59 protein-coding genes and 1 tRNA gene (2 of these 60 only partly in view) are annotated in these 54,089 nt (G+C 70.9%); 21 read left to right on the forward strand and 39 right to left on the reverse strand.

The window, feature by feature from the left end; translation table 11 throughout:
- The 16 genes from IE252_RS04720 to IE252_RS04795 all read right to left on the reverse strand — a co-directional run.
- Window positions 1-104, reverse strand: the 5' portion of a protein-coding gene (locus tag IE252_RS04720) for a phage minor capsid protein (protein WP_190088008.1). Its footprint begins 2,152 nt before the window's first position; the window shows 104 of its 2,256 coding nt (coding positions 1-104); the start codon lies at window positions 102-104; the stop codon falls past the left edge of the window.
- 17 nt (window positions 105-121) lie between these two features.
- Window positions 122-1,534: a phage portal protein gene (locus tag IE252_RS04725; protein WP_229848005.1), complete on the reverse strand. Its 1,413-nt coding sequence runs from the start codon at window positions 1,532-1,534 to the stop codon at window positions 122-124.
- A 49-nt stretch (window positions 1,535-1,583) separates the two neighbouring features.
- Window positions 1,584-2,033 (reverse strand): HNH endonuclease signature motif containing protein, encoded by a 450-nt coding sequence (locus tag IE252_RS04730; protein WP_190088010.1) that lies wholly within the window; start codon window positions 2,031-2,033, stop codon window positions 1,584-1,586.
- 68 nt (window positions 2,034-2,101) lie between these two features.
- Window positions 2,102-3,334, reverse strand: coding sequence for a PBSX family phage terminase large subunit (locus IE252_RS04735; protein ID WP_190088011.1), 1,233 nt, complete (start codon window positions 3,332-3,334; stop codon window positions 2,102-2,104).
- The gene (locus IE252_RS04740) at window positions 3,334-3,783 is read right to left on the reverse strand and encodes a helix-turn-helix domain-containing protein (protein WP_190088012.1); all 450 of its coding nucleotides are present in this window, start codon (window positions 3,781-3,783) and stop codon (window positions 3,334-3,336) included. The genes IE252_RS04735 and IE252_RS04740 overlap by 1 nt, the downstream gene beginning before the upstream one ends.
- A 110-nt stretch (window positions 3,784-3,893) precedes the next feature.
- Window positions 3,894-4,679, reverse strand: coding sequence for a hypothetical protein (locus tag IE252_RS04745; protein ID WP_190088013.1), 786 nt, complete (start codon window positions 4,677-4,679; stop codon window positions 3,894-3,896).
- Entirely contained in the window at window positions 4,676-5,041 is a 366-nt protein-coding gene (locus tag IE252_RS04750) for a hypothetical protein (RefSeq protein ID WP_190088014.1), read from the reverse strand. Before IE252_RS04750 ends, IE252_RS04745 begins: the two co-directional genes overlap by 4 nt.
- On the reverse strand, window positions 5,038-5,229 hold the full coding sequence (locus IE252_RS04755) for a hypothetical protein (protein ID WP_190088015.1): 192 nt from the start codon (window positions 5,227-5,229) through the stop codon (window positions 5,038-5,040). Before IE252_RS04755 ends, IE252_RS04750 begins: the two co-directional genes overlap by 4 nt.
- Window positions 5,226-5,468, reverse strand: coding sequence for a hypothetical protein (locus tag IE252_RS04760; protein ID WP_190088016.1), 243 nt, complete (start codon window positions 5,466-5,468; stop codon window positions 5,226-5,228). The genes IE252_RS04755 and IE252_RS04760 overlap by 4 nt, the downstream gene beginning before the upstream one ends.
- The gene (locus IE252_RS04765) at window positions 5,465-5,677 is read right to left on the reverse strand and encodes a hypothetical protein (protein WP_190088017.1); all 213 of its coding nucleotides are present in this window, start codon (window positions 5,675-5,677) and stop codon (window positions 5,465-5,467) included. The genes IE252_RS04760 and IE252_RS04765 overlap by 4 nt, the downstream gene beginning before the upstream one ends.
- Window positions 5,674-6,393: a zinc finger domain-containing protein gene (locus IE252_RS04770; RefSeq protein WP_190088018.1), complete on the reverse strand. Its 720-nt coding sequence runs from the start codon at window positions 6,391-6,393 to the stop codon at window positions 5,674-5,676. Before IE252_RS04770 ends, IE252_RS04765 begins: the two co-directional genes overlap by 4 nt.
- Window positions 6,390-7,337, reverse strand: a complete 948-nt coding sequence (locus IE252_RS04775; RefSeq protein ID WP_190088019.1) for a mucin-2 — start codon at window positions 7,335-7,337, stop codon at window positions 6,390-6,392. The genes IE252_RS04770 and IE252_RS04775 overlap by 4 nt, the downstream gene beginning before the upstream one ends.
- Window positions 7,338-7,523: 186 nt before the next feature.
- A complete protein-coding gene (locus tag IE252_RS04780) occupies window positions 7,524-8,426 on the reverse strand; it encodes a recombinase RecT (protein WP_190088020.1) in 903 nt (300 codons plus the stop codon).
- Window positions 8,423-9,481 carry a YqaJ viral recombinase family nuclease gene (locus IE252_RS04785; RefSeq protein WP_190088021.1) on the reverse strand — a complete coding sequence of 353 codons (1,059 nt, stop codon included), beginning with the start codon at window positions 9,479-9,481 and terminating at the stop codon, window positions 8,423-8,425. The genes IE252_RS04780 and IE252_RS04785 overlap by 4 nt, the downstream gene beginning before the upstream one ends.
- Window positions 9,478-9,771, reverse strand: a complete 294-nt coding sequence (locus IE252_RS04790; protein WP_190088022.1) for a hypothetical protein — start codon at window positions 9,769-9,771, stop codon at window positions 9,478-9,480. Before IE252_RS04790 ends, IE252_RS04785 begins: the two co-directional genes overlap by 4 nt.
- Complete coding sequence (locus tag IE252_RS04795) at window positions 9,768-9,908, reverse strand: hypothetical protein (RefSeq protein ID WP_190088023.1); 141 nt, start codon at window positions 9,906-9,908, stop codon at window positions 9,768-9,770. The genes IE252_RS04790 and IE252_RS04795 overlap by 4 nt, the downstream gene beginning before the upstream one ends.
- Window positions 9,909-10,113: 205 nt before the next feature.
- Here IE252_RS04795 and IE252_RS04800 point away from each other — a divergent pair, with 205 nt between their 5' ends.
- Window positions 10,114-10,563, forward strand: coding sequence for a hypothetical protein (locus IE252_RS04800; protein WP_190088024.1), 450 nt, complete (start codon window positions 10,114-10,116; stop codon window positions 10,561-10,563).
- A gap of 378 nt (window positions 10,564-10,941) precedes the next feature.
- Here IE252_RS04800 and IE252_RS04805 read toward each other — a convergent pair whose 3' ends face one another.
- A complete protein-coding gene (locus tag IE252_RS04805; protein WP_190088025.1) occupies window positions 10,942-12,666 on the reverse strand; it encodes a recombinase family protein in 1,725 nt (574 codons plus the stop codon).
- A 39-nt stretch (window positions 12,667-12,705) separates the two neighbouring features.
- Window positions 12,706-12,855 (reverse strand): hypothetical protein, encoded by a 150-nt coding sequence (locus IE252_RS04810; RefSeq protein WP_190088448.1) that lies wholly within the window; start codon window positions 12,853-12,855, stop codon window positions 12,706-12,708.
- Between the two features lie 174 nt (window positions 12,856-13,029).
- On the opposite strand from IE252_RS04810, the gene IE252_RS04815 reads away from it, so the two are divergent.
- Window positions 13,030-13,791: a phosphoglyceromutase gene (locus IE252_RS04815; protein ID WP_190088026.1), complete on the forward strand. Its 762-nt coding sequence runs from the start codon at window positions 13,030-13,032 to the stop codon at window positions 13,789-13,791.
- A gap of 97 nt (window positions 13,792-13,888) precedes the next feature.
- On the opposite strand, the gene IE252_RS04820 is transcribed toward IE252_RS04815, so the two are convergent.
- From IE252_RS04820 to phoU, 3 genes are all read right to left on the reverse strand, one after another.
- Complete coding sequence (locus tag IE252_RS04820) at window positions 13,889-15,235, reverse strand: hypothetical protein (RefSeq protein ID WP_190088027.1); 1,347 nt, start codon at window positions 15,233-15,235, stop codon at window positions 13,889-13,891.
- A 26-nt stretch (window positions 15,236-15,261) separates the two neighbouring features.
- On the reverse strand, window positions 15,262-16,095 hold the full coding sequence (locus IE252_RS04825) for a serine/threonine protein kinase (RefSeq protein WP_190088028.1): 834 nt from the start codon (window positions 16,093-16,095) through the stop codon (window positions 15,262-15,264).
- Window positions 16,096-16,633: 538 nt separating this feature from the next.
- Window positions 16,634-17,311, reverse strand: coding sequence for a phosphate signaling complex protein PhoU (gene phoU, locus IE252_RS04830; RefSeq protein ID WP_190088029.1), 678 nt, complete (start codon window positions 17,309-17,311; stop codon window positions 16,634-16,636).
- A 212-nt stretch (window positions 17,312-17,523) separates the two neighbouring features.
- On the opposite strand from phoU, the gene phoR reads away from it, so the two are divergent.
- Entirely contained in the window at window positions 17,524-18,801 is a 1,278-nt protein-coding gene (gene phoR / locus IE252_RS04835; protein WP_190088030.1) for a two-component system sensor histidine kinase PhoR, read from the forward strand.
- Between the two features lie 5 nt (window positions 18,802-18,806).
- On the forward strand, window positions 18,807-19,478 hold the full coding sequence (gene phoP, locus IE252_RS04840) for a two-component system response regulator PhoP (RefSeq protein WP_465270246.1): 672 nt from the start codon (window positions 18,807-18,809) through the stop codon (window positions 19,476-19,478).
- 67 nt (window positions 19,479-19,545) lie between these two features.
- Here the strand turns inward: phoP and IE252_RS04845 are convergent, their stop codons facing one another.
- A complete protein-coding gene (locus IE252_RS04845) occupies window positions 19,546-20,220 on the reverse strand; it encodes a copper chaperone PCu(A)C domain-containing protein (protein WP_190088031.1) in 675 nt (224 codons plus the stop codon).
- 629 nt (window positions 20,221-20,849) lie between these two features.
- On the opposite strand from IE252_RS04845, the gene IE252_RS04850 reads away from it, so the two are divergent.
- The 6 genes from IE252_RS04850 to IE252_RS04875 all read left to right on the forward strand — a co-directional run bounded on the left by IE252_RS04850 (window position 20,850) and on the right by IE252_RS04875 (window position 27,085).
- Window positions 20,850-21,332 carry a CarD family transcriptional regulator gene (locus IE252_RS04850; RefSeq protein WP_003953493.1) on the forward strand — a complete coding sequence of 161 codons (483 nt, stop codon included), beginning with the start codon at window positions 20,850-20,852 and terminating at the stop codon, window positions 21,330-21,332.
- A gap of 247 nt (window positions 21,333-21,579) precedes the next feature.
- On the forward strand, window positions 21,580-22,317 hold the full coding sequence (gene ispD, locus IE252_RS04855) for a 2-C-methyl-D-erythritol 4-phosphate cytidylyltransferase (RefSeq protein ID WP_190088032.1): 738 nt from the start codon (window positions 21,580-21,582) through the stop codon (window positions 22,315-22,317).
- Window positions 22,307-22,810, forward strand: coding sequence for a 2-C-methyl-D-erythritol 2,4-cyclodiphosphate synthase (gene ispF, locus IE252_RS04860; protein ID WP_190088033.1), 504 nt, complete (start codon window positions 22,307-22,309; stop codon window positions 22,808-22,810). Before ispD ends, ispF begins: the two co-directional genes overlap by 11 nt.
- A 134-nt stretch (window positions 22,811-22,944) precedes the next feature.
- Window positions 22,945-24,342: a cysteine--tRNA ligase gene (cysS, locus tag IE252_RS04865; protein ID WP_190088034.1), complete on the forward strand. Its 1,398-nt coding sequence runs from the start codon at window positions 22,945-22,947 to the stop codon at window positions 24,340-24,342.
- 119 nt (window positions 24,343-24,461) lie between these two features.
- Window positions 24,462-25,421 (forward strand): 23S rRNA (guanosine(2251)-2'-O)-methyltransferase RlmB, encoded by a 960-nt coding sequence (gene rlmB / locus IE252_RS04870; RefSeq protein ID WP_190088035.1) that lies wholly within the window; start codon window positions 24,462-24,464, stop codon window positions 25,419-25,421.
- Window positions 25,422-25,540: 119 nt separating this feature from the next.
- On the forward strand, window positions 25,541-27,085 hold the full coding sequence (locus tag IE252_RS04875; RefSeq protein WP_190088036.1) for a DoxX family protein: 1,545 nt from the start codon (window positions 25,541-25,543) through the stop codon (window positions 27,083-27,085).
- 265 nt (window positions 27,086-27,350) lie between these two features.
- On the opposite strand, the gene IE252_RS04880 is transcribed toward IE252_RS04875, so the two are convergent.
- From IE252_RS04880 to IE252_RS04890, 3 genes are all read right to left on the reverse strand, one after another.
- Window positions 27,351-28,082: a nucleotidyltransferase family protein gene (locus IE252_RS04880; RefSeq protein ID WP_190088037.1), complete on the reverse strand. Its 732-nt coding sequence runs from the start codon at window positions 28,080-28,082 to the stop codon at window positions 27,351-27,353.
- Between the two features lie 38 nt (window positions 28,083-28,120).
- Window positions 28,121-28,531: a hypothetical protein gene (locus IE252_RS04885; protein WP_190088038.1), complete on the reverse strand. Its 411-nt coding sequence runs from the start codon at window positions 28,529-28,531 to the stop codon at window positions 28,121-28,123.
- A gap of 222 nt (window positions 28,532-28,753) precedes the next feature.
- Complete coding sequence (locus tag IE252_RS04890; protein ID WP_190088039.1) at window positions 28,754-29,890, reverse strand: ABC transporter ATP-binding protein; 1,137 nt, start codon at window positions 29,888-29,890, stop codon at window positions 28,754-28,756.
- A gap of 219 nt (window positions 29,891-30,109) precedes the next feature.
- On the opposite strand from IE252_RS04890, the gene IE252_RS04895 reads away from it, so the two are divergent.
- Window positions 30,110-30,186 (forward strand) — tRNA-Thr (locus tag IE252_RS04895).
- Between the two features lie 103 nt (window positions 30,187-30,289).
- Entirely contained in the window at window positions 30,290-32,398 is a 2,109-nt protein-coding gene (locus IE252_RS04900; protein WP_190088040.1) for a restriction endonuclease, read from the forward strand.
- Window positions 32,399-32,439: 41 nt separating this feature from the next.
- Here IE252_RS04900 and IE252_RS04905 read toward each other — a convergent pair whose 3' ends face one another.
- From IE252_RS04905 to IE252_RS04915, 3 genes are read right to left on the reverse strand one after another with little or no spacing between them, the layout of a single operon-like run.
- The gene (locus IE252_RS04905) at window positions 32,440-33,288 is read right to left on the reverse strand and encodes a helix-turn-helix domain-containing protein (protein ID WP_190088041.1); all 849 of its coding nucleotides are present in this window, start codon (window positions 33,286-33,288) and stop codon (window positions 32,440-32,442) included.
- Window positions 33,289-33,302: 14 nt separating this feature from the next.
- Window positions 33,303-33,818 (reverse strand): DUF6879 family protein, encoded by a 516-nt coding sequence (locus IE252_RS04910; RefSeq protein ID WP_190088042.1) that lies wholly within the window; start codon window positions 33,816-33,818, stop codon window positions 33,303-33,305.
- Window positions 33,790-34,044 carry a hypothetical protein gene (locus tag IE252_RS04915; protein ID WP_190088043.1) on the reverse strand — a complete coding sequence of 85 codons (255 nt, stop codon included), beginning with the start codon at window positions 34,042-34,044 and terminating at the stop codon, window positions 33,790-33,792. Before IE252_RS04915 ends, IE252_RS04910 begins: the two co-directional genes overlap by 29 nt.
- Before the next feature lie 182 nt (window positions 34,045-34,226).
- On the opposite strand from IE252_RS04915, the gene IE252_RS04920 reads away from it, so the two are divergent.
- Window positions 34,227-34,439 carry a hypothetical protein gene (locus tag IE252_RS04920; RefSeq protein WP_190088044.1) on the forward strand — a complete coding sequence of 71 codons (213 nt, stop codon included), beginning with the start codon at window positions 34,227-34,229 and terminating at the stop codon, window positions 34,437-34,439.
- 136 nt (window positions 34,440-34,575) lie between these two features.
- On the opposite strand, the gene IE252_RS04925 is transcribed toward IE252_RS04920, so the two are convergent.
- Complete coding sequence (locus tag IE252_RS04925) at window positions 34,576-35,052, reverse strand: GNAT family N-acetyltransferase (RefSeq protein WP_190088045.1); 477 nt, start codon at window positions 35,050-35,052, stop codon at window positions 34,576-34,578.
- Window positions 35,053-35,152: 100 nt separating this feature from the next.
- A complete protein-coding gene (locus IE252_RS04930; RefSeq protein ID WP_190088046.1) occupies window positions 35,153-36,076 on the reverse strand; it encodes an aminoglycoside phosphotransferase family protein in 924 nt (307 codons plus the stop codon).
- On the opposite strand from IE252_RS04930, the gene IE252_RS04935 reads away from it, so the two are divergent.
- Entirely contained in the window at window positions 36,075-36,749 is a 675-nt protein-coding gene (locus IE252_RS04935) for a rhomboid-like protein (protein ID WP_190088047.1), read from the forward strand. The genes IE252_RS04930 and IE252_RS04935 overlap by 2 nt on opposite strands.
- On the opposite strand, the gene IE252_RS04940 is transcribed toward IE252_RS04935, so the two are convergent.
- Window positions 36,727-37,464: a DsbA family protein gene (locus tag IE252_RS04940; protein ID WP_190088048.1), complete on the reverse strand. Its 738-nt coding sequence runs from the start codon at window positions 37,462-37,464 to the stop codon at window positions 36,727-36,729. The genes IE252_RS04935 and IE252_RS04940 overlap by 23 nt on opposite strands.
- Window positions 37,465-37,696: 232 nt before the next feature.
- Between IE252_RS04940 and IE252_RS04945 the strand changes: the two genes are divergently transcribed.
- A complete protein-coding gene (locus IE252_RS04945; RefSeq protein ID WP_190088049.1) occupies window positions 37,697-39,094 on the forward strand; it encodes an NAD(P)/FAD-dependent oxidoreductase in 1,398 nt (465 codons plus the stop codon).
- 43 nt (window positions 39,095-39,137) lie between these two features.
- Here the strand turns inward: IE252_RS04945 and IE252_RS04950 are convergent, their stop codons facing one another.
- A complete protein-coding gene (locus IE252_RS04950) occupies window positions 39,138-40,145 on the reverse strand; it encodes a zinc-binding dehydrogenase (protein WP_190088050.1) in 1,008 nt (335 codons plus the stop codon).
- Between the two features lie 96 nt (window positions 40,146-40,241).
- Window positions 40,242-41,399, reverse strand: a complete 1,158-nt coding sequence (locus IE252_RS04955) for an NAD(P)-binding protein (protein ID WP_190088051.1) — start codon at window positions 41,397-41,399, stop codon at window positions 40,242-40,244.
- A gap of 111 nt (window positions 41,400-41,510) precedes the next feature.
- Between IE252_RS04955 and IE252_RS04960 the strand changes: the two genes are divergently transcribed.
- Window positions 41,511-42,191 carry a pentapeptide repeat-containing protein gene (locus IE252_RS04960; protein WP_190088052.1) on the forward strand — a complete coding sequence of 227 codons (681 nt, stop codon included), beginning with the start codon at window positions 41,511-41,513 and terminating at the stop codon, window positions 42,189-42,191.
- 65 nt (window positions 42,192-42,256) lie between these two features.
- Here IE252_RS04960 and IE252_RS04965 read toward each other — a convergent pair whose 3' ends face one another.
- From IE252_RS04965 to IE252_RS04975, 3 genes are all read right to left on the reverse strand, one after another.
- A complete protein-coding gene (locus IE252_RS04965) occupies window positions 42,257-42,760 on the reverse strand; it encodes a hypothetical protein (protein ID WP_190088053.1) in 504 nt (167 codons plus the stop codon).
- A 367-nt stretch (window positions 42,761-43,127) separates the two neighbouring features.
- Window positions 43,128-43,742, reverse strand: coding sequence for a response regulator (locus IE252_RS04970; protein ID WP_190088054.1), 615 nt, complete (start codon window positions 43,740-43,742; stop codon window positions 43,128-43,130).
- Window positions 43,739-44,878, reverse strand: coding sequence for a sensor histidine kinase (locus tag IE252_RS04975; RefSeq protein ID WP_190088401.1), 1,140 nt, complete (start codon window positions 44,876-44,878; stop codon window positions 43,739-43,741). Before IE252_RS04975 ends, IE252_RS04970 begins: the two co-directional genes overlap by 4 nt.
- 240 nt (window positions 44,879-45,118) lie before the next feature.
- Between IE252_RS04975 and IE252_RS04980 the strand changes: the two genes are divergently transcribed.
- Together IE252_RS04980 and IE252_RS04985 are read left to right on the forward strand one after the other, a co-directional pair.
- Window positions 45,119-45,694 (forward strand): GlcG/HbpS family heme-binding protein, encoded by a 576-nt coding sequence (locus IE252_RS04980; protein ID WP_190088055.1) that lies wholly within the window; start codon window positions 45,119-45,121, stop codon window positions 45,692-45,694.
- Window positions 45,695-45,784: 90 nt separating this feature from the next.
- Complete coding sequence (locus IE252_RS04985; RefSeq protein WP_190088056.1) at window positions 45,785-47,176, forward strand: M1 family metallopeptidase; 1,392 nt, start codon at window positions 45,785-45,787, stop codon at window positions 47,174-47,176.
- A gap of 33 nt (window positions 47,177-47,209) precedes the next feature.
- Here the strand turns inward: IE252_RS04985 and IE252_RS04990 are convergent, their stop codons facing one another.
- Window positions 47,210-48,715, reverse strand: a complete 1,506-nt coding sequence (locus IE252_RS04990) for a M4 family metallopeptidase (protein ID WP_190088402.1) — start codon at window positions 48,713-48,715, stop codon at window positions 47,210-47,212.
- A gap of 383 nt (window positions 48,716-49,098) precedes the next feature.
- Entirely contained in the window at window positions 49,099-49,674 is a 576-nt protein-coding gene (locus IE252_RS04995) for a TerD family protein (RefSeq protein ID WP_190088057.1), read from the reverse strand.
- Between the two features lie 171 nt (window positions 49,675-49,845).
- Between IE252_RS04995 and arfB the strand changes: the two genes are divergently transcribed.
- Window positions 49,846-50,280 carry an alternative ribosome rescue aminoacyl-tRNA hydrolase ArfB gene (gene arfB, locus IE252_RS05000; protein WP_190088058.1) on the forward strand — a complete coding sequence of 145 codons (435 nt, stop codon included), beginning with the start codon at window positions 49,846-49,848 and terminating at the stop codon, window positions 50,278-50,280.
- A 231-nt stretch (window positions 50,281-50,511) separates the two neighbouring features.
- Here the strand turns inward: arfB and IE252_RS05005 are convergent, their stop codons facing one another.
- Window positions 50,512-50,985 carry a flavin reductase family protein gene (locus IE252_RS05005; protein WP_373298513.1) on the reverse strand — a complete coding sequence of 158 codons (474 nt, stop codon included), beginning with the start codon at window positions 50,983-50,985 and terminating at the stop codon, window positions 50,512-50,514.
- Between the two features lie 507 nt (window positions 50,986-51,492).
- Between IE252_RS05005 and cdgB the strand changes: the two genes are divergently transcribed.
- Both cdgB and IE252_RS05015 read left to right on the forward strand, forming a co-directional pair.
- Window positions 51,493-53,163 carry a diguanylate cyclase CdgB gene (gene cdgB, locus IE252_RS05010; protein ID WP_190088060.1) on the forward strand — a complete coding sequence of 557 codons (1,671 nt, stop codon included), beginning with the start codon at window positions 51,493-51,495 and terminating at the stop codon, window positions 53,161-53,163.
- 161 nt (window positions 53,164-53,324) lie between these two features.
- Window positions 53,325-54,089, forward strand: the 5' portion of a protein-coding gene (locus tag IE252_RS05015; protein WP_190088061.1) for a carbohydrate-binding protein. It continues 240 nt past the right edge of the window; 765 of the gene's 1,005 nt are visible here — the first part of the coding sequence; the start codon lies at window positions 53,325-53,327; its stop codon lies beyond the right edge, outside the window.

Consider the following 54,089-nt stretch of genomic DNA (forward strand, 5'->3'; position numbering starts at 1 on the left):
GTCAACTGGCGGGCGACGAGGCCGAGCAGCCGCTGCTCGGCGTCTGCGTAGAGGTCGCGGACGCCGGCCGAGAGATCCTCGACCATGCCGGGGTGAATGGGCATCGCACCCCCTCACACGGTCAGACGAGGGCGCCGGCCTGCATGGGGTCGGGTACCGCCTGCCCGGTCTCGGTGAGGATGCGGGCGACCTCGGCCTGCACCTCGGCCTCATCCCATCCGGGATGGAGCATCCGAACTTTGGTGTCGACGCTTACGGCCTGCGCCTGCTGGTACAGGGACAGGGTCTGAGCGAGAGTGGTCGGGTCCTCGCTGACGACGCCCCCAAAGTCGATCCGGGGACGCTCGGGCACGATGCCGCGGCCGAACATGAGGCGGTCGAGCAGCAGCATGACGTGCAGCATCTCGCCGAGGGGCGGCGACCAATACCTGATCTTCTTACCCCTGGTCGTCATGCTCCGGCGCTCCTTGGCCTTGACCTCGGTCGCGGTGATCGCGGCGCCCTGGTCGTCGATGCCGAAGGTCTGCGCGGCGTAACCGGCCGACCTCACGGCCTGCCGAGTCGTGGCCTCGGACGTCCGCTCGTGCTCCTCGACCCTGATCGCGAACTGGCTCAGGGTGATGCCGCCCTGCTCGGTGGGCGGGATGTTCAGGAGCTGCCAAATCTCCCGGTCGGCATCGAAGCTCGCACCGTTGCCGGGGCCGTGGTCGCGCAAGTAGGCGTCGGGGATGATCAGGCGGGCGCGCGCGAGGCGGATGTCGCGAATCCACGAGGTCCATGTCGTATCGAGCGCGTCGAACAAGTCGTACAACGGGGCGGCGTAGTCCGAGCGACCGAGGTCCGAGCCGCGGTGCTTGCGGTTGGGTCCGATGTTGCGGACGTAGGCGGCGGTCAACCGGTCGATGCCGGTCTCGATCGACTCGCCGTCGGGGCCGAGCGCCTCGGCGAGCGGTGCGACCGCAGGGTGCTCGGTCAGCGGGACGCGCCGGCCGAGGCTGTCGGCGGTGCCCTGGTAGAGCCCGTGCAGGATGCGACCACGCTCGTGCCGTTCGAGGTGGCGGAGCACGCTCGCGCCGTCCGAGGCGAGTTCGTGCCAGAAGGTGACGGCGCGCAGCAGGCCGAACGAGAACTCGGGCACGGCGGCGTCGGCGTGCACGGTGGTGAGCAGCGGCCGGTCGACGAGCGAGTGATCCCACGTGATCCGCAGGTACACCCCGCCGAGGGCGGCGGCGACCTCGGCGCCTTCGAGCAGCGTGTTCGCGATGCCGTCGGCGTCGCTCAACTCGTTCAGCCGGTCCTGTGTCGCGGTGTCCCCCACGGTGAAGGTGGGCGGCTCGCTGAACAGCAGGTCGGCGGATGCGGTGGCGATGTCGCCGGCGAGGGGGATGTGCAGGCGGTTGTCGCGCTTGCCGGGCTGCGGTGCGCGGCGGCGCCCCCACAGGCGGGATGCGCCGCTCTTCCTGCTCGGGTTGGTGGAGTAGACGGCGGTCAGCTTGGCGGGTTCGCCGGAGTACCAAGCGTCATCGACGCGCATCTCGGCGAGGGAGCGCGCGAGGTGCGGCGGGGGCCAAGAGACGTTGTTGTCAGGCAGCGGCACAGTCCACCCCCGTCCTGCTCCGAGCGTGCGTGCGGGCGCGGGTGCGCGCGGCCGTCCGGCACGTGCGGCACTTGCGGGTTCCGTTGCCGGCCCGGTAGGTGTTGGCCTCGTCGAACGGGTGGCCGTGGATGCACTCGGTTTGACGGGCGCGGGCGGCGACGTGCGACTCGCCCCGTAGCACGTTGACTCGCTGCGTGACCGGTTCCAGGTGGGCGGGGTTCACGCACCCGCGGTTGCGGCACAGGTGGTCGATCACGAGGCCGGCGGGTATCGGCGCGACGAGGGCCTCGTACGAGGCGCGGTGCGCGTATTGCCGTTCGCCGTCGATGGTGAAGCGGGCGTATCCGTTGGGCATGAGGTAGCCGGTCCACTGCCAGCAGCCGGCCGGGGTGTCGGTGACGCGGGCGAGGAATCGGTCGGTCCAGTCGGCGCGCATGGCGGCCCCCCTTGGGCATGGCAAAGCCCCCGCGCCAACTCGGCGGCGGGGGCCGTGGTCGGGTTGGGTTATGCGGCGTGCGCGAGCAGGGGGCGCCACTCGTGCGCCGTCGAATGGATCACGTAGCGCAGGGCGTCGACGCTGTGATCGTCTTTCTTCACCGGCTTGTCTTCACCGCGGGCGGCGGCCTCTTCTGACCACACGTAGTTGGGCAGTTCGCCGAGCAGCCCCTCGCACGAGCGATGGATGCGCAACAGGCCGGCGTCGAGGGCGTTCGAGACGCTGCGGATACCGTCGATGACGTCGTTCACCGCGCGGGTGACGCCGGGGTGCCCATCGGCCCAAAGCTGAGTGGAGTACGAGGCGGCGCTCGGGTCGATGAACGTCCATTCGGGGACGACGTCCAGCTCGGCGAGCCAGTCGCGGACGGCGCGGCTGTACTGCGCGTCGGTCATCTGGCGGTGTGCGAGGCGGGAGTCGTGGCGCCACTCGCTGACCACGTACAGGCGGTCGTCGTCGCCGAGGCCGAGCAGCAGTGAGGCGAAAGGATTCGCCGTGCCGTAGTCGATGCCGACCCAATAGCGGCGCATCGGGGGCAGCTCGTCGACGACGTGCTGCTGCTCGTCGTACGCGTCGTAGATGGAGCCCTCGGCGACGACCCACTCGCCGAGGATCATCCGCCGGCGCCAAAGGCCGGTGAACTCGGCGGCGAGCGCGGCGACGTACGCCTCGCTCAACGAGGGGTTGTCGGCGAGGCGGAAGTGAAAGGCGGCGAGGTCGAGGTCGCCGGCGCGGTCGAGGTAGTCGGTCCGCAGCCAATGCCGGGGGCTGTCCGGGTTGGTGGTGCCGATCAGCTTCGCGCCGGGGGCTGAGAGACGGGCGAGGAGCTGCCGGAAGAAAGCCGGGGGCAGCAGCGTGACCTCGTCGCAGTAGGCGAGCGAGGCGGTCATGCCGCGCAGGCGTCCCTCGGCGCGCGCGTCCGCGGCGCCGACGAGGTGCACGACGCGCCCCAGGATCACGGCGGTTGTGGCGCCGCGGGTGTGGTGGACCTCGGCCGCAACGTCGCCGAACAGCGTCGGGTCGGCGAGGACGTCGAGACAGTTCCGCTCGATCGTCTGGAGCGACCGGCCGCAGATGACGATCAGGCCCGACGCGGGGGCGCGGCGGATCATGAGCAGGAAGCAGACGAGACTCGCGATCGTCTTTCCCGACCTGACGCTGCCGTGCCAGATGTTGATACGGGCGGTGGCGCCGCGGATCGAGTCGACCTGTTTGGGGGAGAGCGGGGCGAGGGTGGTCACTAACCCCCCTCGTGGTCACCTCCGGCCGGGGGCCCGAGCAGGGCGTCGGCGAGGCGGTCGAGCATCGAGCCGCCGCTGCTCCCGTTGCTGCTGTGGCGGGCGAGTTCAGCGACGCGGGCGTGTACTTCGGTGAGGGCGCGGGCGGCGGTGGCGTGGTCGCGGGCATCGCGCGCTGTCTCGGCGCCGGCCGTACGGGCGACTTGGCCGAGGGCGCCGTCGAGGGCCTCGTCGGCGAGCTGCTCGCGGCGTGCGGCGGCGTCTGCTCGTCGGGCCTCGGTCGCGGCGGCGACGCGGGCGCCCCCTGAGAAGGTGAGCCCCTCGGCCTTGGCGATCTTGCTTACGGTCGCTGCGCTGCGCCCGGTGAGTCGGGCGATCTGGTTGCGGCTCTTGCCCTCGGAGTGGAGGCGGCGCACCTGCTCGCGGTCGCGTTCGCGGATCGGCTCGGGCACTGGCTCACCTCCCGGCGGACATGCGTACGCCCCGCCGCAGGGGGGGGGCGCGGCGGGGCGTACGGGATCGGGGGGTTTCCGGGCACGCCGGAGACGCCTCGAACAATAGGTCACGAACCGATAACGACGCAAGTCTGTTCGGTGGCGCTCTCTCCCGACTCCATCGCAGCGGCGAACAGAGCGAGCAGCGGGCCCATGTCGGACCGCTCCCACACCCGGTGTCCGTCGAGGTCGAGGGGGACCGGCGCCGAGCAGGACGGACCGCCCGAGCAGGTGATGCGCTGCACGTCCCCCGACGCCGAGTACGAGGTGAGGGGGGACGCGCACCACGGGCACGGGTACCGGCTGCTCGCCGACCGCTCGTCGTGGCGCAGGGTGCGCAGTACGCGGTCGGCGCACTGCCTCGCGACGCGGTGCGCCTCGTGCAGCGCCCATCCGGGCAGGGGGGCGAACAGCCGCTCGGGCCCGTCGGTCTGCTCGCCGAGCACGCGTCCCTCGACGTACACGCTTGCCCAGTGGGCCCCCTGCGTCCGTGAGCCGTGCCCGTGCTGCGTGCGGTAGTTCCAGCGGTGCAGCTCGTCGAGGGGGGTGTGCTGCTGTGTCACGGCGGCGCAGGTGTCGGCGAGGTCGAACAGCATGCCCTCGACGGCGACCACGGCATCGTGGGCGGTGAGGTTCAGCGGGGCGGGGTGCGCGCGCAGGGCGTACGGCTCCCGGTCCTCGACGAGCAGCGGCCCCTCGGCGGCCGGCAGCTTGTCGAGGAACGCGGTCGTCTCCCTCGGTGGCCAGTCGGCCGCGGTGGGCGGCGCCTCGACGGCGGCGAGCAGCGCGCCCCACTTGTCGCGCACGAGGCGCAGGGCGGCGACGGTCTGATCTATGGCTCGGGTCTGGTTCATCGGTCCCCCTCGGTGACGACGTGCTGCTCGACGAGCTGCTCGCGCAGGGCCTCGGCCTCGGCGAGCGCGAGGTCGCGGTCGGCCTCGGTCTCGACGAGGGCCTGCTCGGCGGCCTCGATCCGGGTGTGCAGGCGCATCGCTGCTGCCTGCTGTCCGCCGGCGCTGCGGCGGTGAGTGTCGCTCTCGGCGACCTCGGCCTCGACGTCGGCGCGCAGAGCGGCGCAGTCCTCGGGAGTGAGCACGCCGCGGTCGGCGCGGGCGAGGAGCAGCAGGAAGCGCTCGCGTCGGGCCTCGCGGGTGAGTTCGCGGACGAGGACTCGGCCGCGACGGGAATCGGTACGGGTACGGGCGTGCAGCGTCATGCGGGCGTGTCTCCGTTCGAGGCTCGGCGGGCGGCCGACGAGCAGGCAGTGCAGTGGATCGGGCAGGGACGGCGGACGAGGGCGCGTGCCTCGCGGTCGAGGCGGCCGTCGAGCCGCACGGCGCCGACAAGGGCGGCGACCACGGCGAGGGCAAGCGCGGCGACGAGGGCGAGCAGGACGTCGGTCATGTCGTCCGGTCCCCGTCCGTACGGGCACGGCGGAACCAACGGGAGAGGGAGCGCCGAGCGCGCGGTTCCCGCGCGCGAGGCGCGACCGGTCGCGCGTAGTGGTTGCTGTTGATCTCCCATCCGTCGATAGCGAGGCGGTCGAGCAGGGATGCGGCGGTGAGCGTGGCGAGGTGGGGGTGCACGTCGAGCGTGTCGGTCAGGTGGGCGGCGATCGAGGCGCGGGCGGCGGGCGGGGTCATCGGTGCTGTCCTCCTGATGTGTGGCGGGCTCGGATCGTGCGGGGCGAGGGCGGGGTGCACATGAGGCGCACGAGGCGGTCGTGTTCGTCCTCGGCGTGATCGGCGAGGATGCGGTCGCAGAACGCGGCGGTCAGTTCGGCGAGGTGTGCCTCGGCGCGGGCGCGGCGGGCTGCGTCCTGCTCGACGAGGCGTCGAAGGTGATCACTCACGCGGCGGCCTCCTGTGCGGCTCGGATGCGGGCGGGGTGCGGTTCGGGGGCGGTGCAGTGTTGGCCGGGGGCGGCGTCGCAGTCGGGGCAGGTGGTGACCTCGACGGCGTAGGCGTCGCGGCGGCGGCCGTGGACGTTGTTGCGCAGCTCGATCCCTGCGCCGCGCTTGCACAGTCGGCGGCGGCCGGCGCGGCAGGTCTCTACCGGGCACGGCACGGCGAGGGCGGGCAGCGAGGCCCGTTGGTTGGGCAGGGGTGCGCGCAGGGCGGACCGCTGCTCGGGCGTGATGTACGGGCGCGGCTCGTCGTCGATGGGTCGGCCGACTCCGGCGACCAGGGCGAGGACGGCGGCCGGCGGGGCGGCGTCGAGTGCTTGCGTGATCGACCGCGGGGGCAGGTGTCCCTCGGCCGCGGCGGCGAGCTGCTCGCGGCGGCGTGCGGTGAACTGCTTTCCGGTCTCGGTCGGGTTGCCGTCGTAGATCGGGTGGGCGGCGCCGATCCGGGCCTCGCGGATACGGGCGCGAATCCTGCGCACGTCCGCGGGTGTGGCTCGCTTCTCGGTCACGCCGTAGTGGTCGGCGACCGCTTGCCGGGTGTCGTCGTCGAGGGGGATGTCGCGCAGGGCGTAGGCCCATGCTCGGGCGTCCGCCTCGCCGATGGTGCGCAGGTCGAACGCGGCGCACAGGGCGAGGACTTCGGCGGCGTCTGCGGGTGTCATTGGGCGTTCTCCTGTTCTCGGAGTTGGGCGGCGAGGTCGAGGCCGGCGCGCACCCGCTGATCGGTGGTGGAGGGGCGGGCGGCGCCGGGGTTGAGCGGGACGACGTTCGGGCCGGCCCCGGGTGCGCGCGGGGGCGGTGTGGGCAGGGAGCGCCAACCCGAGACGAAGTAGCGGGCGGAGCGGGGGCGGGTGCGTGCGGCCTGCCAGGCACCGCCGGCGTGGTCGACGAGGACTTGTACGCCGCACCGCTCGATCAGGGCGTGAAGCAGCAGCCACTCGGCGGAGGACAGTTCCCAGGAGACGACCATTCCGGCGGCGCTCATGGCGTCGACGAGGGGCCGTACAGGCTCAGCGATCCGGGGTCCGTCGGGGCTAGCTTGTTCACCTCTACTTCCGAAGGAAGTAGAGGGGTAAGGCTTGGTGCTGGCTTGGGGGCCTGTGACGCTATCGACGGCGTCACGGTGTGACACCCCCTCGTGACCTGCGGATTCCTCCTGAAACGGGGGTGCGTTTCGGTTTTGATTCGGCGCCGATCCGCGCTCGTTTCGCGCACGATCCGCGGCCGATTCGTCGGCGATTCGAGCCTCGTTTCGGGTACGGCTCTTGGCCTTGCGCTCCGCGGCGGCGGACCGGTTGGCCTCGACCTGCGCCCTCGTCGAGTTCCGCCCGCCCTCAAAGAAGTCGTGCACCATGAAGTCGCCGACGGGGGGCTGCGGGCAGCGCGGGCAGGTGTGACCGTGCTCGTGCCACAGACCGACCGCGACCAACTTCCGGGCCTGCGGGGCGGTCCCGTACTGGCGGGCGACCACGGCGGGCACGGTGCCCTCGGTGAGGTGCTGCGCGGAGTAGGCGCCCGCCCGCAACCACAGACCGAGGGCGGCGTTACCCGCCTTGACGATCTTCGGGTGCATGTGCGAGCTGTCGTCGATCTTGAACCACGCCACGGTGGGTGACTCCTTCCTGATCTGCGGGGGGTGGGGTGCCCGGCTCGGGCCGGCCGGCGAGGGCGGCAGGCGTGTGCAGCGGGCAGCGGTAGCCGGGCAGGTAGCGGCGGGCGCCCGGGGCGCCGCAGTAGCGACGCCCCGCCCCGCTCCAGTGCCGGCACCGGTAGTCGATGGCCGGCCCCGGGGTCACTGCGCGGCCGGCTCGGCGGCCTCGGGCCACCCGGCGAACTGCGAGGGCACGTCCTCGACCGCGGACTGCTCGCCGCCCTGTACGGACGGCTGCTCGACGATCTCGCCCTCGATGTACTCCCCGGGCACGTCGAGACCCTCCGGGGACGCATCGCGCCGCACGGTCCCGTCGTGGGCCACGGCGCGCGCGAGTTCAGCGGACTTCGGCAGCAGCTTGAAGAGCTGCCGTACGGCGGTCTTGCACGCCATCGCGTCGTAGTCCGTGGACCACGGCCCGAAATCCTTCGCCTTGCTCCGCTTGCGGATCGCCTCGACGTCGTCGACGTCGAGCACCACGAACGCGCTGCCACCGTTGGCCAGTCGGGCAACGGCGTAATAGTGCGTCGCCGGCCCCCTCGCCGAGCCGCGCGCCGGAACGTGCCGCAGCTTGGGGTCGAGCCCGTACTCGTACTCGAAGGTGTCGCCCTCGTGCACGGTGCCGGTGTCGAGGCCGGCGGCGAGCGGGTGCTGCCAAAACAGCTTGATCATGCCCTGATAGCCGATGACGAGCTGTACCTCGTACCCGCGGATCTTCTTGTTCCAGAACGGCAGCAGGTACGCCTCGCCCGACACGCCACCCGGCTCCAGCCCGAGGGCCGAGCAGGTCATCAGGGCGCCGGCGAACGACTCGCGGCTGCACTCGGCGAGGTGCTCGACCCTGCGCAGCTCGGTAAGGGCGATCCGGGCGATCCGGTCGGCGCCGCCCATGTGCGCGGGCAGCGCGCGCTCAATCTCCGGGCGCATCTGCTGCACGAACTGCACGAGCGTGGCGGCCGGTTGCGCGGCTCGGGTGGCGGGGACGGCGGGTGTACGGGTCTGCGTGGTGCGGGCGGCGACGCGGTCGGCGAGATTGCTGGTCATGCTGCGGAACTCTCTTTCGGGACGACGAGGCGTCGGGCGCGGTGCGCCCGGAACTCGTCGGGGCGCTCGGCGGCGAGGCGCGCGGTATCGAGCGCGTCGACGCGGTGCGTGTACTGCTGCGCGAGGTCGGGATACGCAGCGATGAATCGTTTCTGCGAGAGCGGCCCGTTCTGCTTCCACGTGAACGCGATGGCGCCCTGCGTCTTGACGATCTCGGCCGCGCCCGCGGTCGCCTTGAGGCGGTTCTCGACCTCGCGCAGCTCGTCGGCGGTCCGCTGCTCGCGCGCCTTGAGTTCGCGGCGGCGCTCCAGCAGCGGCAGCACCTCGGCAGGGTCCGCCACGGTTACACCGCCGGCCGTGACCGAGTAGAGGTGATCGAGCAGTGACTCGGTCGCCTCGGAACCGTCGATCGCCGGCGGGGTACGGTCGAGCACGCCCTGCCAGAATCGGCCGACGATTTCGACGAGGTGCTCGACGAGAGCCTCGTCGCGCTCGACGCGGTGAATCAGCAGCCGGTTACCGCCGAGCAGCGCAGCGACGTGCGCGTGCCGGTAGCCGGTGACGGCGAGGTACCAATGCGTCTGGAGTGCCGGCCCGTCCGGCACGCCGAGCAGCCACTCGTCGAGCTGGAACGCGCTACGGGTCTTGATCTCCAGCAGACTCGACGGCGTCGAGGCGCCCTCGTCGAGCACGTACCGGTCGACGTTGGCGAGCATCCAACGGCGCTCGACGTGCGCCAGCGTCCCCGGACCCTCGACGACGCCGAGACCGGTCCGCGCCGAGAACACGCGGGCGACGGTCGGCTCGTGCTCGTGCCCCCAGAACGCGGCCTCGGCGAGGACGGGATCGAGCGGGCGGTCGAGCGGCAGCTCGCCGACCTTGTCGAGGTAGACCTCGGTCGGCGACGTGTACTTGCTCATTCCCAGCACCGCGGCGACGTCCGAGCCACCGATGCCCGCACGACGGACGGCGAGCCATTCCTCGCGGCCGAGGGACGGCGGAGCAACGACGACACCGGTCGGCGTCACCAGCGGCAGCGCCGGAGCGCTGTTCACTGCTCGCCCCCGACGTACCGGGCGTATACGCGGTGCTCGGTGGAGCCGCCCGAGGTGATCGTGCGGGCGACTGCCTCGAACGATCCCGCCGGCGAGTACGCCGGAAGGCGGGCGTTACGGATGGCCTGCGCTGCGGATGCGGCGCGGGTGATGCTGGCAGGCTTTCCGACGACTCCCCACACGTTGGGGTGCGCCCGGAGGTCGGAAGCGATGCGGGTGTGCTTGGTGTTCCGCTGCTTGGGCGGCGGACCGATGAACTCGACGAGGCTGGACGGCTGCTCGCTCCTCATGCCGCGACCCCCTGCTCGCCGCGGACCTCTCGGACACGCGGGGCGAGGATGCGCCGGATCATGGCGAGCTGCTCGTCGGTCGGTTCGGGCCACTCCGTCTGATCGTGCGGTGTGGCAGGTGTCTCCTTGGTGTGCACGGCTCCCCCTCCGTTGTTGCACATGTCGAACAACCAAGGGCGCAAAGTGCTGTATTGCGCCCCGTTGGTTGTTGCAGATGTCGAACAAGGGCAACCGTAGGTGGCTCGAAAGTGCACGTCAACGCCATAGATCGGCGTGCAGTTCGGGGTAATGGCTGATTAGATGAGAGTGTTCGAGTTGTGCAACAAGAACAGGAGTAAGAGAGTGTCGGAGATCGACACCCCCTTCCGAGCCCCGTACGGAACCCCCTTCGGGGACCTGGTGCGGAGCGCGAAGGATGAGACGGGGCTCTCGTACCGCGACCTCGCCAAGAGAGCCATAGACCCGATAACCGGGGTCGAGGTGAAGTACGCGACCCTGTTCCGCATCGCGAAAGACAAGCCGATCATGCTCGAACCGGGCGTCATCGGCGCCGTGGCCGCCGCGATCGGACGGCCCGAGCGCGACGTGCGGATCGCCGCCTCACAGCAGTACTGCGGACTCGTCGCCGACGATCCGTTCAAGATGAGCGACGACGAGACGACCGTCGTAGTCGTCCACGCGCCCGGCATGGGGCGCAAGGACATGCCGAAGGTCGAGGCACTCCTGCGACGCTATGCGGCGGGCGACCTTCCGGCGGAACTTTCCAACACGGACCGCTCGTCTAGTAGTTGATCACTAGGTGTCGTATGCGCGTGACCTGCGGTGTTGGGATGAGTAAGGTGGTTCGGGCGCCTTGACTCGTGCACATGTTCGGGTCGGGGTCAGTCATGCCACGAGGGGGGCACCACCTTGATCCGCGTCATCCGCACCCAACTCGATACCGGAGCAATCACCGTAGTCCGAGCCACCGAATCGGGACTCACCATCGACATGGACGGCCGCCACATCACCCCCACAGGTGCGGCAAGCCTCCAGCAAGCCCTAAACGGACTGGCCCCCCACGGGGAGCGCGAAGGCGCCGCCGAAGGTGCCGAGCGGGCGCCCGCCGGCGAACGAGCCTGAGCAACGCGAAGGGCCGCGCAGGATGCCCTGCGCGGCCCTCGCCGGTCACTACGCCGCCGCGACGAGACTCCGCCGCTTCACAAGCTGCCTAGGAACCACGGACACGAACTGTTCGACGGGTACGTTCCTGCGCCCCGGACCCTGCGGCTTCAACCGGACCTCGACCAGGGCCTCGAAGATCGCCCGCCGCTGCGAGAGATCCAGCCCCCGCCACGCCTTCTCGATCTCCTCCATGGTCGCCCCGGCCAACTCGCGGACCACCGGAGGAACCGCCATCGAACGGGCCTGCTTCCGGGCCGCCTCGATCTTCGGCAGCATCTCGCCCTCGACGGCGACGAGCCCCCGAGCCGAGAGCCTGCCCGCTGCCGCTTCCGCGTAGAACGCATCCAACTCGGACTGGAGTAGCGCCGCCTTGGCCTCGGCCGCCTCAAGCTCCCTCAGCATCTCCGCATCGTCCTTCGCGTACGCCCGAGCGAACGACGGCGACGACAACCACTCGAACGTTTTCCGCTCGACGAACGGATCAACGATGCTGACCTGTGCACTCGCGTGGTACCCCGTCTCGCCTTCCGGCGCCGGCGTCGTGCACGAGTACCGAGGCAGACCGTGCTGCCTGTCAGAGTTCACGCCGAACTCGCAGATATCGCAGATCATCACGCTAGAGAGTTGATGAATCGCCTTCCCCGGCCGCTGGTTGAACTTCCGCTTCTCCTTGCGCGCCTTGACTGCGCTGGTTGCGCGAAGGTGGTCGACCTCCTCGACGAGCGCCGGCCACGCGTCCCGGTTGGTCACCTTCCCGTGGTGCTTGCGGTAGCCGAGGTATCGGTCGTCGGTCGCGAACAGGGTGATCGTCGCGGAGATCCACCGCGCCATGATCATCGGCTCGCCGCGGTCGATGAGGTCCCGTGCGATGTCCTTCGCGTCCTCGCCGGCGTCCAGTCGATCACGGCACTCCTGGCGCAGCTCGACCGCAGCCTCGATCCGAGCCACCCAATCGGGGTGGAGATCCTCGTTCTCCTTCAAACCGGGGTGCCACGCCGCGGCGCGCCGGACCATGGATTTGGTCCAGTGGAACGACGGCGGGGTAACGCCACGCTTGTTGAAGCGTGCGGCGATCTTGGTCGACTCTTCGAAGTTGCCGACGCCCTTGGTCAGCTCGACGATGATGGGCTTCTCGATCGGGTCGGCCTCGGTGCGCAGGAACGCGCCCGTTCGCTCGTCGTAGATCCGCCGGTACCCGTAGGCGACTGGGGCGTGAGGCCGGCCGGCCGCGGCGTTCGCGGTCAGCGTCCGCATGACGTTGCGCCGCAGCTCGCCGACTTCCCGCTCGCCGATAAGCGCATCAAGGCCGGTCCGGAAACGGTCGTCTTCGTTGGTGAGGTCGTAGACCTTGCCGCCGTAGCACCACAGCACGCCGTGCTTAGCGCACGCGTCTCGCAGTCGCGCGTACACCGCGACGTCACGCTGCAACCGCGTCGAGCCGAACGCGATCACGATGTCGAGCTTTCCGCCCTCGATCCACTCGATCATGCGCTCGAACTCTTCGCGCTCAATCTTGCCGCGGTAGGTCGAGGCCGATCGGTCGTCGTCGACGAACTCGCCGGCAACGACGGTGCCGAGGTCGTCGGACGTAGCGCGCCCGACGTCAAGCTGTTCCTTGACTGAGTAACCCTGACGCTTCTTCTTGCCCCGATACGCGCTCTTGCGCGCGTAGAGACCGGCCCGCAGGCCGGCGAGGCTCTCGCGCAGGGACTTAATGCCTGAAAGGTTCATACGGTGGCCCCCTATCGAACAACCGTACGTCCTTCTCGGTTAGAGGCGTACGGCTTTACCGAAGGGCACCAACGTGGCGACGAACGCCCCGAGCCGGTTGATCAGCGTGCTCGTCCACAGCCACCAGAACTCCCGGGGCAGACCCGAGACGCTCTCTCGTGCGGCGCGTCTGAGACTGGCGACGGACATCGATTCCCCCGAAGATGTGTAAGTGGCGCAGGCGATAGCCGCAACTTACGATGCAGGGATCGGAACCCGCCACTCAATTGACACCGTCCGTCAATCGTCCACGTGCCGAGACGCCCCCGCCGCCTTCCTCCCCGCGCGCGCGACGGCCCGCGAACGTCGATTACGCTCGGACGCATGGCCGACGCACCGTACAAGCTGATCCTCCTCCGCCACGGCGAGAGCGAGTGGAACGAGAAGAACCTGTTCACCGGGTGGGTGGACGTCAACCTCACCGCGAAGGGCGAGAAGGAGGCGGCGCGCGGCGGTGAGCTGCTCAAGGACGCCGGCCTGCTCCCCGACGTGCTGCACACCTCCCTCCAGAGGCGCGCCATCCGCACCGCCCAGCTCGCGCTGGAGTCCGCGGACCGCCACTGGATCCCGGTGCACCGCAGCTGGCGCCTGAACGAGCGCCACTACGGCGCCCTCCAGGGCAAGGACAAGGCGCAGACGCTCGCCGAGTTCGGCGAGGAGCAGTTCATGCTGTGGCGCCGCTCGTACGACACCCCGCCGCCGGAGCTCGCGGACGGCACGGAGTTCTCGCAGAGCGACGACGCCCGCTACGCCTCCATCCCGCCGGAGCTGCGCCCCCGCACCGAGTGCCTCAAGGACGTCGTCGTCCGCATGCTGCCGTACTGGTACGACGGCATCGTCCCGGACCTGCTCGCGGGCCGGACCGTGCTGGTCGCCGCCCACGGCAACTCGCTGCGCGCGCTGGTCAAGCACCTCGACGGCATCTCCGACGCCGACATCGCGGGCCTGAACATCCCGACCGGCATCCCGCTCGTCTACGAGCTCGACGCCGACTTCAAGCCGGTCAAGCCGGGCGGCACCTACCTCGACCCGGACGCGGCCGCCGCCGCGATCGAGGCGGTCAAGAACCAGGGCAAGAAGAAGTAGTAGTACGTACGTATACGTACGAGAGGGGCCCCGTCCGATTCCCGGATGGGGCCCCTCTCGTCTGCAACGAGGAAGAATTCGGGGTCGGTGTGGTTCGCTAAGGGGCCAGGGATGCCGGCCCGGCCGCGATGCGGAACTGCTCCAGCAGGCGCTCTGGCAGCACGGATCCAGTCAGCCTCAGGGTTGCGTCTTCGACCAGCTTCCGGTGCTCGTGTTGGAACAGTGGAATGCTGACGTTTCCCCGGTACTGCGGAGAAATCGAACTCGAATACACTGAGGCCGGAGAGAGCTTGTTGGCGGAGGACCAGGCCTTCGACTGGCTCAGGAGAATCTCCAGGAACTCCTCGATGCCGAATGCCACGATGAGTTCGTTTGCTCGTTCGAGGGTTGCGAACAGGGCGTTTGCGTAATACGACGACCGTGAGGCCAGGTAGCACAGCAGCGACGAATCTTCCGACGTGCCAATTTTTGCATCCGGAACCCAGATTTCGTCGACAGCTCCGGAATTGGCCATCATCGCTGCCGTGACTTGCTGGGACTGGTCGTAGTCGACAGATCCGAGGATGACGGCTGACTTTGCCCGGTTCTTGCAGGGTTCCGTGAGTGCGCGAAAACTCTCCCAGACCAGTCGGCCGCGTGCCTCAAGGTACTGGATGAGCGAGATGGCTTCTTCCCTCCATTCTTCGTCGGGTGCCAGGAATTTCCGGGCCCGCGCATGGGAGAGCAGTCGCTCGTGATCCCTTGTGCGAATGGTTTCATGGGTGGGGTCGATATGGTCGGTCCCGGTTGCCGTGTTGTGCAGCACGATACGCATCCTGTTGCGCGGTCCCGTGAAGTCGCTCCACTTGACCCGGAACCCTCGCTCGCGGAGCCCGGTAACGCAGTGATCGCAGAAACAGGAGACCGAGATCTCGTTGTCGCCCAGAAGCGAGGATCCAGCGCTCGGCAGGATGTTGACGGCGTCCAGAACGATCCCGTCGACTCCGTGGTCCAGTACTTCTGTGACCATCTTCGCGACGATCTGCCGGGCGATCTTGTTGGTGATGCAGATCTGCTCGCCGGGCTCGTTGTACTGGTCCCTGATGAAGAGGAACTCCGACGCCGTGAATCCGAAGTGCAGCAGCACGCGCCCCCAAATCGTGCCGTCGGGTCCGAGCGCTTCCCTCGCCTCGGCGACCCATTGGCCCAGTGGGTCGACCGAGCCGAAAGAGGCCTGCGGGGGCTGGACGATGGACTCGAAGGCCGGCCCCGACCGTACGATCGCCGGAAGGCAGATCTCGGTAGGGGTCCGGCGAGCGTACTGCCGGTAGCGCTCGACCCAATATGCGACGTTCGAGTCCTGCAGCATGACCGTGGACGGGATATCGAGGATGAGGCGTTCAATTTCCTCGGGAGCGCTGCTGGAGGTTTTTGCGGGTGGGGTGTTCCCCGGGTCACTGCTCACTTCCTGCCCTCTCTGTCCTGCATCGCCTATCTGACGGGAACGCGGTGCAAATAGCCCAGGAACTGGGAGACGCTGTCGGTCTCGGTATGGCCCTCGATGAACCTGGCGATCAGGCTCCGGGCCTCTGGAGGTGCATCGATCTGGTCACGGACGACACGGACGACAGGCGGTGTGCGGTCTTCGTGTCGAAGTGCCTGTGGATCAAGGAGGGACCAGAAGGTCACGGCGAGAGCGAAGACGTCGGTTGCATAGGAGACGCGCCCGATGTCGCGGCGGGCGTAATGGGGAAGAAAAGCCAGTCTTCCGCCCTGCAGCAGGGACTTGGACGGGATGGATATGAGATTTGATTCGGCGACCTTCAGCAGTCCGAAGTCGGCGAGCAGGTATATGTCGGAAGACTTGTCGTGCATGATGTTCCAAGGGGCGATGTCGCTGTGGACGATGCCCTCGGAATGGGCCAGGCCGACGGCTTCGCAAGCGTGCAGGAGGATCTGCTTCGCGGTTGCCATCGACGAGTGGCCGATCAAGTGCGATATGTCTGCACTCTTCGCTTCGCCTGAGTCTATCCAATCCATGACGAAGTAGAGAGTGCTGTCGATGCGCCCGAGGTCGCGCACGGGGACAATGTTCAGACACTTTCGGCTGAGCCGGGCGGCCACGATGGCCTCTGCGGCGAACGACGCCTGAGCTTTGGCCAAAGCCTGGGTCGTGAGATCGCTGCGGATCGTCTTGATGGCGACGTCTTCCCCGAACAAACGGTCGTGTGCCCGCCAGAGGTCGCCGCACCCCCCCGAGTGCAGAGGTCGTCGGGACTGGATGGTGTAGCGAAATAATTCCGAGAGAAGATGGTCGAAAGTCACCCCGCGCCCCCGTTTTTTGAGCGAGGAGCCAAGGCTACTGAAACCGTGTCCTGAATTCTAGAAGTATGCGGCATCGGTAAACTGTGAAGGGGTGTGACCGGTGTGAGCGGAGTGCTGATCGGGGCAGGAGATTACTGTCGAATCCCATGAGGAGGCGCCCGCAGCCGACCGGTGAAGATGAAGGCGAGATATCACCCCGAGGCCCCGGCGGCGCATCGCTGCGCACGAAGGGCCCCGTCCGTTCCCGGACGGGGCCCTTCTCGTTGTACGGGTCAGCCGCAGCCGCCGCCGCACTGGCACGAGCCGCCGGACTGGCAGCCGCACGAGCAGCCGGGGCCGCACTGGCAGCCGGAGGCGCTGGGAGTCGGGGTTTCGGTCATGGTCCCTCCCGGGGTTGGGGGTACGCGTACCTCACCCCCATTGGACGCCCACCGGGGTAGGCGCATCAACGGCGCGTACCGCCATTCCCGCGCGCCCCCGCGCTCCGAGGCGCCGGCCGAACCCCGCGCGCCGAGCCGTCCCGCGCCCCGCCTCGCCCCTACGCGCCCTCGACCTGCGCGGGCTGCTGGAGCTCGTCCGCGTGCTCGCCGGTGACCAGGTACACGACCCGCTTGGCGACCGAGACCGCGTGGTCCGCGAAGCGCTCGTAGTAGCGGCCGAGCAGCGTCACGTCGACGGCCGTCTCGATGCCGTGCTTCCAGCGGTCGTCCATCAGGTGCTGGAAGAGCGTGCGGTGCAGCAGGTCCATCTCGTCGTCGTCCTGCTCCAGCTGGAGCGCCAGGTCGACGTCCTTGGTGATGATCACCTCGGCGGCCTTCGCCATCAGGCGCTGGGCCAGCTGGCCCATCTCCAGGATGGTGGCGTGCAGGTCGCGCGGGACCGCCCGCTCCGGGTAGCGCAGCCGGGTCAGCTTGGCCACGTGCTGGGCCAGGTCGCCGGAACGCTCCAGGTCGGCGCTCATCCGCAGGGACGTCACGACGATGCGCAGGTCCGTCGCGACGGGCTGCTGGCGGGCCAGCAGGGCTATCGCACGCGCTTCCAGGTCGTGCTGCAGATCGTCGACCTTCTGGTCGGCGGCGATCACACTCTCGGCGAGCTTGAGATCGGCGTCGAGCATGGCCGTCGTGGCGCGCCCGATCGCCGACCCGACAAGGCGGGCCATCTCGACCAGGCCCTCGCCGATCGAGTCAAGTTCCTCGTGGTACGCGTCCCGCATGGGTGTCCCTCTTTCGATGACTCCGGGCAATGACTCCGGGGAGGCAGGGGGTGTCCGTGACCCCCACGCTCCCACGTTCCGTGGGTTACGCGTCCGATTCGGCCACACCAAGTGAACCAGCACTATCACCATGGTGAACTCTGGGCGACGAACGTTCGAGCAGACACCCGGATGGCTGGGAGACTGTCGGTGGGCACGCATAACCTGGATGCATGGACGTGAACGCGGCGGTCGCCGCAGCTGCAGCGATCGCCGGGTTGTGCACCGGCGTCATCGCCATGCTGGCGTTCCGCTGGAGCGAGCGCGACCAGGCGCGGCCCACCCGGACATCCCTGCACACGGACGCGGTCCTGCCGCCCGGTGTGGACACCGTGCTCTCGGTGCTCCGCTCCTCGGCGGTGGTGCTCGACGAGAGCGACTCGGTGGTCAAGGCCAGCTCGGCGGCGTATGCGCTGGGGCTGGTCAGGGGCGGGAAGCTGGCCGTGGAGCCGATGCTCCACATGGCCCGCGACACCCGCCGCGACGGGGAGATACGGCAAGTGGAGCTGGATCTTCCGCGCCGGGGCACCGGCCGCGGCGAGGCCCTGGCGGTCTCCGCCCGGGTCGCCCCGCTCGGCTCCCGCCTCGTGCTGCTCCTGGTCGAGGACCTGACCGAGGCCCGGCGCATAGAGGCGGTCCGGCGCGACTTCGTCGCCAACGTCAGCCATGAGCTCAAGACGCCGGTCGGCGCGCTCTCCCTGCTCTCCGAGGCCGTCATGGACGCCTCGGACGACCCCGAGGCGATTACCCGCTTCGCGGGCCGGATGCAGATCGAGGCCAACCGGCTGACCAATCTGGTCCAGGAGCTCATCGACCTGTCCCGGGTGCAGAACGACGACCCGCTGGAGGACGCCGAGCCGGTCCGGGTCGACGAGCTGGTGGCCGAGGCCATCGACCGCTCCCGTCACCCCGCGTCCACCAAGCAGATCACGATGGCCGCGGGCGGCACGGCGGACCTGTACGTGTGGGGGAACCGCGGCCAGCTCGCCGCCGCCCTCGGCAACCTCGTCGAGAACGCGGTCAACTACTCCCCGGCCAGGACCAGGGTCGGCATCGCGGGCCGCCGCGTCGCCGCGCCCGGCGGGGACCTCATCGAGATAGCCGTGACCGACCAGGGCATCGGCATCTCGGAGAAGGACCGGGAGCGCGTCTTCGAGCGCTTCTACCGCGTCGACCCGGCCCGCTCCCGCGCCACCGGTGGTACGGGCCTGGGCCTGGCCATCGTCAAACACGTGGCCGCCTCGCACGGCGGGGAGGTCACCGTCTGGAGCTCCGAGGGACAGGGCTCCACCTTCACCCTGAGGCTGCCGGAAGCCGGCGCCGTACGGGACCGCGCCGCACCCGACCCCGCAGGCCCGGACGACGACGCCGTCGACGAGCCGCCGTACGACACCTTCCCCAACGCGCACGACTCCACCACTGTGCCCCCTGCCCCGGAGGTCCTTCCGTGACCCGAGTGCTCGTCGTCGAGGACGAGGAATCGTTCAGCGACGCCCTGTCCTACATGCTCCGCAAAGAGGGCTTCGAGGTCGCCGTGGCGGCCACCGGGCCCGACGGGCTGGACGAGTTCGAGCGCAACGGCGCCGACCTCGTGCTGCTCGACCTGATGCTGCCGGGGCTGCCCGGCACGGAGGTCTGCCGCCAGCTGCGCGGCCGCTCCAACGTCCCGGTGATCATGGTCACCGCCAAGGACAGCGAGATCGACAAGGTCGTGGGTCTGGAAATAGGAGCCGACGACTACGTCACCAAGCCCTTCTCGTCCCGTGAGCTCGTCGCCCGCATCCGCGCGGTGCTGCGCCGCCGGGGCGAGCCGGAGGAGGTCACCCCGGCGGCCCTGGAGGCCGGCCCGGTCCGCATGGACGTGGACCGCCACGTGGTCACCGTCTCCGGCGGCAAGGTCGACCTGCCGCTGAAGGAGTTCGACCTCCTGGAGATGCTGCTGCGCAACGCGGGCCGCGTGCTGACCCGGATGCAGCTGATCGACAGAGTCTGGGGCGCGGACTACGTGGGCGACACCAAGACCCTCGACGTCCACGTCAAGCGCCTCCGCGCCAAGATCGAGCCCGATCCCGGCGCGCCGCGCTACCTGGTCACCGTGCGGGGCCTGGGCTACAAGTTCGAGCCGTAAACCGGCCCGACATACGAGGAGGGGCCCCGGACAGTGTCCGGGGCCCCTCCTCGTATGCGTGCTTACGTCAGTGACCCGCACCCGTGCTCGCGGTGCCCGACGGCTTGCCGCCCTTGGCCGGGGTGTTCGACGGCTTGCCCGAGGGCTTGCCGCTCGCGGGGGCGCCCGGCGTGGCGCCCGGGGACGCGCTCGTGCCCGGCTCGCCCGGGGCCACCGGAGGCTTGGGGGCCTCGCTGGGGCCGTAGCCCTCGAAGTAGCTGGTGGACGGGACCACGAACGCGCGCAGCGTCACGTCGCCGGTCTTGCTCAGTTGGAAGGTGACGGGCTGGGCGTCGCCGTTCTTGGCGGCCTCCTTGCCGTTCTCCACCACGGCGGACGCGTTGTCCTTGCCGCCGAGGATCAGCGAGCCGTGCGCGGGCACGGTGAGGCCCTGCTGGCCCTTGCCGGGGGAGAGCTTCACCGTGGCGCCCGACGCCGAGAGCTTGATCGCGTCGAGCGTCTGCGGCTTGTCGCCGTTGTTGAACACGGTCGCCGTGATCACGGCGGGCCCGGCCGCGTCGGCCTTGGGCTGCGTGAGGACGGTCGCGTTCTGGATCTTGATGTCACCGACCTTGACGGCGGCGTTGTCCGGCTTCACTTCGAGCGTCTGCGCGTCGTTGCCCGCCGAGCATGCGGCGAGAGAGGCGAGCGAGAACGCGATGGCAGAGGCGGCGAGGGCGCCGCGTCGAAGGCTGCGGCTCACGGCGGCGGCAACTCCTTGGACGTAAGGACATCTAAAGGACGGCTAAGTCTGTGTCAGCTGGCTTAGGTTACCGAGCCGTCCTCGCGAGCCCGCACCCGACCCGCCCCTGGGCGCGGGTCCGCCGCGCCCGGACCCGTACGCCGCTCCCCGCGCACCTCCCCGGCGCGTCACCGGAACCTTCCGCGCAACCCCCGTGATCCGTCCGCACCCGCTCTGATCTCGGAGTTTCGCGCGGCGTTCACATATCGCGGGTGATCAATTCTCCGGACCGCCACGTATTCCTTACCGAAAACCTCCAGGCCCGCATCCGTTGATCAATTCAGGAAAAAATCGCGATCACGCCGAACGGGTGACCGATCACCGAACGGAGCAGTGGAAGTTCACCGCTTGGAACCCGACAAAACGGGACGTTCAGACCAGTTGAGGGGGGTTGCGAAGAGTGTGACGGGCATGTTTCCCTGCCCCCGAACAGCCGCTCCGACCTGCGGATACCCCCTCCCGTGAGCCCTCCGCAGCACGTTCCTGTTGCTGTTGTCAAGCCCCGAGATATGCCCTGACCTGCGAAAACGCCATTCAGAACAGGCTGTTCTCGTGTTACCCTGGATAGCCACGGAAGGGGTACCTGTCACATGACGTTCAAGGTTGGCGACACCGTGGTCTATCCCCATCACGGGGCCGCGCTGATCGAGGCCATCGAAACTCGCCAGATCAAAGGCGTGGACAAGACCTACTTGGTGCTCAAGGTCGCCCAGGGCGACTTGACTGTGCGCGTGCCTGCGGACAATGCGGAGTTCGTCGGCGTTCGCGATGTGGTTGGCCAGGACGGGCTGGACCGGGTCTTCGAGGTGCTGCGCGCACCGTATGCGGAGGAGCCCACGAACTGGTCCCGTCGCTACAAGGCAAATCTCGAAAAGCTCGCCTCCGGCGATGTCATCAAGGTCGCCGAAGTGGTGCGCGACCTGTGGCGTCGTGAGCGCGAGCGCGGACTCTCCGCAGGTGAGAAGCGCATGCTCGCCAAGGCGCGGCAGATCCTGGTGAGCGAGCTGGCACTCGCTGAGAACACCAACGAAGACAAGGCCGAGGCCCTCCTCGACGAGGTCCTCGCGTCCTGACACTGGTGATTCCGGGGGCATCGCCTCCCGGCGGACCAGCATTGCCGCGGTGCCCGCTGACCAGCAGTGACCTCACTGCTGTGTCGCCGGGCGCTGCGGCATGTTCGGACATCATTCGTACGCACGGCACCCGCAGCGGCGTGCCGGGCCGGGCAGAGCGCCCGACCGGTCGTCACGGAAGGGGCCGGTCAGGGGCGTCGCGCCCAGCTTGCTGAGGCCATACCCATGTCGCCGAAGGACACAAACCTTGTCTGAGGAAACGCGCGTTTTCCGCACCGCCGCAGTGATTCCCGCGGCCGGCCGCGGCGTGCGGCTCGGCCCGGGCGCCCCCAAGGCGCTCCGCGCGCTGAACGGCACGCCCATGCTCATCCACGCCGTCCGGGCGATGGCCGCCTCCCGCGCCGTCTCCCTCGTCGTCGTCGTGGCCCCGCCCGACGGCGCCACCGAGGTGAAGAACCTGCTGGCCGAGCACGCCCTGCCGGACCGCACCGACTTCCTCGTGGTGCCCGGCGGCGAGAGCCGCCAGGAGTCCGTCCGGCTCGGCCTTGCCGCGCTGCCGCAGGGCATCGACGTGGTCCTCGTCCACGACGCGGCCCGCCCGCTGGTGCCGGTCGACACGGTCGACGCGGTCATCGAGGCCGTACGGGACGGGGCCCCGGCCGTCGTCCCCGCGCTGCCGCTCGCCGACACCGTCAAGGAGGTCGAGCCGCACGCCGACGGCACCCCCGAGCCGGTGCTCGCCACGCCCGACCGCGCCCGGCTGCGCGCCGTCCAGACCCCGCAGGGCTTCGACCACGCCACCCTGGTGCGCGCCCACGAGAGCGTCACCGGCGACGTCACCGACGACGCGTCCATGGTCGAGCGGCTCGGCCTGAAGGTCGTGGTCGTCCCCGGCCACGAGGAGGCCTTCAAGGTCACCCGCCCGCTGGACCTGGTCCTGGCGGAGGCGGTCCTGGCCCGCAGGAGGGCGAACGATGGCTTCTGAGACCCCCGTGGCGCCACTGATCCCGCAGGTCGGCATCGGCACCGACATCCACGCCTTCGAGGAGGGCCGCGAGCTGTGGTGCGCGGGCCTGCTCTGGGAGGACGAGGGCCCGGGCCTGGCGGGCCACTCCGACGCCGACGTCGTCGCCCACGCCGCCTGCAACGCCCTGTTCTCCGCGGCCGGCCTCGGCGACCTCGGCGCCCACTTCGGCACCGGGCGCCCCGAGTGGTCCGGCGCCTCCGGCGTCACGCTGCTCACCGAGGCCGCCCGGATCGTCCGGGCCGCGGGCTTCGGCATCGGCAACGTGGCCGTCCAGGTGGTCGGCCCCCGCCCCAAGATCGGCAAGCGGCGCGACGAGGCCCAGAAGGTGCTCTCGGACGCGGTCGGCGCGCCCGTCTCGGTCTCCGGCGCCACCACCGACGGCCTGGGCTTCCCCGGCCGCGGCGACGGCCTCGCCGCGATCGCCACGGCGCTGGTCTACCGGACCGGCTGAACCCGCCGCGGCACCCGGCGCAAAGCGGACCGCAAAGCTCCCCGCCGAGCGCGCCGGAAAAGCTTCTGTCACACTTCGGTGCCCCGTGGCCCAAGGGTCGCGGGGCACTGCTACGGGCCCACTACCCTGGAGTGGTGACTATTCGCCTGTACGACACCAGCGCCCGGCAGATCCGTGATTTCACCCCGCTCGTGCCGGGCTGTGTCTCGATCTACCTCTGTGGCGCGACCGTGCAGGCCGCCCCGCACATCGGGCACGTCCGCTCCTACCTGAACTTCGACATCGCCCGCCGCTGGTTCCAATACCGCGGCTACGACGTCACGTTCGTCCGCAACGTCACCGACATCGACGACAAGATCATCGCGAAGTCGGCCGAGCAGGGCCGCCCCTGGTGGTCGATCGGATACGAGAACGAGCGCGCCTTCAACGACGGCTACGACGCGCTGGGTTGCCTGCCGCCCACGTACGAGCCGAGGGCGACCGGGCACGTGCCCGAGATGATCGAGATGATGCGCGGCCTGATCGAGCGCGGTCACGCGTACGAGGCCGACGGCAGCGTCTACTTCGACGTGCGCTCCTTCCCCGGCTATCTGGAGCTGTCCAACCAGGACATCGACGACCTGCTCCAGCCCGACGAGGGCGTCGCGGGCAAGCGCGACCCGCGCGACTTCGCCATGTGGAAGGCGACCAAGCCGGGCGAGCCCGACTGGGAGACGCCCTGGGGCCGCGGCCGTCCCGGCTGGCACCTGGAGTGCTCGGCGATGGCCCACAAGTACCTGGGCAGCGCCTTCGACATCCACGGCGGCGGCCGCGACCTGATCTTCCCGCACCACGAGAACGAGATCGCCCAGGCCAAGGCGTTCGGCGACGCGTTCGCCGCGTACTGGATGCACAACGCCTGGGTGACCATGTCCGGCGAGAAGATGTCCAAGTCGCTCGGCAACTCGGTCCTCGTCTCCGACATGGTCCGCCAGTGGCGCCCGATCGTCCTGCGCTACTACCTGGGCACCCCGCACTACCGCTCGACCATCGAGTACAGCGAGGAGGCCCTGCGCGAGGCCGAGTCGGCGTTCGCGCGCATCGAGGGCTTCGTCCAGCGCGTCGTAGAGAAGGCGGGGGGCGCGGTCGAGCCCGCCGCCGAGGTGCCGCCCGCGTTCGCCGAGGCGATGGACGACGACATGGGCGTCCCGCAGGCGCTCGCGATCGTCCACACCACGGTCCGCCAGGGCAACAGCGCGCTGGCCGCCGACGACAAGGAAGCGGCCGTCGCCCGGCTAGCCGAGGTCCGCGCGATGCTCGGCGTCCTGGGCCTGGACCCGCTGGACCCCCACTGGGCGGGCGAGGCCGACCGCGGCGAGGACCTGCACGGGGCCGTCGACACGCTCGTACGGCTGGTGCTGGAGCAGCGCGAGGCGGCCCGCGCCCGCAAGGACTGGGCCACCGCCGACGCCATCCGCGACCAGCTGACCCAGTCCGGCCTGGTCATCGAGGACAGCCCCAGCGGCCCCCGCTGGACCCTCGGCCCCCGCTGACGAGGCAGCGCGATGTGCCGCCCGGGCGACCGGGCGGCACACTTCATATACGTACGTACGCAGGACCCACGGACGCCACGACGCCCCGCAGGTCGCTCAATCACGGAAACAGGTAGGTCATGGCCGGGAACAGCCAGCGCAGGAACCGCCGCACGTCCAACAAGAAGGGCGCTACGGTCGGCAGCGGTGGCCAGCGGCGCCGGGGGCTGGAGGGCAAGGGCCCCACGCCCAAGGCCGAGGACCGCAAGAAGCACAAGAAGAACCGCATCGCCACGGCCAAGGCCCGGCAGGCCGCCACCCGCCGCCCGGCCCCGCGCCGCGGCGGCCCCAAGGGCACGTCCGAGATGGTCGTCGGCCGCAACCCGGTCTTCGAGGCGCTGCGCGACGGCGTCCCGGCCACCACGCTGTACGTGCAGCAGTACATCGACAACGACGAGCGGGTGCGCGAGGCGCTCCAGCTCGCGGGCGAGCGCGGCAACATCAACCTGATGGAGGCCCCGCGCGCCGAGCTCGACCGGATGACCAACGGGCTCAACCACCAGGGCCTGGTCCTCCAGGTCCCGCCGTACGAGTACGCGCACCCGCAGGACCTCCTGGAGGCGGCGTACGACAACCACGACGAGCCGCTGATCGTCGCCCTCGACGGCGTCACCGACCCGCGCAACCTCGGCGCGATCGTCCGCTCCACCTCCGCCTTCGGCGGACACGGCGTGGTCGTGCCCGAGCGCCGCGCGGCCGGGATGACGGCCGGCGCCTGGAAGTCCTCGGCGGGCACCGCGGCCCGTACGCCGGTCTCGCGCGTCACCAACCTGACCCGCGCCCTGGAGGACTACAAGAAGGCCGGTGTCACGGTCGTGGGCCTGGCGGCCGACGGCGAGCACACCGTCGAGCAGCTGGAGGCGCTGGCCGGTCCGGTCGTCATCGTCATCGGCAGCGAGGGCAAGGGCCTGGGCCGCCTCGTCGGCGAGACCTGCGACTACCGCGTGCGGATCTCGATGCCGGGCGGCGCCGAGTCGCTGAACGCCGGTGTCGCGGCGGGCATCGTCCTGTACGAGGCGGCGCGCCGCCGCAAGGGCTGACGTACGTACCGCCGGACGGGCCGATCGGCCGACGCCCGTCCGGCGTACATGATCTTGACGGGCCTCGGACAGATCCCATCCCGTCAAGGCAGTGTCCTAAACCTCCGTCACTCGGTTAGATGAGTGTGGACACCAGAACGCCCCGGCCCGGGTTCGACGATCAGCCTGCCCTGAGTATGGTCAAGGTGGACTCGGACCCCGCGCAGGTCATCGTCAACCACGCCAGTTTCCGGGTGCACTTCCCCCCGAAGGCCCAGCCGAGGCGCCCGCTGAAGGACCCGGCGAGGCTGCCGGCCGGGGCGGCCCGCCGCCGCGCGCCGGTGGTGTGGAGCGGCCGGGCGGCGCCCGGGGCGACCGGCCTGCTCCAGGCGGTGCGCGGCCTGGACGCGACGGCCGCGGCGGGCACGTCGCTCGACGTCGGCGCCACCCAGGTCATCCCGCGCATCGACGAGGACACCATGCCGACGCCGGTCGTGGTGGCCCCGCGCTCGCCCCTCGGCGACTCCGGCGGCGCCGAGACGGCCCTGCTCCAGGCGGTCCGCCAGAGCCCCCACGGCTACGGCCAAGGGGCGTACGGGGACGACGGGTTCGACGAGTTCGAGCGCGGCTACGGGGACGGCTCCGACGGCTTCGACGGGCCCGACGGCCCCGAGCCGCGCGGCCAGCGCCACGGCGCGGACCAGGTGCGGCACGCGTACTACCCGGGCCGCCGGATGAACCTCGGCGTGGTCCTCCTCCCGCTGCGCGTCTTCCTCGGCTTCATCTCCGTGTACGCGGGAATGGGCAAGCTCTGCGACCCCGTCTACTTCGACGGCGGCGAGCGCGGCTCGATGATGAAGTGGCTGAACTCGCTGCACCCGTGGGGCCTCGCCGAGCCGCTGCGCTCCTTCGCGCTCCAGCATCCGGTCGGCGCGGGCCTGTCGGTGGCCTTCCTCCAGATCGTGGTGGGCGTGCTGACCATGCTGGGCCTGTGGCAGCGGGTCGCGGCGGTGTTCGGGGCGCTGCTTTCCGCGGCGCTGCTGGTGACGGTGAGCTGGCAGACGGTTCCGGCGTACGACGCGCCGGACTTCATCTACCTGGCGGCCTGGTCGCCCCTGATCACGGCGGGCGCGCCGGTGTACTCGCTGGACGCGCGCCTGTCCGGCGAGGCCTGGCGCCGGCTCGGCCCGCGCTCCACGCTGTGGGAGCTGCGGCGGCGGGTGCTGCGGCGGGGGACGGTGATGGCGACGGTCGTGGTCGGCCTGACCCTGCTGATCGGCTCGCTGCTCGGCGGGGCGGTCCGCTCCACCGAGATGGTGACGGTCCCGGGTCCGCATTCCGACCCCACCAACTACCTGCCGGGTACGCCGCTGGCGCCCGCGCCGCACGCCCCGGCGGTCCGCCGCCCCGGCTCGCCCAAGCCGTCCGTGAGCGGGTCCGCGAAGCCGTCTGCGAAGCCGTCCAAGAAGGCGCGGTCGAAGTCCTCCGTACGGGAGTCCGGGACGGTCGGGGGTGTGCCGAGCCAGACGTCCCAGGGCACGACGGGTCACAAGCCGCCGACCCGCCACCAGGCGCCGGTGGCGCCGTCGACGACGAGCGCGGGGCCGACGTCGACGGGCGGCGCGTCGACGCCGTCCGGGAGCTCCTCGGGCAACCGCAACCCGATCGGCGGCCTGCTGGGCTGACGGGCAGTTCCCCCACCCCGCCCCTTCCCGAAAGCCCTCTGGCGGGCGGCCGGGTGGGGGCGGGTTGTTTGTCTGCGGACCGTGGCCGGTTGCTCGCGCAGTTCCCCGCGCCCCTAGATGCGCCCCTGCGGGGCGCCCAGGGGATTGCCGCGGAGCGGCATTTTTAGGGGCGCGGGGAACTGCGCGACCAGCCACCCACGGTCCGCAGACGAACGGGATCCCCCGGAGGGTTTAGGGAAGGGGCGGGGCGGGGCCGAAAACGCCCTCAGCGGGCTGCTGCCGCCAGTTCCTTCGCCGCCTCCGTCAGGTCCTTCGCCGTGTCGATGGCCCGCCAGTACGCCCCGTGCGGCAGCGGATACCCGGCCAGGCGGCGCTCGCGGGCCAGGCGCGGGAACGTGGTGCGCTCGTGGTCACCCCGGTCCGGCAGCAGCGAAGTGAAGGCCGAGGAGAAGACGTACACGCCGGCGTTGATGAGGTACGGCGACGGCGGGGACTCGATGAAGTCCGTGATGTGGCCGAAGGCGTCCGTCTCGACGGCGCCCCAGGGGATCCGGGGCCGGGCCAGAGCCAGCGTGGCCGTCGCGTCCCGCTCCCCGTGGAACGACGCCATCTCGCGCAGGGAGAAGCGCGTCCAGATGTCACCGTTCGTGGCGTACCACGGCTGATCCGGGTGCGGCAGGTGCGCGGCCGCGTACTTGAGGCCGCCGCCCCGCCCCAGCGGCTCGCTCTCGACGACCGTGGTGACGCGCAGCGGCAGATCCGCCGAGTCCAGCCACTCCTGGAGCACACCGGCGAGATGGCCGCAGGAGATCACGGCGTCGGTGACGCCCTCCGCGGCCAGCCAGGCGAGCTGATGGCCGATGATCGGGGTCCCGGTGCCCGGGATCTCGACCATCGGCTTGGGGCGGTCGTCGGTGTACGGACGCAGTCGGGAGCCCTGGCCGCCCGCCAGGACCACGGCCTGCGTCGGGAAGGTCGAAGTCGTGCTCGCAGTCATGCGGTGAACGATATGCGGTACGGCGGAGCCGGGGTCGCTCAGGACTCCTGGGCCACGCCCGACGCGAACGACGTGTCGCAGACGGGGCGCGAGTACGACTGGGCCTTCACGGGACCGTACTGCTCCACGGCGGCCCGTCCGAGCGCCCGCGCGATCGACATGCACTGCTGGGCGAGCGAGGGGCGCCGCTCGACCTCGCGCTGGAGGTGGGTGAGGGCGGTGCCGGGGTCCTTCTCCTGGAGCTCGACGAGGAGCGCGTCGCGCAGGACGTCCTGCGGGGTGCGCGGCTTCGCGCGTACGGAGACGTCCTCGGAGGAGGCGGTCAGCAGCTGCGAGTCGCTGGTCCCGGCCCAGTTGACCCGGGTGACCGCGAGCGTCCCGGAGAGGACCAGGACGACGGGCAGGACGAGAGCTAGGGTGCGGCCGATTCGGCGGGCTGTGTGCGTCACGGAGGCGAGCGTAGCGGGGGGTAATGATTTGGCGACATTTAGTCACCCGGTCGGGGGATGGTTCGAGGCGGCGTTTCGAATCCGGTGTTGACGAACGACGTTCGAAATGGGCGGTCTGCCGGGGTATTTGTCGACAGCCGCCCGGGCGCGGGGGAAAGCGGACAACGGAAAGCCCCGCACCCCGGTAGGTGGGTGCGGGGCCGGCTGACGTGCCGCCGTACGTCAGTCGCTGAGGCGCTCGCCCGTCGAGGTCGAGAAGACATGCGTCTCGCCGGGGCGCGGAACCACGTGGAGCTGGGTGCCCTTCTCCGGGACCGAGCGGCCGTTCACGCGGACCACGAGGTCCTTCTGCTCGCCGCCGACCTCGGCCGTGCCGTACACGTAACCGTCGGCGCCGAGCTCCTCCACCACGTTCACGGTGACCGCGAGGCCCGCGGGCTCCGCGTCGGAGTCCTTGGTGAGGGACTTCGCCGCGCCGCCGTTGTGCTCGACGATGTCGAAGTGCTCGGGGCGGACGCCGACCGTCACCGTGCGGTCGCCCTTGTCGGCGGCCGCGGACAGCGCCTCGCGGCTCACCGGGACGACGCTGTTGCCGAACTTCACGCCGCCGTCGGTGATCGGGACCTCGACGAGGTTCATGGCGGGGGAGCCGATGAAGCCCGCGACGAAGAGGTTGGCCGGGCGGTCGTACATGTTGCGCGGCGAGTCGACCTGCTGGAGGAGCCCGTCCTTCAGTACGGCCACGCGGTCGCCCATGGTCATGGCCTCGACCTGGTCGTGGGTGACGTACACCGTGGTGATGCCGAGGCGGCGCTGGAGCGAGGCGATCTGCGTACGGGTCGAGACGCGGAGCTTGGCGTCGAGGTTCGACAGCGGCTCGTCCATGAGGAAGACCTGCGGCTCGCGGACGATCGCGCGGCCCATCGCCACACGCTGGCGCTGACCGCCGGAGAGCGCCTTCGGCTTGCGGTCGAGGTACTCGGTGAGGTCGAGGATCTTCGCCGCCTCCTCGACCTTCTTGCGGATCTCCGCCTTGTTGACCCCGGCGATCTTGAGCGCGAAGCCCATGTTGTCGGCGACGGTCATGTGCGGGTAGAGCGCGTAGTTCTGGAACACCATGGCGATGTCCCGGTCCTTCGGCGGGAGGTGGGTGACGTCGCGGTCACCGATGCGGATCGCTCCGCCGTTGACGTCCTCCAGGCCCGCGAGCATCCGCAGGGAGGTGGACTTGCCGCAGCCCGAGGGGCCGACGAGGACGAGGAACTCGCCGTCCTCGATCTCGATCTCGAGCCCGTCGACCGCGGGCTTGGTGGAGCCCGGGTAGATCCGGGTCGCCTTGTCGAACGTGACAGTGGCCATGGGAGACCTGTCCCTTCACCGGCAGGAACGTGCCGGACGATCCGAGTAGAGGGAGAAGTGGTGTAGTCCACCTGAGTGGGCTGCACGAGACGCTACCCGGCGATGTCCGATCTGTCAGCAGGTGGGAGCGGGGAACTTCGTGGAGCTCCCGATCGTGCTCTGTGTAGAGTGAGGGAGCCCTCGCGTGCGGGTGCCGGTCGCATGCCGGTCGCACGCGCTGCCGCCTTAGCTCAGTTGGCTAGAGCGCTTGACTTGTAATCTTGAGGTCGTCGGTTCGATTCCGACAGGCGGCTCCACCGAAACACCGCGTAACACCGTGTCCCGGACCTTCCTGGTCCGGGACAATTGTGTTTCACGGGGTGTGACGTGGGGTGTGCGGGAAAGGGGTCGGGGAGCCGTATGAGTCGTCGTTCCAGCGGGCTGGTCGGGGTGTGGGCCCAGGCGCAGCGGCAGCAGCAGCGCCAGCAGGAGGCCCAGCACCGGGCGTCGGTCCAGCAGCAGCGGCAGCGGGAGCGCCAGCAGCGGGAGTACGAGCGGGACGCGGCCCGGGTCGACCGGGAGCAGCGGGCGGCCTACCGCCAGAGCCGGGAGGCGGACGCCCGGCAGCGCTCGCAGGAGCTGGACGCGCGCGTGGAGGCGCTGACGGGGCTGCTGGCGGCGGGGTGCGCCGAGCCGCCGTTCCGTACGGCGGCGCTGCTGCGCGAGGAGCGCGTCGAGCCGTTCGCGCCCGGGGCACTGGCCCAGCCGGTGCCGATGCCGGACCCGGCGCGCTACCAGGCACAGGGCGGCTGGCGCCGAGGCCAGGCCCAGCAGGAGGCGCAGGCCGCCTACCAGCGGGACTGGGACGCGGCGCAACTGGCCGAGAACGACCGGCGCCGCAGACTCGCCGACTACCGGGCGCAGTACGAGAGTTGGGCGCAGGGCCAGCTCGTCGAGGTCCGCGCCCACAACGCGGGCGTGGCCGACCTGGTGCGGGGTGTGCGGGCGGGCGAGCCGGACGCGGTCGTCGAGTACTTCTCGGCGGCCCTGTACGCGGCGTCGGCGTGGCCGGAGGGCTTTCCCCGCCGGCTGTCGTGCGCGTACGACAGGGGCGCCAGGCAGCTGGTCGTGGACTGGGAGCTGCCCGCCCTCGACGTGGTCCCGGCGGCGAAGTCCGTACGGTACGTGGCCAGTACGGACGAGGAGCGCGAGTCGGCCCGCCCGGTGTCGCAGCGGCGCGCGCTGTACCGGGACGCGCTGGCGCAGAGCGTGCTCCTCGTGGTGCGGGACCTGTTCGCGGCGGACGAGTCCGGCGTACTGGAGTCGGTGGCGCTCAACGGCTTCGTCGACGACGTCGACCCGGCGACGGGCCGCCGGGCGGAGATCTTCCTGGCGACGGTGATGGTGGACCGCCCGTCGTTCCAGGGGCTGAACCTGACGCACGTGAGCGCGGTGGACTGCCTGACGGAGGCCCTGCGCGGCCAGCTCTCGGCCCGCCCCGACCAGCGGGCGGCGGTACGCCCGGTGCGCCGCCCGGAGGACGTGGGCTCGGCCGTCCTCTCGCACGGCACCGACGCGTCCTCGGCGGAACCGGACCTCTTCGTGATGGACCCGATCGAATTCGAGTCCCTGGTGGCGGAGTTGTTCCGGGCGCGGGGGATGGGGGCGGTGACCACGCAGCGCTCCAACGACGGCGGGGTGGACGTCGAGGCGGTGGACCCCGACCCGATCAGCGGCGGCCGGATCATCGTCCAGGTCAAGCGCTACCGCAATACGGTCCCGCCGACGGCCGTCCGCGACCTGTACGGCACGGTCCAGGGCGCCGGCGCCAACAAGGGCGTCCTGGTGACGACCTCGGGCTTCGGCCCCGGCTCGTACGCCTTCGCCCAGGGCAAACCGCTGACGCTGGTGTCGGGGGCGGAGCTGGTGGAGCTGCTGCATGCGTGCGGGCTGCGGGGGAGGCTGGGGGAGCGGGGGCCGCGCGACCACGCGCCGACGCTGGTGGACGCACAAATGGCCCCCGACTCCGAATCCGACTCCGACGCCGACTTCAACGTCCTGGGCATGACGTGGACGGGTTCCGTGGTCCTGGACGTGTGCGCGCTGGTGTGCGCGGGCAGCCGGGTGCTCGACGACGACCACTTCGTGTTCTTCAACAACCGCGAGATACCCGGGGGTTCGGTCCGGATGGTGCCCGGCGCGCTCGGCGACCGGGCGGCGGTCCGGGTAGCCTTCGACGCCCTGCCGCCCCGCGCGGACCGCCTGGTCCTGGTCGCCTCGGTCGACCCCGAGGCCAACCCGGACGCAGACCTCTCCGGCTTCACGGACGCGGGCATCCGCCTGCGCGACGCGTCAGGCACGGAACTGGACCGCCTGGAGGTCTCGGACGGCCGCACCGGCGAAACGGCCCTGGTGCTGGGCTCGTTCCGGCGGAGGGCGGGGGGCGACTGGGACTTCGTGGTGGGTGGGAAGGGGTATCGGGGCGGGCTTGAGGAGCTGATCGGGGACTTTGGGATCGAGGTGGAGTAGGGGTCGCCCGATTCGGCGGGCTCCCGGGGGCTGCCTGCGGCTCAGCCAAGGGCTGCCAACGCATCCGCCACCAGTGCGCGCGCAGCTGAGCCATGTTCGGCGTCCTGCGCCAGCCGTTCGAAAGCCCTGCCGTACAGGTCGATCTGGCTGGGCTGGGTGAGGGTGGAGGCGGAGTCCAGGGTGTCCGCGTGCACGCGGTGGTTGTCGAAGACGGTGAACGTGGGCATGGGCCACACCGTGCGTTGCCGGGTGAACGGGATGACGCCCAGGACGACGTGGGGCAGGTCCATCGCCATCAGGAGGTGGCCGAGCTGTGCGGCCATGGTGTCGGGGCCGCACAGCCTGTGGCGCAGGACGGATTCCTCCAGGACGAACCGGAACCGCAGTGCACCGTTCCCGAGGACCGCGTTGCGTCTCATACGGGCCTCCACGGCGTCACTCACGTCGTCCGGGGTGCCCCGGAAGTCGGCGATCGAGCGCAGGAGGGCGGTGGCGTATCCGGGGGTCTGGAGGAATCCGGGGATGACGTCGGACACGTACACCCGGAACATCCCGGTGCGCTGGTACAGGTCCCCGGTGGACTCCTGGAGGAGGCGGAGGCCGCTGCGCTGGAGTCGACGCCATTCGATGTGGGCGTCCGCCGACTGCCGGTTCGCCGCGATCAGGTCGGGGACTTGGTCGTCGGCGTCGCAAGCACGACACCACGCCCTGATGTCGGCGTCGGACGGAGGGGTCTTGGCGTTCTCGATCCGGGAGGACTTCGACTCCGACCACCCGCACCTGACGGCCAGCTCCCGGCCGCTGATCCCCGCGTCCCTGCGGACCTCCCGCAGACGGCCCGCCAAAGCTTCACGGGCCTGTTGTATACGGGACGACGGGTGCGACGGCATGAAGCCGACCTTAGTCAGACGTGGAACAGCTGGTGCGGGACCGCCCGCTCCCACACGGCCTCGAAGGCCGTGGAACACAGCTTCACGGTGGCGGGATCCCGTGTGATCTCGTCCTCCACCACCTGGCCGTCACCGGAGAAGTGGTGGACCCGGAGCAGGTGGCCGTCGAACAGCCAGAAATCGTTGCCCGGCAGCGGGATGTCCGTGGCCCGGCGCCGTGGCAGCCAACGCACTTGTTCACCGGCCGTGATGTTGGCTCTGGTGACGTAGTGCTCCCACCGGATGTACTCCGACACCGGCTCGGAGACGATCCGCGCACGGCGGATCACCACGCCCCGAGCGACGGAGTCGGCGATCAACTGGTCGTACGGGTGCCACCAGGAGACGCGGTCCTCCCAGTCGACCCGCTCGCCACGTCGCCATGCCTCGAACCGGTCCGTGGGCGCGTAGGAGTCACGCAACTCCAGGTGGACAGCGGACCGTTCGCACCGCCCGAGGAGCTCAGCGAAGCTGGGCGCGCTCGACGGCATCACATGCCTCCCTGAGCAGTGGAATCATGCGCGCGGGAATGCGAATGATGGCCTCGCCATCCGGTACCGAGCCATTCGCAGGGCTGGTCTGCTCACACTGCGCTTGGGTCTCCGCGTCCGGTTTCCACCCCTGGAACAAGAGCTCCTGAGCTTCCGTGTCCGCCCACACGGTGGGGCAGTGGTCCCGGTCGGTGTCGGGGTCGATGCCGACGAACACAACGGCCATAGCCGGCTCCTTGGTCTAGGCGCTTGCTCGGGCTTGCACAAGCCTTGCCGTTCAGTGGCTATGCCGTCAACACCCCTCTCAGTCAAGCGAATTGACGTGCAAGTACATGCAAGTTTATGGATCCCCAAGCGGGCCGACTCCTAGCGTCGTCAACACCACGACGTTCGGAGGGATGGCGAGTCATGGCTCAAGAGGAACCGGCGCGGGGAACGCGCTACAAGGTCGATCCGGCCGGGCGGATCGGGGAGGTGGTCGGCTCTTACCTGGGGAGCGTCTACCTTCGGCCGCCGGGTGGCGGTACGGAGTGGTCCGTCCGCCCGGACCTGTTGCGGGACCCGACGACCCAGGAGCTAGGGACCGCGCTGATGTACTCCACGCCGGTGGTGGCGCCATGACGTGGGCCCTGCCGCCATTCGTGCCTGCCGTCACGGGGTCTCCCCTCCGTGACGACCCGGAGCCCACCCCTCATCCGGAGTGCGCGATCTGCCAGACCTCGGCGGATGCGCGCACCCACGCACATGACGCTGAGGGCTACTCCGTCCCGCCCAACCCCTCCAACGCCCCACCATCCAACCGGTAAACCGTCCACTCGTCCTGCGGCCGCGCCCCCAGCGACTCGTAGAAGGCGATGGACGGGGCGTTCCAGTTCAGGACCGACCACTCCAGGCGGCCGTAGCCTCGGGTTACGCAGATGCGGGCCAGTTCCGTCAGGAGGGCCTTGCCGTGGCCGCCGCCTCGGTGGGTGGGGCGTACGTACAGGTCCTCCAGGTAGATGCCGTGCACCCCGCGCCACGTCGAGAAGTTGAGGAACCACAGTGCGAAGCCCGCCGGTTCGCCGGTCGGGGTCTCGGCGATGTGCGCGTACGCCGCCGGGTGCTCGCCGAACAGGGCCTCGTGCAGTTGCTCCTGCGTCGCCTGCGCCTCGTCCGGGCACTTCTCGTACTCGGCCAGTTCGCGGACCATGGCGTGGATGACGGGGACGTCTTCGGGCGTCGCGGTACGAATCATGGCCGCAGGGTAGCTGGGCGGCAGTGGGGCGGTCGCGGGCATTCCGGTCTGCGGGACGGGGGACGGGGGGACAGGGGACAGCGGGACGCGGGGGCGCCCGCTACCGCGTCCAGGCCCGTACCGCCCCGCCCACCTCCACCTGCACCCGCTCCAGCGGCTCACCGTCCTCGATCTCCCACAGACAGTTCTGGAGCACGCGGCCCAGCGTCCAGGCGCGGGCCCGTTCGCGGTCCAGGTCCAGCACCTCCGTCAGGGCGTCGAAGCGCCAGCGCAGCTCCGTCGGCTCGTAGCGGTTGTCCAGGGCCGGGAGGAGTTCGAAGGCGGGGTCGCCCGCCAGCGGGGTGGGGTCGATGGCCAGCCAGGGTTCGCGGTCGGCGGCCACCACGTTCTCGTAGTGGAGGTCCCAGTGCAGGAGGCGGTCGCCGGGCTCCGCGGCGACCTCGCGGACCGCCGCCGCGCAGTCCAGCAGGAGGCGCCGTTCCGACGAGTCGGAGAGGGTGCGGACCGCGTCCGGGGTGTCGTCGAGCATCGCCGCCGCCACGTCCCCCAGGCGCCGCAGCTCCGGCGGGGCCGGTACGGCCGTGAGCCGGGACAGCAGGTCGCCGATCACCAGCACGGCCTCCCGCGAGTCGGCGACCGAGGTCAACAGGCGTGCGGAGTCCAGCCGTTCGAGCAGCATCGTGCCGGTCCCGGCGTCGTGCCGCAGCAGCCGCACCGCGCCCGCCCCGTCCCACGCCCGCAGCGCGACCGGCTCGCCCACGCTCTCCTCGTCCAGCAGCTGGAGCTTGAGGACCGCCGGGGTGCCGTCGCCGGTCAGGACCGGGAGCACCAGCGCGCACATCCCGTACATGGAGGGCCCGTCGAGCCGCAGCCCCCACCGGTCCAGGAACTCGGCCGCCCGGCCGGGCAGCTCCTCGATGAAGGCGCGGCCCACGGGCCCGTGGAAGCGCGTCTGCGTGGCGACCAGCTCGTCCGGAATGTCGATCACCCACCCGACCCTACGCACGTGGGTGAATCGACTCATGCGGTTTTTCTCCCGGAGGTCCGTGTCCCGGCTGTCCGCCCAGGTGCGCCGGTACGTCCGCAGCGCCCCAGGCACGTACCTCTGGCTGGCGGTCCTGTTCGTCACCACCATCGCCCTGCACCACATGTCGCCGGAGTTCGAGGAGGACTTCCTGCGGCAGCGCTCCACCAACATCCACGAGCTGTCGACCAACCCGGTCCGGGTCCTGATCACCAGCGCCTTGTGGATCGACGGCGGCCACTGGCTCCCGTACGCCGTCCTCTACTCCGTCTTCCACGCGCAGGCCGAACGCTGGCTCGGCACCCTCCGCTGGCTCGCGGTCGTCGTCCTCGCGCACGTCCTCGCTACCTATTTCAGCGAAGGCGCGCTGCTGTGGGCGGTGCACCACGACCTCGCCCCGCAGTCGGCCGTCAACACCCTCGATGTGGGCGTGAGTTACGCCCTCGCGGGGGTCGTGGGCGTGCTCACGTACCGGATCGCGGCGCCCTGGCGGTATGTGTACCTCGTCTGCGTCCTCGTCCTGTACGGGACCCCGCTCCTGACCGGCCGCACCTTCACGGACCTGGGCCACTTCACGTCCGTACTCGTCGGGCTCGCCTGCTACCCGCTCGTACGGGGGCGGGGCGAGCCCTGGAATCCGGTGACGACCGTCAGGAGATACCGGCGTCCTTGAGCACCTTCGCGAACGCGTCCGCGTCCAGGATCGCCGAGCCGTCGCCCGCCGGGCGCTTGCCGTCGATCAGGACGGTCGGGCTGGAGTTCACGCCGGAGTCCTCGAAGGCCTTCTCGGCGGACGCCACCCAGCTCTTGTACGTGTTCTCGCGCACCGCCTTGTCGAAGGCGGTGCCGCGCAGGCCCGGCACCTTGTCCGCGATCTTCAGCAGGTTGTCGGCGGTGTAGCCGTCGCTGCCCTCGTCCTCGGGCTGGCTGGCGAAGAGGGCCGCGTGGTACTCGGCGAACTTGCCCGCGTCCACCGACGCCCGCAGCGCGCCCGCCGCGTTCTTGGATCCGCTGCCGCCCAGGTTGCGGTCGAGGAAGGAGGCGATCGTGTAGCGGATCTTGACCTTGCCCTGGGCGGCGAGCTCACCGAGCGGCACCGCTCCGGACGACTCGAACTTGGCGCAGTACGGGCAGCGCGGGTCCTCGTACACGGTCACGGTGTGCGCGGCCGTCGGGCTGCCCACGACGATTTCCGCACCCTCCGCCTTCGCCGGGAGCTTGGCGAGCGTCGCCGCGTGCGGCGCGGCCTTCACCTCCAGCTCGGCCGGGGTGGACGCGCCCGAACCGGACCCCGAGGAGCACGCGGCGACCGAGACGCCCAGCGCCCCGGCGAGCGCGAGCGCCACGGCCGCGCGGCGGACCTTGCGTGCGGACGGATGTCCGGTCATACGAGTCAGCTCTCCCGTGATGTCGATCTCGACGGCGTTTCGACGCGTCTCGATGTCGTACCAAACCTGCTCATATTGAAGCTAATTGCCCCGCCGGGCGGCCCGGCCCGCCGAAGGTCCCGACCCGCAGGGCCAAAGGTCCCGCGCGACCCCATTTCTCCCGGCTTCGGATTCCGTACCTGCGGATTCCGCATCTGGACAGGTCCCACCGGGCGGTGTACCAACAAGCCCCATGAGCACGCGGACGATCAACGGCGGCATCTCCTTCTGGTACGCGCAGGACGGCATCCCCGCCCCCCGCGAGCCCCTGACCGGCGACGCGACGGCGGACGTCGTCATCGTGGGCGGCGGCTACACGGGGCTGTGGACGGCCTACTACCTCAAGAAGGCCGTCCCCTTCCTCAACATCACCGTCCTGGAGGCCCGCTTCTGCGGCTACGGCGCCTCCGGCCGCAACGGCGGCTGGCTCTACAACGGCATAGCGGGCCGCGACCGTTACGCGAAGCTGCACGGCCACGAGGCCGCCGTACGCCTCCAGCGGGCCATGAACGAGACGGTCGAGGAGGTCGTACGGGCGGCGGCGGCGGAGTCGATCGACGCCGACGTCCACCGGGGCGGGGTGCTCGAAGTGGCGTACACCCCCGCCCAGTTGGCCCGACTCAAGGCCTTCCACGCCGCCGAGCTCGCCTTTGGCGAGAAGGACCGGCTGCTGCTCGGGGCCCGCGAGACCGCTGAGCGGGTCCGGGTCGCCGGGGCCGTCGGCTCCGCCTGGACCCCGCACGGCGCCCGCATCCACCCCGTCAAGCTGGTCAAGGGCCTGGCGGCGGCGGTGGAGGCGCTGGGCGTGACCGTCCACGAGTCGACCCCGGTGACGGAGATCCGTCCCAAGCACGCGGTCACTCCGTACGGCACCGTCCGCGCCCCGTACGTCCTGCGCTGCACCGAGGGCTTCACCGCGTCCCTGAAGGGCCAGCGCCGGGCCTGGCTGCCGATGAACTCGTCGATGATCGCCACCGAGCCGCTGCCCGCCGACCTGTGGGAGACGATCGGCTGGGAGGGCCGCGAGACGCTGGGCGACATGGCGCACGCGTACATGTACGCGCAGCGCACCGCCGACGACCGGATCGCGCTCGGCGGGCGCGGCGTGCCGTACCGCTTCGGCTCCCGCACCGACAACGACGGCCGTACGCAGCCGGAGACCGTGGAGGCCCTGCGCGAGATCCTGATCCGCTTCTTCCCGCAGCTCGCCGGGGTCGCGGTCACACACGCCTGGTCGGGGGTGCTCGGGGTGCCGCGCGACTGGTGCGCCACGGTCACCCTGGACCGCTCGACGGGCCTCGGCTGGGCGGGCGGCTACGTCGGCTCGGGCGTGGCCACCGCCAACCTCGCCGCCCGCACCCTGCGCGACCTGGTCCAACAGGACTCGGGCCAGTCCGGCGCCACCGACCTGACCGCCCTGCCCTGGGTCAACCACAAGGTCCGCCGCTGGGAGCCGGAACCTTTCCGCTGGCTGGGCGTGCAGGGGATGTACGCGGCGTACCGGGGGGCGGACCGCCGCGAGCTCTCGACCCATGCGGCAACGACGGACCGGGTGGCGTTGGTGGCGGACCGGGTTTCCGGGAGGCACTGAGAGGGCGATCGCTGTTTGCTGCTTGCCGTTCGCCGGAGGAACTTCAGGGAACCAGCACCACCTTCCCCACCGTCCCCCGCCCCTCCAGCGCCCGATGTGCCGCGGCCGCCTCCGCCAGGGGGAAGCGCTGGACCGCCGGGCGGAGGCGGCCCGTCGCGGCCTCCTCCAGGGCTTGGGTTTCCAGGGTGCGTAGGGGGTCCGGGCCCTCGGCGCGGGACAGCATCGTCGGGCCCAGGACGTTCTGGGACGTGAGGGCGCGTTCGGTGAGGTACTCGTCCGTGAACTTCAGCGGCTCGCCGTCGTGCAGGCCCGCTTCCGACCAGCCGAAGACGATGTGGCGGCCACCGGGGGCGAGGAGGTCGACCGCGATGCGGCCGGTGGTGCCGCCCACCGAGTCGAAGACGACCGTGGCGCGGCGGTCGGCGCCGAGGAACTTCCGTACGGTGTCGGGCCAGTCGGGGCGCAGGTAGTCGACGGCGAGGTCCGCGCCGTTCTCGCGGACGCGGGCCGTCTTGGCGGGGCCGCCGGCGAGGCCGACGACCGTGCCGCCGGCGTTCTTCACGTACTGCACCAGCAGCGTGCCGATGCCGCCCGCGGCGGCCGGGACGAGGGCCATCGAGTCGGGGCCGAGGTCGGCGAACTGGAGGATGCCCATCGTCGTACGGCCCGTGCCGATCATCGCGACCGCCTCGGCGGGGTCGAGGGACGGTGGGATCTCGTGGAGGCGGGTCGCGTCGGCGACGGCCAGTTCGGCGTAGCCGCCGGGGGCCATGCCCAGGTGGGTCACCACCTGCTTGCCGAGCCAGGCGGGGTCCGTGCCCTCGCCGAGCGCCTCGACCGTGCCCGCGACCTCGCGGCCCGGAATCGTGGGCAGGGCGGCGGGGGCTGGGAACGGGCCCGTCCGCCCCTCCCGCAGGGCCGTGTCGAGCAGGTGCACCCCGGCCGCGGCGACGGCGATCCGCACCTGGCCGGGGCCGGGCACGGGGTCCTCGGTCTTTTCGTACGTGAGGTTCTCGGCGGGGCCGAAGGTGTGGAGGCGGATGGCGTGCATGGCGGGGCTCCTGACAGGTGCGGTGAGGGTGCGCGTGCCTGGCGTCAGCCTCTGACCTCAAGTTCCCTTGAGGTCAAGCCTCGTCATCCCCGGTCGTCATGCCCGGGTCAGTCTCAGGCTCCGTACCGCCAGCGACGCCGCCTCTATCCCGCTCGCGAACGCGACCTCCGACAGCACACCCGGCGCCGCCACCTGGTCGCCCGCGAGGAACACGCCGTCGCCGCGGTCGATCGCCGGGCGGTCGCGCCAGGTGGTGCCGGGCAGGTCCACCGCTCCCGTGCGCCCCGCCGCCAGCGCGTCCCGGCGCCAGGCGACCCGCTGGCGCCAGCCCGCGAACGCGGCGTCCAGCAGCCGCTCCCCGCGCGCGACGCCGTCGGCCTTCGACTCGTGCGGGGCGATCGGGAACTGCGCCTGGACCAGCTGGTGCCCGGCCGGGGCGAGGGTGCGGTTGGCGGCCGTGAACCGCTCGATCCAGCCGGGGCTCTCCAGGTCGGAGACGACGAACGGGTCGCCCCGACGCGTACTGAGCCCCAGGTCCAGCAGGGCCGTGCGGCCGCTGGTCCAGTGCAGCGAGTCGTCGCCGAGCAGTCGCCGGGCGGCGTCGAGGGAGGTGGCGACGACGACGGGCCCGTGGTCCTCGGGAAGCGCGTCCACGCGCGCGGTGGTCTCCACGTGCACCCCCAGCTCCCACGCGCGCGTGGCCATCCGGTCGACGAGCGCGCCCCACCCGCCCACCGGATAGCGGGCCTCGGGCGGCAGGGCGGTGGCGCGGTGCAGCCGCTCCTGGACGAACGCGGCGGAGAGCGAGCCCGGGTCGTGGTGGAAGAGCGCCACCGCGGCGTAGTTGGCGGCGGCGCGGGCCGCCTTGGAGCCGACGATTCCGGCGGCCCAGGAGGCGAAGTCGCGGTCCACCGGGGCGGTTTCCGGACTCTGCCGGGCCAGCTTCAGCAGCGCCAGAGGCGGAGTGTGGCGCAGCGAGCCGTCCCAGCGGAAGCGGAACCTGGCCGCTTCGAGCGGTGCCACGGAGGCGATCTGCCCGAGCAGCCCGCGGCGTTTGAGCCAGGCCCAGTGCGGGCCCCCGTTGTAGAGCACGTGCGGACCGTCGTTGGTGAGGTACGGGCCCTCGGCGGTACGCGCGCGTCCGCCCAGCGTGTGGTGCGACTCGTACAGGTTCACCCGGGCGCCGGACTCGGCTGCGGTGATGGCCGCGGTGAGCCCGGCGAGGCCGCCGCCGATGACGGTGATCCGGTCCATGCTGCTCTCCTGTCGCTGTACGGGCACTCATCCTTAGAGACGGTGTGAGCAGGGTGGAATGTGACAGGTAGGGGTGGGGTGGTTGTCAGTGGCGTGGTCCAGCATGGAGTCATGGCGAAGAGGGCGAGGGAAGTGACGAGGGAAGTGACGGCGGTGCGGCGTCCCGAGGTGCGGCTGCCCCCGCTGGCACCGCACGGTCCGGCGGAACTGGAACCGGAGGGCGACTACGACGGCCTGGAGTTCCGGAACCTGGACCTGTCGGGCCAGGAGGGCACCGGCGCCCGCTTCATGGACTGCGGGGTGTACGGCTGCGCGCTGGACGAGACCCGGCTGCCCGGCGCCCGTTTCATCGACACGGTGCTCTCGGGCGTACGGGGTGTGGGGACGGACCTGTCGCGCGCGTCCCTGCGCGATGTGGAGATCCACGACGTGCGGATGGGCGGCGTCCAGCTGTTCGGCGGTGTCCTGGAGCGGGTGCTGATCCGCGGCGGGAAGATCGACTACCTCAATCTGCGCGACGCGGAGCTACGGGACGTGGTCTTCGAGAACTGCGTCCTGGCCGAGCCGGACTTCGCGTCGGCCCGCCTGGACCGGGTGGCGTTCGCGGGCTGCGAGCTGCGGGGCGCGGACTTCACGGGGGCCCGGATGAAGGACGTGGATCTGCGGGGCGCGGCGCTCCTGGACATCGCCCGGGGCGTGGACCGCCTGGCCGGGGCGGTGATCACGCCGTCCCAGCTGGTGGATCTGGCACCGGCGTTCGCGGCGCAGGTGGGGGTGCGGGTGGTGGCGTGAGGCGGGGCCCGCCTCGACCGCCCGCCCGGGGCCGGACTTTTCTGGGCCTCCGGCCCCGTCCCCCTTCAGTCCGTCATGCGGGGGAAGCGGGACTGGAGCGTCCAGATGATGGGGTTCTCGGCGAGGTCGTCGTGCATGTCGCTGAGGTCGGCGATCACGTCGTGCAGGAAGTCGCGGGCCTCGCGGCGCAGGAGCCGGTGGCTGAACGTGAGCGGCGGCTCGTCGCCGGGCATCCAGTCGGCCTCGACGTCCACCCAGCCGAAGCGGCGCTCGAAGAGCATGCGGTCGGTGGACTCGGTGAAGTCGATCTCGGCGTACTGCCTCCGGGAGGAGCGGCTGCCGCGGGGGTCGAGGTCGAGTGCCTCCACGGTGTCGCAGAGGGCCCACGCGAAGTCGAGCACCGGGACCCATCCCCAGGCTGTGGATACCTCGCGGTCCGCCGTGGTGTCGGCGAGGTAGACGTCTCCGCAGAAGAGGTCGTGGCGGAGGGTGTGTACGTCTGCGCGGCGGTAGTCGGTTTGTGGGGGGTCGGGGAAGCGGTTGGATAGGGAGTAGCCGATGTCGAGCACGCTCCGATGGTCCCACGGCGGGGCATCCCCCTCGCCCCGAGCCCCTGGGCTGCGCCCGGGGCTTTTTCCCCACCCCGCCCCTTCCCGAAAGCCCTCTGGCGGGCGGCCGGGGGTGGGTCGGGGCGGGCTGCCGGGGGCTTCGCCCCCAGACCCCCTGTGTTTGTCTGCGGACCGTGGATGGCTGGTCGCGCAGTTCCCCGCGCCCCTAACTACCTAGGGGCGCGGGGAACTGCGCGAGCAACCCAGCACGGTCCGCAGACGAAAGAAGCGGGGTGCAGGGGCCCGCAGGCCCCGCGACCGGGAGAGTCACCTCAGCCCACACCCACCCCCGGAGGGTTTAGGGAAGGGGCGGGGTGGGGGCCACACCTCACGGCAACAACCGCCGTTCCTTCCCCTCCGCCACCGCCCCCGCCCGCGTCTCCACGCCCAACTTCTCGTAGATCCGGCCCAGATGCGTCTTCACCGTCGCCTCGCTGATGAACAGTGCCCGGGCGATCTCGCGGTTGCCCAGGCCGCGGGACAGTTGCGCCAGGATGTCCAGTTCGCGGTCGGTGAGGGAGGGGCGGCCGGTGCCCCGCATGCGTTCCATGACGCGGCTCGCCACGGGGGGCGACAGCGCGGTGCGGCCCTGGGCAGCCGCGCGGATCGCCGCGAACAGCTCCTCCGGGCGCTCCGCCTTCAGCAGGTACCCCGTCGCCCCGGCCGCGATCGCCCGCGTGATGTCCGCGTCCGTGTCGTACGTGGTCAGGACGAGCACCCGCACCCCCGTCCCCGCGATCCGCCGGGTCGCCTCGACCCCGTCGATGCCCGGGCCGAGCTGGAGGTCCATCAGGACGACGTCGGGGCGCAGCTTGGCCGCCGCCGCGACCGCCTCCTCGCCGGTGCCCGCCTCCCCGACCACCTCGATGTCGGGCTCGCTGCCGAGCAGCGCGAGCAGTCCGGCCCGTACGACCGCGTGGTCGTCGCACAACAGCACCTTCATCGGACTCCCTCCAGTGGATCCAGCGGAATCGCCGCCGACAGCACCGCGCCTTCCCCCGGCGCCGACTCCACCGTCAGCGTCCCCCCGAGCTGCCGCACCCGCGCCCGCATCGCGGGCAGCCCGTGGCCCCGGCCGTCCCGGGACTCCGCGCCCGCGCCCGCGAACCCGCGCCCGTCGTCCGCGACGTCCAGCACGATCTGGTCGCCCAGATAGGTGAGGGTGAGGGCTGCCGTACGCGCCCCGGCGTGCTCGCGTACGTTCGCGAGCGCCCCCTGCGCGATCCGCAGCAGCGCCGACTCGACCCGGTCGGGCAGGGCGACGGGCACCCCGTCGACGTGCAGCCGTACGTCCAGGGACGACTCGGCGGCCGCCCGCGCCGCCAGTGCCCGCAGGGCCTCGGGCAGGCTGCCGCCCGCCGCCAGCTCCGCGGGCGCGAGGTCGTGGACGAAGCGGCGGGCCTCGGCGAGGTTGCGCTCGGCGATCGACTCGGCCGTACGGACGTGGCGGCGGGCCGCCGCCGGGTCGGACTCCCACAGCCGCTCGGACGCCTGGAGCAGCATCTGCTGGCTGGACAGGCCCTGCGCGAGCGTGTCGTGGATCTCCATGGAGAGGCGCTGGCGTTCGGCGAGCGTGCCCTCGCGCCGCTCGGTGGCGGCCAGTTCGCGCCGGGTGCGGATCAGGTCGTCGATGAGGTGGCGCTGCCGGTCCGCCTGGCGCTGCATGTGGACGAAGACGGCGGTGGCGACGGCCGCGACGGCGGGCGGCGCGACCACCAGGTTCGGGTCGACCCCCTCGGCCAGCATCAGCTGCGCGGCCACCACGAACGCGGTCAGCAGGGCCACCAGCACCAGCGCGGCCCGCGTCGGCAGCGTCCGCAGCCCGGTGTAGAACAGCGGCACCGCGCACCACGCGAAGCTCGGCGCGAGCACCACGAGCACCATCCACACCGCCACCACCACCCCGAGCCAGCCGAGCCGCCGGGGCTTCGGCCGCGTACCCAGGGCGGGGCCGAGGACGTACAGCAGGGCGAGCGTGGTCGAGAGGGCCACGATCCACGGGGTGCGGCCGTCGCCGGGGTGGCGGATCAGGAAGCGCGCGAGCGAGGCGCCGAGCAGCAGGAAGAAGGCGGCGTGCATCACGACGGGCAGCCACCGCTCGTCGGCGGCGAGCCGCCCGGCCCCTGCCTCCTCCGTGGCAGGCTCTGCTTCCACAACCCGCTCCTGACCTGCGCGTACGTACGTCTCCGTACTCATCCTCACCCGGTCCGGCCACCCCCGCATCAGCCGATCGGATGACGGGCGGGTCCACCGGTCCGGGTGCGGGGAGCAGCCGGTGCGCCGACCCCATAGGGGCGTGGCCGGGGCCACGATCGAGTCATGGACACGAACACGCACCGCCCCACGGCCACCCGCCGCACCAAGAAGATCGTCATCGGCGCCGTCGCTGCGGCCGCCCTCGCCGCCGGCACCTTCGGCGCGGTCAGCGCCAGCGCGGCCGCCCCGGCCGCCAAGCCCGCCGCCCAGCAGGCGGACGCCTCCCAGCGCAACCTCACCACCTCCACCCACCTCACCGTCGCCGCCGCGACCAAGGCCGCCACCGCCGCCCTGGACGCCGCCCGCAAGGAGAACCAGCGCGTCTCGGTCGCCGTCGTCGACCGCAACGGCAACACCGTGGTGACCCTGCGCGGCGACGGCGCGGGCCCGCAGTCGTACGAGTCGGCCGAGCGCAAGGCGTTCACGGCCGTCTCCTGGAACGCCACCACGTCCGTGCTGGCCGGCCGCCTCGCCCAGGCGCCCAACCTCAAGGACATCCCCGGCACCCTCTTCCTCGCGGGCGGCGCGCCCGTGCAGGCCCAGGGCGCCCCGATCGCGGGCATCGGCGTCGCCGGGGCCCCGAGCGGCGACCTCGACGAGAAGTTCGCCCAGGCGGGCGTGGCGGCGCTGGCGAAGTAGCGCCCCTGCCCGGGTACGGCGGGGCAGCGGTTTCCGGCCCCGCCCCCGCACCCCCGAGCCCCCCGCCCGCCCCGCCCGTAGGATCGCCCTGTGGATCACCGCAGCGCGATACGCCGGCTCGTCCTCCCCTCGGCCCTCCTGCTGGCCCTCGGCGGCTGCACCGGCGGCGTGGAGGGCAAGCCGGGGGCGGCGGGGGTGCGGGACGGGCTCTTCCCCAAGCTGGGCAACGGCGGCTACGACGTCGAGCACTACAGCGTGGCCCTCGACTACGACCCGGCTCGCAACCACCTCTCCGGCAGCGTCACCCTCGACGCCCGCGCCACCCGCGACCTCAGCGCCTTCAACCTCGACTTCGCCGGGATGGACGTGACCTCCGCGACGGTCGGGGGCGAGCGCGCGGACGCCAACCGGGCGGGCACCGAGCTGACCCTGCGCCCGGCGGACGAGATCGACAAGGGCGCCCGGTTCCGCACGACCGTGGCCTACTCGGGGACCCCGAAGACCCTCACCGACCAGGACGACTCGCACGAGGGCTGGCTGCGGACCGCCGACGGCGCCCTCGCGCTCGGCGAGCCCGCCGGGTCGATGGCGTGGTTCCCCTCCAACAACCACCCCGGCGACAAGGCCACGTACGACCTGAAGGTCACCGTGCCCGCCGGGCTGAAGGCGGTCTCCAACGGCGAGCTGAAGTCGACGGTCACGGCGGGCGGGCGCACCACCTTCACCTGGCACACCGGCGAGCCGATGGCGAGCTACGCGGCGACGGTGGCGATCGGCAAGTACGACGTGGAGTCGTCCAAGACACCGTCAGGAATCCCTGTCTATACGGCAGTTGATCCCGCAGCGAAGAAGGAGGCCGCCGGTGTCGTGGGGCAGCTTCCGGAGATCGTCGAGTGGGGCAAGGAGAACTTCGGGCCCTACCCCTTCTCCTCCACCGGAGTGATCGTCGCCCCCGAGGGCTCCGCCGAGTACGCCCTGGAGACCCAGAACCGCCCGGTCATCCCCGCCGACCAGTTTGACACCGAGACCCTCGTCCACGAGCTCGCCCACCAGTGGTTCGGGGACTCGGTCACGCCCGAGCGGTGGAAGGACATGTGGCTCAACGAGGGCTTCGCCACGTACGCGGAGTGGCTCTGGAGCGAGGACCACGGCGGAAAGTCGACGCAGGCGCACTTCGACGAGCAGTACGCGAAGGCGGCCGACGCCGAGCTCTGGGCGTTCCCGCCCGCCGAGCCGCCGTCGGCCGCCGAGATCTCGGGCAAGCCGGTGTACGAGCGTGGTGCGATGGTGGTTCACAAGATCCGCCGGGCCGTCGGGGACGACGCGTTCTACGACATCGTGCAGGGATGGACGAAGAAGTACCGGCACGCGAACGCCTCCACCGAGGAATTCACCCGGTTCGTGGAGGAGGAGTCCGGCGAGGACCTGACGGATCTGTGGGACACCTGGCTCTACGGGGACGGGAAGCCCAAGTCCCCGTAGAGCCGGGCCAGTTGTATCGCTACTGCTGGCCGGTTACTTCACGTTGACGGCGGTCCAGGCCGCCGCCACCGTCTTGTACTCGGTGCTGCTCGCCCCGTACAGGTCGGCCGCGGCCTGCAGGGTCGTGGTGCGCGCCTTCGCGTAGTTGGTCGTCGACGTCATGTACGTGGACAGGGCCTTGTACCAGATCTTGTAGGCCTTGGTCCGCCCGATGCCGGTGACCTTGGAGCCGTCGGACGTCGGGGAGTTGTAGCTGACGCCGTTGATGACCTTCGCGCCGCTGCCCTCGGACAGCAGGTAGAAGAAGTGGTTGGCGACGCCGGACGAGTAGTGCACGTCCTTGTTGCCGACCGTGCTCGACCAGTAGTCGGCCGACTGGCCGTCCTTGCTCGGCTTGTCCATGTACCGCAGCGGGGTGCCGTTGCCGCGGATGTCGATCTTCTCGCCGATGAGGTAGTCACCGGGGTCGCTGGCGTTGTTGGCGAAGAACTCCACCGACGTGCCGAAGATGTCGCTGGTGCCCTCGTTGAGGCCGCCGGACTCCTTGCTGTAGTTGAGCTTGGCGGTCGCGGCGGTGAGGCCGTGGCTCATCTCGTGGCCCGCGACGTCGAGCGCGGTGAGCGGCTTGAGGTTGTTCGCGCCGTCGCCGTACGTCATGCAGAAGCAGCTGTCGTCCCAGAACGCGTTGACGTACGCGTTGCCGTAGTGGACGCGGGAGTACGCGGCCTTGCCGTTGCCCGCGATGCCGTTGCGGTTCAGCTCGGCCTTGTAGAAGTCCCAGGTCACCGCCGCGCCGTAGTGCGCGTCGACGCCGGCGGTCTCGCGGTTCTGCGGGGTGCCGTCGCCCCAGACGTCGGTCGCCTTGGTGAAGAGCGTGCCGGTGCCGGAGGAGCCGTGCTTGAGGTCGTACGTCTTGTGGCCGCCGCGGCCGGCGTCCGTGAGGCTGTACGTGGAGCCGGACTTGGACGTCCCGAGGGTGACCTTGCCCGAGTACTCGCTGGTGCCGGTCCCGGTGTCGATGGCCTCGTACGAGTAGAGCTGGGCCCCGGTCGCGGCGTCGGTGATGACGTGGCGCTCGCTGGGGGTGCCGTCCTTCTGGGTCCCCTTGACGACGGCCTCGTACGCCAGGACGGGCGTGCCGCTCGCGGCCCAGACGACCTTGCGGGCGCCGGCCGGTGCGGCCTTGAGCGAGACGCCGGAGGTGGCGACGGATATCCGGGCCTCGGAGCTCTTGCTGACGCCCTTCAGACTGCCGTCCTTCTTGGCGTGGACGACGAGGTCGCCACCGAGGACGGGCAGACCGTCGTACGTACGCTCGTACCGCGTGTGGACGGTGCCGTCCACGTCCTTGATGACATCGCGTACGACGAGCGCCTCCTTGGCGCCGAGCCCGATCTGGCGGGCGGCGGCGGGGGCGGCGGCCTGGGCCTCTTGGATGGCGCCGGCGCGCTCGGCCACACCGAGCACGCGGGCGCTCGCGCCCGCCTCGCGGTCGGCGGCCCCGGCACTGGTGCCGGACTGTACGCCGACGACGACCATGGCGGCGGTGGCGGCAAGAGCGGCGGCACGCAGGGAAGTTCTCACTTGAGGGGTTCTCCTTCACTCGATCCGTTGCGCGGTGGGGGTGCGCGGTGGGGGGTGGTGCGAGTGGGTGGGGCCCGTGCAGGTGCGTGGGGCGCATCTGCGAGTGGTGCGTGGGGGGAGCGTGCCAGCAGATGACTAGTTTTTGACAGGGTACCGACAAGTATTTGACTGGAAAGTGTCCGTCAGGGGGTGCGGCGTGTCCGGTAAGCGATGCGAACGGCCCTGCGGAGATGGCTGGTTGGCGCGCGGCGGGGGTCGTGCGGGGTGCGGGCACGCCGAAGCCCCCGGCGCGGGGGGCGCCGGGGGCTTCGGGGGGTCTTCTCGGTGGCTGCCGGGACTCAGACGTTGACGCCGAAGTCCTGGGCGATGCCGACCAGGCCCGAGGCGTAGCCCTGGCCGACCGCGCGGAACTTCCACTCCGCGCCGTTGCGGTACAGCTCGCCGAAGACCATCGCGGTCTCGGTGGCGGCGTCCTCGCTCAGGTCGTAGCGGGCGATCTCGGCGCCGCCGGCCTGGTTGATGATGCGGATGAACGCGTTGCGCACCTGGCCGAAGTTCTGCGAGCGGTTCTCCGCGTCGTAGATCGAGACCGGGAAGACGATCTTGTCGATGTCGGCGGGGAGGCCGGCCAGGTTGACGTTGATCTGCTCGTCGTCGCCCTCGCCCTGGCCCGTGACGTTGTCACCGGTGTGGACGATGGTCTGGTCCGGCGTCGACTTGTTGTTGAAGAAGACGAAGTGGGCGTCCGAGTAGACCTTGCCCTGGGTGTTCACCGCGATCGCGGAGGCGTCGAGGTCGAAGTCGGTGCCGGTGGTCGTGCGGACGTCCCAGCCGAGGCCCACCGTGACGGCGGTCAGGCCCGGGGCCTCCTTGGTGAGCGAGACGTTGCCGCCCTTGGACAGGCTTACAGCCATGGGATGTCCCCTTCATCGTGATGTGCGGGCTACGGCCGTTCCCGAAGCTACCGTCACCCCTCATAACGTCGGCAGGGGAGGGTGGGTTCCAGTTGGCTTTACTTTCTTTGCCCGGCCGTGTGGGCCGGGGGCTCGCAAAAGAGGGTGACGGGGCCCCGCAGGCAAGGGACCATGGAGCGCATGTCCGGGCCCTACTTCATCCGCGGCTCCGTCTCCCTCCCGGAGGCCGAGCTCATGTGGCGTTTCTCGCGGTCCTCCGGGCCCGGCGGGCAGCACGTCAACACCAGCGACTCGCAGGTGGAGCTCCGGTTCGACCTGGGCCGTACGGAGGCGCTGCCGGAGGTCTGGAAGGCGCGGGCCCTGGAGCGGCTGGCCTCGCGGCTGGTGGGCGGGGTCGTGACCGTACGCGCCTCCGAGCACCGCTCGCAGTGGCGCAACCGCGAGACGGCGGCGGTCCGCCTGACCGCGCTGCTCGCGGAGGCGACGGCCCCGCCCCCGAAGCCGCGCCGAGCGACGAAGATCCCTCGCGGGATCAACGAGCGGCGGCTCCGTGAGAAGAAGGCCCGGGCGGAGACGAAGCGGGGTCGCGCGGGGCGCGACTGGTAGTGGGCCCGGTGTTCGTCTGCGGGTGAGTGGTGGGCTGGTCGCGCAGTTCCCCGCGCCCCTAAATGCGTCCCTCCGGGCCGCTCAGGGGATTGCCGCGCAGCGGCATTTAAGGGGCGCGGGGAACTGCGCGACCAGCCATATGCGGCCCGCAGACGAACGGGGTCCCAGGGGCGAAGCCCCCCGGCCGCCCGCCAGAGGGCTTTCGGGAAGGGGTGGGGTGGGGGCTCAACCTCAGCCCAGTTGCCGGTACCGCCCCCGGAAATACGACAGCGGTCCGCCCTCCGCACTGGGCAGCTCCACCCCCAGCACCCGTGCGATCACCAGCGTGTGGTCCCCCGCCTCCACCCGCTGCTCCGTCCGGCACTCCAGCGTCGACAGCGCGCCGCCCACCAAGGGAGCACCGCTCAGCGGACCCCTCTTGTAGGGGATGTCGTCGAAGAGCAGGCGGTCGCTGATGCGGCCCTTCATCGCGAACCGGCCCGCCACGTGGCGCTGGCTCTCCGAGAGGACCGAGACCGCCCACAGGGGCTGCTCGGCGAGCAGGTCGTCCATGCGGGAGCCGTTCCGTACGCTCACCAGGACCAGCGGCGGGTCGATGGAGACGGACAGGAACGCCGTGGCCGTCATGCCGACGTCCTCACCGCGCGGGCCGGCGTCCTCGTCGTGGGCGGTCACCAGCACCACCCCGCCCGCCAGCCGGGACATCGCGGCGCGGAATTCGTCATTGCTCACCCCCTCAGCATGGGGGTTCTGCGACGGCAGGGCGGGAAGAGCACGGAGAACGTCTGTCTGCAACACGTACAGAACGCTAGTCTCCGGGTCAACGCCGCACATCGGGCCCTGGGACCAGAAGGGTCCTAGGACCAGAGCGACGAGGCACCGCGCGCGGTGCAAACTCCGCCACCCGAACCACCCCCGCCGCACCCCCACCCCGCCCCCAAAAACCGGCATTAATGCTTGTTTGCATTCCGGAATCTCGCGGAGCGCTCCCACCTCCCGCGAGCGGCCTATCATCACCCCGTGTGACTTGAGTCACAGAGCGCAGTAATTGTTGACCCTGTGTACCGAGTGGGCAGCTCGCTGTGATTCAGTGACGGGGACGCTGCACGAAAAGCGCCCACAGGGAAGTCGGAAGCCGGGCCGGAAGCCGGAGAAGAAGCGCGCCGAATCAGGATCCTGGAGTTGCTGTCGAGGTCTCGGGGAGAGCGAGCAATGGAGACCGAGTCGGAGCCGTACGTCCGTCTTGCGACCCTGCGGCAGCTGCATCAGGTGGTCACCGACCTGAACACGGCCCGCAGCCTGGCGGACACGCTGCAGACCGTCGCCGACGGCGTCATCGCCGGGCTCGGCTACGAACTGGCCTGCGTCAACCTCGTACGCCCTGACGGCGACCTCGTCGTCGCCGCCTTCGCCGGGAACGCCGCCGCCGAGGCCCTCATCACCGGCCGCGTCGGCTCGCGGGCCTCCTGGGAGCGCCGGCTCACCATGGGCGAGGGCTGGGGCGACCTGCGGTTCATCCCGCACACCGAGGGCTGGGTGCTCCTGGAGGACGACGTCCCGCAGTGGTACACCGAAGGTCCCGAGCCGCGCTTCGAGGACGAGTGGCACCCCCAGGACCGGCTCTACGCGCCGATGTACGCCTCGGGCGGCGGGCGGGAGCTCCTCGGCGTCATTTCCGTCGACAAGCCGCGCAACGGGCGGCGCCCCGGCGCGTGGGGGCGCGAAGCGCTTCAGATGTACGCCTCCCAGTCCGCCATTGCGATCAGCAACGCCCGGCTTCGCGCAAACATGCAGCGCGCGCTCGTCCGCCTGGAGCGGGAGCAGCAGGCGCTGCGGGCCAGCGAGGAGAGCTTTCGGCAGGCGTTCGAGTACGCGCCGTCCGGCATGGCCATCGCCGAAATGGGCGGTGACCAGCACGGACGCCTGCTGCGCACCAACGACGCGCTCTGTCGGCTGCTCGGCCGGCCCGCCGCCGTGATGCGGCGCTACTCGTTCGCGGACCTCGTCCACCCCGAGGACATCGGGCTCCTGCTGCGCACCTCGGCCGAGGGCGGCCGCGCCGAGCTGCGGCTCGGGCGGCGCGACGGCTCGTACGTCTGGGTGTCGCTGCGCAATTCCGTCGTCGCCGATACCGCCGACGGTCCCCGTTTTCTGCTCACCCACGTCGAGGACATAGAGGAGCGCAAGCGGCACGAGCTCCAGCTCGCCCACCGCGCCTCGCACGACTCGCTCACCGGCCTGCCCAACAGCGCCGAACTGCGCGCCCGGCTCTCCGCGCGCCTGTGCCAGCGGCCGTACGCGGTGGGCGCGACCGCCGTGGAGGCGCTGGACGCGGCGTACGGAGCGGTGCACGACGGGCGCGGCGAGACCCCCGGCCACGCGGTCTGCGCCCCCGGCGGCTTCGACTTCGACCCGGTGCCGGGCGGCGGTCCCTTCGACCACCACGTGCACATGACCGCCCCCGAGGGCGACGTCGACGACGGCACCAAGGGCCTCGCGGTCCTCTTCTGCGACCTCGACGGCTTCAAGTCGATCAACGACCGGTACGGCCACAACACCGGCGACGCCGTCCTCATCGAGGTCGCCCGCCGCCTCACCTCCGGCGTACGGGACGGGGACACGGTCGCCCGGCTCGGCGGCGACGAGTTCGTCGTCCTCGCCGACGGCCTGGGCGCGGCCGACGCGGCCGACCTCGCGGTCCGGCTGCGCAACGCCATCATCCCGCCGATCCGGGTGGACGGCCGGGCGGTCCGGGTCGGGGCGAGTTTCGGCATCGGCTGGGCCAGCTGCGGGATGTCCGTGGAAGAGGTGCTGCGCTCCGCCGACCAGCGGATGTACATCGAGAAGCGGTCGCGGGCGAAGGTCCACCGGCGGGCCGGATAGCCGCCGCCCTCCCCCAAGCTCTCAAGGAGCAGGGGGGACCCCCACCTGTGCGCCCCGGCCGTTTCCCGGGCAACGGGACGAGGTCGCGGCCATGGTGTCGGCCGTTCGGGGTAGGCTCGGCCGGTCGGCGACGGCTGGCGAACAGTGAGGAGTGACCCCGGATGACGCCCGGCAACAACGGCGCGAGCACGCCCGAGGACGACGATCCGTTCGGCTATCTGTACGAGGACGGTCAGGCCTCCGGCGCCACCCCGCCCCGCTCCGGTGGCTACGGCTACCCGGGCCCGAGTGCCCCGCACCAGCCCGGCGTGCCCAGAACCTCGTACAACCAGGTGCGGACGGTCGGCGAGCGCCAGTACGGGCAGGTTCCGCAGCAGCAGTACGGCCAGCCGCAGGCGCCTTACGGCCAGCAGCCGCAGCAGTACGGTCAGCAGCAGTACGGGCAGCCCACCGCCCAGTACGCGGCGCCCGAGACGTACGGCGGCGCCCCCAACCGTCCCGGCCCCCCGGCCGACGGTGGCGGCGGGCGCGGCAGCCGTGGCCCCAACACCAAGGGTCTGCTGATCGGCGCGGTCGCGGTGGTCGCGGCGGTCGTCATCGGCATCGGCGTGGCGCTCGCCACCAACGGCGACGGCAAGAAGAACGAGGACGCGGGCAAGCCCGCGGGCGGCAGCTCCCAGGGCACCTCGCAGCAGCCGTCGACCCCGCCGTCCAACTCGGCCTCCGCCCCGGCGGCGGAGCTCCCCAAGCAGGACGCGGCGACGCTGAAGCTCGGTGGCGGCACGGTGCTGGCCAAGGACGTCAAGGGTGCGCAGGGGACGGACGGGGCGTACGTCAACGGCTTCAACCAGATCGGCGCGTCGCTGACCTGGCAGGCCGATCTGCCGTCGTCCGGCTCGTACTACCTGTACGTGCGGTTCGCCATC

Source organism: Streptomyces melanogenes, assembly GCF_014649795.1.
Classification (GTDB): Bacteria; Actinomycetota; Actinomycetes; order Streptomycetales; family Streptomycetaceae; genus Streptomyces; species Streptomyces noboritoensis.

What these genes read in the sequence shown, in the direction of transcription:
- IE252_RS04725 (WP_229848005.1), bottom strand. Translation starts at nt 1,534, where the DNA reads ATGCGCGTCGATGACGCTTGGTACTCCGGCGAACCCGCCAAGCTGACC.
- IE252_RS04730 (WP_190088010.1), bottom strand. Translation starts at nt 2,033, where the DNA reads ATGCGCGCCGACTGGACCGACCGATTCCTCGCCCGCGTCACCGACACC.
- IE252_RS04745 (WP_190088013.1), bottom strand. Translation starts at nt 4,679, where the DNA reads ATGAACCAGACCCGAGCCATAGATCAGACCGTCGCCGCCCTGCGCCTC.
- IE252_RS04750 (WP_190088014.1), bottom strand. Translation starts at nt 5,041, where the DNA reads ATGACGCTGCACGCCCGTACCCGTACCGATTCCCGTCGCGGCCGAGTC.
- IE252_RS04755 (WP_190088015.1), bottom strand. Translation starts at nt 5,229, where the DNA reads ATGACCGACGTCCTGCTCGCCCTCGTCGCCGCGCTTGCCCTCGCCGTG.
- IE252_RS04760 (WP_190088016.1), bottom strand. Translation starts at nt 5,468, where the DNA reads ATGACCCCGCCCGCCGCCCGCGCCTCGATCGCCGCCCACCTGACCGAC.
- IE252_RS04770 (WP_190088018.1), bottom strand. Translation starts at nt 6,393, where the DNA reads ATGACACCCGCAGACGCCGCCGAAGTCCTCGCCCTGTGCGCCGCGTTC.
- IE252_RS04780 (WP_190088020.1), bottom strand. Translation starts at nt 8,426, where the DNA reads ATGACCAGCAATCTCGCCGACCGCGTCGCCGCCCGCACCACGCAGACC.
- IE252_RS04790 (WP_190088022.1), bottom strand. Translation starts at nt 9,771, where the DNA reads ATGAGGAGCGAGCAGCCGTCCAGCCTCGTCGAGTTCATCGGTCCGCCG.
- IE252_RS04805 (WP_190088025.1), bottom strand. Translation starts at nt 12,666, where the DNA reads ATGAACCTTTCAGGCATTAAGTCCCTGCGCGAGAGCCTCGCCGGCCTG.
- IE252_RS04810 (WP_190088448.1), bottom strand. Translation starts at nt 12,855, where the DNA reads ATGTCCGTCGCCAGTCTCAGACGCGCCGCACGAGAGAGCGTCTCGGGT.
- IE252_RS04815 (WP_190088026.1), top strand. Translation starts at nt 13,030, where the DNA reads ATGGCCGACGCACCGTACAAGCTGATCCTCCTCCGCCACGGCGAGAGC.
- phoU (WP_190088029.1), bottom strand. Translation starts at nt 17,311, where the DNA reads ATGCGGGACGCGTACCACGAGGAACTTGACTCGATCGGCGAGGGCCTG.
- phoR (WP_190088030.1), top strand. Translation starts at nt 17,524, where the DNA reads ATGGACGTGAACGCGGCGGTCGCCGCAGCTGCAGCGATCGCCGGGTTG.
- IE252_RS04850 (WP_003953493.1), top strand. Translation starts at nt 20,850, where the DNA reads ATGACGTTCAAGGTTGGCGACACCGTGGTCTATCCCCATCACGGGGCC.
- ispF (WP_190088033.1), top strand. Translation starts at nt 22,307, where the DNA reads ATGGCTTCTGAGACCCCCGTGGCGCCACTGATCCCGCAGGTCGGCATC.
- rlmB (WP_190088035.1), top strand. Translation starts at nt 24,462, where the DNA reads ATGGCCGGGAACAGCCAGCGCAGGAACCGCCGCACGTCCAACAAGAAG.
- IE252_RS04875 (WP_190088036.1), top strand. Translation starts at nt 25,541, where the DNA reads ATGAGTGTGGACACCAGAACGCCCCGGCCCGGGTTCGACGATCAGCCT.
- IE252_RS04880 (WP_190088037.1), bottom strand. Translation starts at nt 28,082, where the DNA reads ATGACTGCGAGCACGACTTCGACCTTCCCGACGCAGGCCGTGGTCCTG.
- IE252_RS04890 (WP_190088039.1), bottom strand. Translation starts at nt 29,890, where the DNA reads ATGGCCACTGTCACGTTCGACAAGGCGACCCGGATCTACCCGGGCTCC.
- IE252_RS04900 (WP_190088040.1), top strand. Translation starts at nt 30,290, where the DNA reads ATGAGTCGTCGTTCCAGCGGGCTGGTCGGGGTGTGGGCCCAGGCGCAG.
- IE252_RS04905 (WP_190088041.1), bottom strand. Translation starts at nt 33,288, where the DNA reads ATGCCGTCGCACCCGTCGTCCCGTATACAACAGGCCCGTGAAGCTTTG.
- IE252_RS04910 (WP_190088042.1), bottom strand. Translation starts at nt 33,818, where the DNA reads ATGCCGTCGAGCGCGCCCAGCTTCGCTGAGCTCCTCGGGCGGTGCGAA.
- IE252_RS04915 (WP_190088043.1), bottom strand. Translation starts at nt 34,044, where the DNA reads ATGGCCGTTGTGTTCGTCGGCATCGACCCCGACACCGACCGGGACCAC.
- IE252_RS04920 (WP_190088044.1), top strand. Translation starts at nt 34,227, where the DNA reads ATGGCTCAAGAGGAACCGGCGCGGGGAACGCGCTACAAGGTCGATCCG.
- IE252_RS04925 (WP_190088045.1), bottom strand. Translation starts at nt 35,052, where the DNA reads ATGATTCGTACCGCGACGCCCGAAGACGTCCCCGTCATCCACGCCATG.
- IE252_RS04935 (WP_190088047.1), top strand. Translation starts at nt 36,075, where the DNA reads ATGCGGTTTTTCTCCCGGAGGTCCGTGTCCCGGCTGTCCGCCCAGGTG.
- IE252_RS04930 (WP_190088046.1), bottom strand. Translation starts at nt 36,076, where the DNA reads ATGAGTCGATTCACCCACGTGCGTAGGGTCGGGTGGGTGATCGACATT.
- IE252_RS04940 (WP_190088048.1), bottom strand. Translation starts at nt 37,464, where the DNA reads ATGACCGGACATCCGTCCGCACGCAAGGTCCGCCGCGCGGCCGTGGCG.
- IE252_RS04945 (WP_190088049.1), top strand. Translation starts at nt 37,697, where the DNA reads ATGAGCACGCGGACGATCAACGGCGGCATCTCCTTCTGGTACGCGCAG.
- IE252_RS04950 (WP_190088050.1), bottom strand. Translation starts at nt 40,145, where the DNA reads ATGCACGCCATCCGCCTCCACACCTTCGGCCCCGCCGAGAACCTCACG.
- IE252_RS04955 (WP_190088051.1), bottom strand. Translation starts at nt 41,399, where the DNA reads ATGGACCGGATCACCGTCATCGGCGGCGGCCTCGCCGGGCTCACCGCG.
- IE252_RS04960 (WP_190088052.1), top strand. Translation starts at nt 41,511, where the DNA reads ATGGCGAAGAGGGCGAGGGAAGTGACGAGGGAAGTGACGGCGGTGCGG.
- IE252_RS04970 (WP_190088054.1), bottom strand. Translation starts at nt 43,742, where the DNA reads ATGAAGGTGCTGTTGTGCGACGACCACGCGGTCGTACGGGCCGGACTG.
- IE252_RS04975 (WP_190088401.1), bottom strand. Translation starts at nt 44,878, where the DNA reads ATGCACGCCGCCTTCTTCCTGCTGCTCGGCGCCTCGCTCGCGCGCTTC.
- IE252_RS04980 (WP_190088055.1), top strand. Translation starts at nt 45,119, where the DNA reads ATGGACACGAACACGCACCGCCCCACGGCCACCCGCCGCACCAAGAAG.
- IE252_RS04990 (WP_190088402.1), bottom strand. Translation starts at nt 48,715, where the DNA reads ATGGTCGTCGTCGGCGTACAGTCCGGCACCAGTGCCGGGGCCGCCGAC.
- IE252_RS04995 (WP_190088057.1), bottom strand. Translation starts at nt 49,674, where the DNA reads ATGGCTGTAAGCCTGTCCAAGGGCGGCAACGTCTCGCTCACCAAGGAG.
- arfB (WP_190088058.1), top strand. Translation starts at nt 49,846, where the DNA reads ATGGAGCGCATGTCCGGGCCCTACTTCATCCGCGGCTCCGTCTCCCTC.
- IE252_RS05005 (WP_373298513.1), bottom strand. Translation starts at nt 50,985, where the DNA reads ATGTCCCGGCTGGCGGGCGGGGTGGTGCTGGTGACCGCCCACGACGAG.
- cdgB (WP_190088060.1), top strand. Translation starts at nt 51,493, where the DNA reads ATGGAGACCGAGTCGGAGCCGTACGTCCGTCTTGCGACCCTGCGGCAG.